Annotated in this window: 34 protein-coding genes, 1 tRNA gene and 1 pseudogene; 26 read left to right on the top strand and 10 right to left on the bottom strand. The window is 67.8% G+C overall.

Going from position 1 to position 41333, the window contains the following annotated elements; translation table 11 throughout:
- The first annotated feature begins 569 nt into the window (after positions 1 to 569).
- From U9979_RS21420 to U9979_RS21400, 5 genes are all read left to right on the top strand, one after another.
- The gene (locus U9979_RS21420) at positions 570 to 986 is read left to right on the top strand and encodes a cobalamin B12-binding domain-containing protein (RefSeq protein WP_322747211.1); all 417 of its coding nucleotides are present in this window, start codon (positions 570 to 572) and stop codon (positions 984 to 986) included.
- Positions 987 to 1530: 544 nt separating this feature from the next.
- Positions 1531 to 2697, top strand: coding sequence for an ADP-forming succinate--CoA ligase subunit beta (gene sucC / locus U9979_RS21415; RefSeq protein ID WP_322747212.1), 1167 nt, complete (start codon positions 1531 to 1533; stop codon positions 2695 to 2697).
- A gap of 24 nt (positions 2698 to 2721) precedes the next feature.
- On the top strand, positions 2722 to 3597 hold the full coding sequence (gene sucD / locus U9979_RS21410) for a succinate--CoA ligase subunit alpha (RefSeq protein ID WP_322747213.1): 876 nt from the start codon (positions 2722 to 2724) through the stop codon (positions 3595 to 3597).
- Between the two features lie 154 nt (positions 3598 to 3751).
- Complete coding sequence (locus tag U9979_RS21405) at positions 3752 to 4435, top strand: hypothetical protein (RefSeq protein WP_322780762.1); 684 nt, start codon at positions 3752 to 3754, stop codon at positions 4433 to 4435.
- Positions 4436 to 4566: 131 nt separating this feature from the next.
- Entirely contained in the window at positions 4567 to 6006 is a 1440-nt protein-coding gene (locus U9979_RS21400) for a DUF6350 family protein (RefSeq protein ID WP_322780761.1), read from the top strand.
- Here the strand turns inward: U9979_RS21400 and U9979_RS21395 are convergent.
- Positions 5913 to 6335 (bottom strand): DUF4190 domain-containing protein, encoded by a 423-nt coding sequence (locus U9979_RS21395; RefSeq protein WP_322780760.1) that lies wholly within the window; start codon positions 6333 to 6335, stop codon positions 5913 to 5915. The genes U9979_RS21400 and U9979_RS21395 overlap by 94 nt on opposite strands.
- A 166-nt stretch (positions 6336 to 6501) precedes the next feature.
- Between U9979_RS21395 and U9979_RS21390 the strand changes: the two genes are divergently transcribed.
- From U9979_RS21390 to purH, 3 genes are all read left to right on the top strand, one after another.
- Entirely contained in the window at positions 6502 to 7074 is a 573-nt protein-coding gene (locus U9979_RS21390) for a helix-turn-helix transcriptional regulator (protein WP_322780759.1), read from the top strand.
- 104 nt (positions 7075 to 7178) lie between these two features.
- A complete protein-coding gene (purN, locus tag U9979_RS21385; RefSeq protein WP_322747218.1) occupies positions 7179 to 7754 on the top strand; it encodes a phosphoribosylglycinamide formyltransferase in 576 nt (191 codons plus the stop codon).
- Positions 7751 to 9367 carry a bifunctional phosphoribosylaminoimidazolecarboxamide formyltransferase/IMP cyclohydrolase gene (gene purH, locus U9979_RS21380; RefSeq protein ID WP_322747219.1) on the top strand — a complete coding sequence of 539 codons (1617 nt, stop codon included), beginning with the start codon at positions 7751 to 7753 and terminating at the stop codon, positions 9365 to 9367. Before purN ends, purH begins: the two co-directional genes overlap by 4 nt.
- A 155-nt stretch (positions 9368 to 9522) precedes the next feature.
- On the opposite strand, the gene U9979_RS21375 is transcribed toward purH, so the two are convergent.
- On the bottom strand, positions 9523 to 9837 hold the full coding sequence (locus U9979_RS21375) for a hypothetical protein (protein WP_322747220.1): 315 nt from the start codon (positions 9835 to 9837) through the stop codon (positions 9523 to 9525).
- Between the two features lie 375 nt (positions 9838 to 10212).
- Here U9979_RS21375 and U9979_RS21370 point away from each other — a divergent pair, with 375 nt between their 5' ends.
- From U9979_RS21370 to mdh, 3 genes are all read left to right on the top strand, one after another.
- Positions 10213 to 10380, top strand: coding sequence for a hypothetical protein (locus U9979_RS21370; RefSeq protein ID WP_322780758.1), 168 nt, complete (start codon positions 10213 to 10215; stop codon positions 10378 to 10380).
- Entirely contained in the window at positions 10377 to 10682 is a 306-nt protein-coding gene (locus U9979_RS21365) for a DUF3017 domain-containing protein (protein ID WP_322747222.1), read from the top strand. Before U9979_RS21370 ends, U9979_RS21365 begins: the two co-directional genes overlap by 4 nt.
- Before the next feature lie 181 nt (positions 10683 to 10863).
- On the top strand, positions 10864 to 11796 hold the full coding sequence (gene mdh, locus U9979_RS21360; RefSeq protein WP_322747223.1) for a malate dehydrogenase: 933 nt from the start codon (positions 10864 to 10866) through the stop codon (positions 11794 to 11796).
- 104 nt (positions 11797 to 11900) lie between these two features.
- Here the strand turns inward: mdh and U9979_RS21355 are convergent, their stop codons facing one another.
- On the bottom strand, positions 11901 to 13163 hold the full coding sequence (locus U9979_RS21355; protein WP_322780757.1) for a geranylgeranyl reductase family protein: 1263 nt from the start codon (positions 13161 to 13163) through the stop codon (positions 11901 to 11903).
- Between the two features lie 91 nt (positions 13164 to 13254).
- Here U9979_RS21355 and U9979_RS21350 point away from each other — a divergent pair, with 91 nt between their 5' ends.
- The gene (locus U9979_RS21350) at positions 13255 to 14112 is read left to right on the top strand and encodes a serine hydrolase domain-containing protein (RefSeq protein WP_322747240.1); all 858 of its coding nucleotides are present in this window, start codon (positions 13255 to 13257) and stop codon (positions 14110 to 14112) included.
- Here the strand turns inward: U9979_RS21350 and U9979_RS21345 are convergent.
- Positions 14069 to 14815: a helix-turn-helix domain-containing protein gene (locus U9979_RS21345; RefSeq protein ID WP_322780755.1), complete on the bottom strand. Its 747-nt coding sequence runs from the start codon at positions 14813 to 14815 to the stop codon at positions 14069 to 14071. The two genes, U9979_RS21350 and U9979_RS21345, sit on opposite strands and share 44 nt — an antisense overlap.
- A 384-nt stretch (positions 14816 to 15199) precedes the next feature.
- On the opposite strand from U9979_RS21345, the gene U9979_RS21340 reads away from it, so the two are divergent.
- Complete coding sequence (locus tag U9979_RS21340) at positions 15200 to 16111, top strand: SDR family NAD(P)-dependent oxidoreductase (protein ID WP_322780754.1); 912 nt, start codon at positions 15200 to 15202, stop codon at positions 16109 to 16111.
- A gap of 239 nt (positions 16112 to 16350) precedes the next feature.
- Positions 16351 to 17409, top strand: coding sequence for a YhjD/YihY/BrkB family envelope integrity protein (locus U9979_RS21335; RefSeq protein ID WP_322780753.1), 1059 nt, complete (start codon positions 16351 to 16353; stop codon positions 17407 to 17409).
- A 485-nt stretch (positions 17410 to 17894) separates the two neighbouring features.
- On the opposite strand, the pseudogene U9979_RS21330 reads toward U9979_RS21335, so the two are convergent.
- Positions 17895 to 18767, bottom strand: a pseudogene (locus U9979_RS21330) (D-alanyl-D-alanine carboxypeptidase family protein); the annotation flags it as partial.
- 217 nt (positions 18768 to 18984) lie between these two features.
- Here U9979_RS21330 and U9979_RS21325 point away from each other — a divergent pair.
- From U9979_RS21325 to U9979_RS21310, 4 genes are all read left to right on the top strand, one after another.
- Positions 18985 to 20259, top strand: coding sequence for an ATP-binding protein (locus tag U9979_RS21325; RefSeq protein ID WP_322780752.1), 1275 nt, complete (start codon positions 18985 to 18987; stop codon positions 20257 to 20259).
- 182 nt (positions 20260 to 20441) lie between these two features.
- Positions 20442 to 21701 (top strand): ATP-binding protein, encoded by a 1260-nt coding sequence (locus tag U9979_RS21320; RefSeq protein WP_322752443.1) that lies wholly within the window; start codon positions 20442 to 20444, stop codon positions 21699 to 21701.
- Positions 21702 to 21855: 154 nt separating this feature from the next.
- A complete protein-coding gene (locus U9979_RS21315; protein ID WP_322780763.1) occupies positions 21856 to 25326 on the top strand; it encodes a UvrD-helicase domain-containing protein in 3471 nt (1156 codons plus the stop codon).
- Positions 25327 to 25590: 264 nt separating this feature from the next.
- Entirely contained in the window at positions 25591 to 28302 is a 2712-nt protein-coding gene (locus tag U9979_RS21310; RefSeq protein WP_322780751.1) for a LamG-like jellyroll fold domain-containing protein, read from the top strand.
- A 3-nt stretch (positions 28303 to 28305) separates the two neighbouring features.
- On the opposite strand, the gene U9979_RS21305 is transcribed toward U9979_RS21310, so the two are convergent.
- Positions 28306 to 29169 (bottom strand): class I SAM-dependent methyltransferase, encoded by an 864-nt coding sequence (locus tag U9979_RS21305; RefSeq protein WP_322747231.1) that lies wholly within the window; start codon positions 29167 to 29169, stop codon positions 28306 to 28308.
- A gap of 135 nt (positions 29170 to 29304) precedes the next feature.
- Here U9979_RS21305 and U9979_RS21300 point away from each other — a divergent pair, with 135 nt between their 5' ends.
- Positions 29305 to 30258, top strand: coding sequence for a CAP domain-containing protein (locus U9979_RS21300; protein WP_322780750.1), 954 nt, complete (start codon positions 29305 to 29307; stop codon positions 30256 to 30258).
- 274 nt (positions 30259 to 30532) lie between these two features.
- On the opposite strand, the gene U9979_RS21295 is transcribed toward U9979_RS21300, so the two are convergent.
- The 4 genes from U9979_RS21295 to U9979_RS21280 form a co-directional block, all read right to left on the bottom strand.
- The gene (locus U9979_RS21295; RefSeq protein WP_322780749.1) at positions 30533 to 31099 is read right to left on the bottom strand and encodes a PIN domain-containing protein; all 567 of its coding nucleotides are present in this window, start codon (positions 31097 to 31099) and stop codon (positions 30533 to 30535) included.
- A complete protein-coding gene (locus U9979_RS21290; RefSeq protein ID WP_322780748.1) occupies positions 31096 to 31542 on the bottom strand; it encodes an excisionase family DNA-binding protein in 447 nt (148 codons plus the stop codon). Before U9979_RS21290 ends, U9979_RS21295 begins: the two co-directional genes overlap by 4 nt.
- A 547-nt stretch (positions 31543 to 32089) precedes the next feature.
- Positions 32090 to 32428, bottom strand: coding sequence for a MerR family transcriptional regulator (locus U9979_RS21285; RefSeq protein WP_322748073.1), 339 nt, complete (start codon positions 32426 to 32428; stop codon positions 32090 to 32092).
- A gap of 850 nt (positions 32429 to 33278) precedes the next feature.
- Positions 33279 to 33350: transfer RNA gene (locus U9979_RS21280), tRNA-Arg, on the bottom strand.
- A gap of 73 nt (positions 33351 to 33423) precedes the next feature.
- Between U9979_RS21280 and U9979_RS21275 the strand changes: the two genes are divergently transcribed.
- From U9979_RS21275 to U9979_RS21245, 7 genes are all read left to right on the top strand, one after another.
- Positions 33424 to 33813 (top strand): response regulator transcription factor, encoded by a 390-nt coding sequence (locus tag U9979_RS21275; protein WP_322748072.1) that lies wholly within the window; start codon positions 33424 to 33426, stop codon positions 33811 to 33813.
- Between the two features lie 92 nt (positions 33814 to 33905).
- On the top strand, positions 33906 to 34997 hold the full coding sequence (locus U9979_RS21270) for a DALR anticodon-binding domain-containing protein (RefSeq protein WP_322780747.1): 1092 nt from the start codon (positions 33906 to 33908) through the stop codon (positions 34995 to 34997).
- A 44-nt stretch (positions 34998 to 35041) separates the two neighbouring features.
- Positions 35042 to 36430, top strand: coding sequence for a diaminopimelate decarboxylase (lysA, locus tag U9979_RS21265; RefSeq protein WP_416220275.1), 1389 nt, complete (start codon positions 35042 to 35044; stop codon positions 36428 to 36430).
- A 10-nt stretch (positions 36431 to 36440) separates the two neighbouring features.
- Positions 36441 to 37724, top strand: a complete 1284-nt coding sequence (locus U9979_RS21260) for a homoserine dehydrogenase (RefSeq protein ID WP_322748069.1) — start codon at positions 36441 to 36443, stop codon at positions 37722 to 37724.
- Positions 37721 to 38869, top strand: coding sequence for a threonine synthase (gene thrC / locus U9979_RS21255; RefSeq protein WP_322780745.1), 1149 nt, complete (start codon positions 37721 to 37723; stop codon positions 38867 to 38869). Before U9979_RS21260 ends, thrC begins: the two co-directional genes overlap by 4 nt.
- Entirely contained in the window at positions 38866 to 39915 is a 1050-nt protein-coding gene (locus U9979_RS21250; RefSeq protein ID WP_322780744.1) for a homoserine kinase, read from the top strand. Before thrC ends, U9979_RS21250 begins: the two co-directional genes overlap by 4 nt.
- A 496-nt stretch (positions 39916 to 40411) precedes the next feature.
- A partial coding sequence (locus U9979_RS21245; RefSeq protein WP_322780743.1) for a Rho termination factor N-terminal domain-containing protein occupies positions 40412 to 41333 on the top strand: 922 nt, incomplete at its 3' end.

Below are 41333 nucleotides of genomic sequence, written 5' to 3'. Positions count from 1 at the left end.
GTGCCGAAGGATCTGGCGATCCTGGCTACCGCCATGTCGGTCCGGCCCAGTTGACGTTTTCCGATTACCCGTCTCCCGTCCGTGCGTGGATAGCCGTCGGAAGAACCGGCCAACCGGAACAGTGTGATCATTGGTGGTTGGCGGATCGCGAAAAGATCTGCTGACCACACTCCTCGTGACCCCTCGTGCCGCCGGACGCATTGTGGATCACTAGGACGTCCACTGTGACCGAGAGTACAAACGGACGTGATGGCTGTCGACTGTTTCTCCGCCAGACGTGACCGGATGACCGGGCCGGCCCCGATCACCGTGCCGGCCCCGATCACCGGGTTGACCTCGCAGGCCGTGCTGCTCGTAGGCCGTGCTCGCGGTGCGGGTCGGGCTCCTGGTGCGGGCCGTGGCGGTCAGACCGGCAACAGCGTGCTTGTCCGGGCGTGCGCCGCTAGGGTCTGTCTCCCGGATGTTGATGGGTGCATACGGCGATCCAGCCGGCGAGCCGGCGAGCCGGCCGGGCGTCGCTCTAAGCACCCTGTCACGGAAGTCGATGTCACGGATCGCAAGGAGGCGGCGTGAGCGGAAACGGTGAGCGGATCCGGGTAGTGGTTGCCAAGCCGGGTCTCGACGGCCATGATCGTGGTGCCAAGGTGATCGCGCGTGCGTTGCGGGATGCGGGTATGGAGGTCATCTACACCGGCTTGCATCAGACGCCCGAACAGATCGTGGAGACCGCCATTCAGGAGGACGCCGACTGCATTGGGCTCTCGGTGCTCTCAGGCGCACATATGACCCTGTTTGCGCGGCTGATGGAGCTGCTGCGGGAACGCGGCGCCACCGACATCGTGGTGACCGGTGGCGGAATCATCCCGGATGCGGACATTCCCGAGCTGAAGGCGCTCGGGGTCGCCGAGATATTCACGCCGGGGGCGACGACGGGTCAAATCGTCGACTGGATCCGTTCGCGAGTGGCAGCGGTTCACGCACTCTGACCGATCCGGATTGCAGCCGGGCTTTGGCCACCTTTCTGTGTGCCGGCCGTGTGTGCCGGCCGGATGAGTCCCGGCCCCGGTCGGGATGGCGGAGCACGCGCCCGCCGTGCGCTCCCAGCTGTGATCTTCAGCGTGATCTGACTGGACGGAGGTGGCAGCGCCTTCGCCGTAGTATCGGGACCGGTGGCTTTGGGACCGGTGGCACCGGGCCCGTGTCCGGTCGGTGCATCCGCGGGTGGGGGCATCCGCGGGTGGGGCAGCGGCGGCGCCACGTCCGTTACCGGGATGGTCCGGGGCAAAATTTGCGATCGTCCCGATCGGGGACGCGCGTTCGGTGTGATCGCGGTGTCGGCTGCCACAAAGTGCGGCGCCCGACGGCCGGTGCGGGTGATGATGGTGCTGTCCCGGACATACGTGACTGTCCGTCGCGGCAGCCAGCGCGGCTGCCGCGACGGACACGTCAGTAGGCTTGGGACGGTTCTCGTCTCTGTGAACCTTCAACGTTCGATCCTGACCACCGATCTCGTATCCGACTGGACGGACTGTGGATCTCTTCGAATATCAGGCGAAGAAGTTGTTCGCCGATCACGGCGTCCCTGTGCCATCCGGCAAGGTCGCCACCACCCCCGACGAGGCGCGCGCCATCGCCACCGATCTTGGTGGGCGGGTCGTCGTCAAAGCGCAGGTCAAGGCCGGCGGCCGGGGTAAGGCCGGCGGAGTGAAGGTCGCTGACGGGCCGGCAGACGCCACCACCAAGGCCGCCGCCATCCTCGGGATGGACATCAAGGGTCATACTGTCCACTCGGTACTGGTGGAGCAGGCGAGCGACATCGCCGAGGAGTACTACGCCTCCTTCCTGCTCGACCGGGCGAATCGGACCTTCCTCGCCATGTGCTCCCGCGAGGGTGGGATGGAGATCGAGGAAGTTGCCGCGACCAAGCCTGACGCGCTTGCCCGCATCCCGATCGATCCGCTGACCGGGGTAGATGCGACCGTCGCCCGCCAGATCGCGGTCGCGGCGAAGCTGCCGCAGGCAGCCCTCGACGGCGCCACCGAACTCCTGGTGAAGCTGTGGGACGTCTTCGTCCGGTCCGACGCCACGCTGGTGGAGGTCAACCCGCTGATCCTGACCGCCGACGGCCGCGTGTTGGCCCTGGACGGCAAGGTCAGTCTGGACGAGAACGCGTCCTTCCGGCACCCGGACCACGCCGACTTCGTCGATGTCGCGGCGGTGGACCCCCTTGAGCAGCGGGCCAAGGAGAAGAACCTCAACTACGTCAAGCTGTCCGGCCAGGTCGGGATCATCGGTAACGGTGCCGGCCTGGTCATGTCCACCCTGGACGTCGTGACCTACGCCGGTGAGGAGTTCGGTGGCCAGCGGCCCGCCAACTTCCTCGACATCGGCGGCGGCGCGTCCGCGCAGGTGATGGCGGACGGTTTGTCGATCATTCTCTCCGACCCCGCGGTCAAGAGCGTTTTCGTGAACATCTTCGGTGGGATCACCGCCTGCGACGCGGTCGCGAACGGTATCGTGCAGGCCCTCGAGATCGTCGGCGACGTCACCACGCCGCTGGTTGTGAGGCTGGACGGCAACAACGCGGACGAGGGCCGGCGCATCCTCACCGAGGCGAACCTCGACGTGGTCAGGCCGGTGGACACCATGGACGGTGCGGCGAAGCTCGCCGCCCAGCTCGCCGCGGCTGCGGCCTGAGCGGACGGGAAGAGGCTTCCGACAATGGCAATCTGGCTGGACGAGACGTCCAAGATCCTGGTTCAGGGCATCACCGGCTCCGAAGGACGCAAGCACACCGCCCGGATGCTGCGGGCGGGGTCGTTGATCGTCGGTGGTACCAACCCCAAGAAGGCGGGCACCGAGGTCGAGGGTGTCCCGGTTTTCGCGACCGTGGCCGAGACGATCGAGAAGACCGGTGCGGACGTCTCCGTGGTCTACGTCCCGCCGGCGGGGACCAAGGCCGCCGTGATCGAGGCGATCGACGCGGGCATCCCGCTCGTCGTGGTCATCACCGAAGGCGTTCCGGTGCATGACACCACCGATTTCTGGGCGTACGCGCAGTCCAAGGGCAACACGACCCGGATCATCGGTCCGAACTGTCCGGGCATCATCAGTCCGGGCAAGTCGAACGCCGGCATCATCCCGGCGGACATCACCCCGCCTGGTCGCATCGGTCTGGTCAGCAAGAGCGGTACGTTGACCTACCAGATGATGTACGAGCTGCGGGACTTCGGCTTCTCCACCGCCGTCGGTATCGGTGGTGACCCCGTCATCGGCACCACCCACATCGACGCACTCGACGCGTTCCAGGCCGACGACGACACCGACGCGATCGTGATGATCGGTGAGATCGGTGGTGACGCCGAGGAACGCGCCGCCGCGTACATCGAGGCCCATATCACCAAACCGGTCGTCGGGTACGTCGCGGGCTTCACCGCGCCGGAGGGCAAGACGATGGGGCACGCAGGGGCTATTGTGTCCGGATCGTCCGGTACGGCTCAGGCCAAGAAGGAAGCTCTGGAGAAGGCAGGCGTGCGGGTGGGCAAAACTCCTTCGGAGACTGCCCGTCTGATGGCTGACGTCATGCGTTCGTTCTGAAACCCCGTAACCGGGTGTGGTCTGTCGCGTCGGCGGCGGGCCACACCCGGTTATGTCGTTCGCGCTCTAAGAGTAGCGTTCTGGGGTGCAACGGCTAACGTGGTGGGGATAGGTCCATCAGGTCACCGTTGATCGCATGAAGTGGGGTCATTCCGTGCCACGTCTCGCCGGTCGTGACGTACCTAATAACGATCTTGGCGTTCTCATCGCCGGTGCCGTCCTGTTCGTCGCCTCGTTATTCGACTGGTTCTCGGTCGGCAGGTTCGGGGAGAACGCGTGGGGAGTGGGGTTCTTCGCCTACGGTGGCGTGGAGCTCGGGCTGCTCGTGACCGGTCTGGTAGTGGTGCGGACCTTCACCCGCGTTCAGCTGCCGGCCGTGGGTGCCGACTGGGTTCTGATCATCGCAGGGCTCGCGGGGTTCGGCATGATCATGATCATGCTCAAGATGCTGCTTGGTATTGAGAACCTCAACCGTGCCGCGGGGTTGTGGCTCGGACTCATAGCGTCCATGGCGATCACGGTCTGCGCGGTTCTCAGCGTTCTCGCGAGCGGGTACACCCTGCCAGGGCAGGGCTCTCGCGGTCGCCCTCAGTTCCCCCCCGGCCCCGGCGCTCGGTACGACGCCTCGGGTCGTCCGATACCCGGTGGGTATGGCGAGCCTGGTGCCTATGGGCAACCGCCGCACAGTGGGTACGGGCAACAGAGCCCGTACGGCCAGCCTCCGCAGGGTGGTTATGCGCAGTCGCCGTACGGCCAGCCGCCGCAGGGCGAATCGCCATATGGCCAGCCACCGCAGGGCGATTTCGGACAGCCGCCCTACGGACAGCGGGACCAGTAGCGCCGGTCGTCAAGCGCCGGTTGCCAAGCGCCGATCGCCAAGCGCCGGTTGCAGAGACTGTTTCAGATTCGCGGACGTTGTTGCGGCGTGTTGGGCGGCGGACTGCGTCGTTTGCGTGCGAGCGTCGAAAGATGGCCAATTCGTTCCCGCGCGGCCAATCCCGGTCGCCGGGTGTCCGTCTGCGTGCCGCGTCCCGTCGTGTCACCTCTCCGCGGACGGCACTGCTCCGGACCGGCATGCTCCGGACCGGCGCCAGCCGGGTCCTTACGGCGGTCCGAGCGGCTCGTGGCGATCTTGTGACGGCGGCCACGCCGCCGATCGCCGGCCTCGCCCTGACCGAGATCGTGGTCGTCCTGTTCTGGGTATCGGACCAGCGGACGCGGGCAGGGAGCGGCGCGGCGTTGCGGGTGGCAGCCGACGTGTGGCTGATGGCCCATGGCACACGGCTTGCGACGCCCGACGGTGATCTTTTTCTGGTGCCGTTCGGCCTTGCCCTGCTGCCGATCGCGCTGACCGCGCTAGCTGGGCACAGACTTGTCCGAGGCCGGTCGCCATCCGGGGAGGTACCCCGGTGGCGCGATGTCCTGGCCGCCACCAGAGGCCGCGGTGCCCGGCTGGCGACGCCGCGTCGGTCGTCGGTCGGCCGGCCCGTGGCCATGGTGGTCGCGTTTTACGCGATCTTTGCCCTCTTGACCGCCCTCGCCGCGGATGACTCCGCCGCGCATCCGTCGATACCGTCGGCGCTCCTGGGCGCCCTTGCGATGAGTCTGACCGGTGCGTGGGCAGGTGCCCTTGTCGCCACCTGTGACCAGTGGCGCCCAGGCGTGACAGCGAGGGTTCCCGCGGTAGTGCGCACGACGCTCAGCGCGGCCGGCGCCGCCGTCGGTGTGATCATCGCGGCGGGTGCGATGATCACCGTCGGCGTCCTCGCCGTGAACATCCTGAAGATTGCTGGCAGTGCGCAGCGTCTGGCTCCTGGCCAGGTCGGAGGTACCGGCGTGCTCCTCATCCACGTGGCCCTGCTGCCCAATGTCGTCGTGTGGGCGGCCGCCTACGCGTTGGGACCCGGCTTCGCCACAGGCGTGCACGGGTTCGTCCGGCCCTTCGGAGTTCACCTCAGCGCCGTCCCGGAACTGCCCATGTTCGCCGGCCTGCCGACGACCGGGGCGTCCATCCCGGTCTGGCTCGCGTTCGCGCTGGCACCCGTCACCGCCGGCTGCATTGCCGCCCGGATGGTGCGACGGGACGGCGGAGCGCGCCCGCTACCGGTATGCCTGGCGCGGGTCAGCCTGGCATCGGTGCTGTGTGGGATCGCCATGGCGGGGCTCGCGGCGGCCTCCGGCGGGTCGCTCGGTACGGGCGAGCTGGCTTCGTTCGGCCCGCCGGGAATCCAGGTCGGTCTCGCCGCAACGGCCGAGGTGGGCCTGGCGGCGGTGCTTGCGACCTGCGCAGAGGCTGCTGTTCGTGGCCGGGTCTCTCACCGGCTGGAGCCGGACGAACCTTCGATCACGTCGTTGAAGCGTTGCCGGCAGACGGCCGGGTCCTGGTTCGGGTCCTTCCGACAGTCCTGATAACGGCGCAGGTCGTCGCCGTGTTGTTCGTAGAAGGTCCAGCTGCCGCCGACAAGCAGCAGCGCGATGAGGGCGGACAGCACGCCCAACGCCAATCCGGCTGTTGCGATGCCGCCGCCTACACCGTGCATCCGCCGTGCGCGGGAACGACCGAGAACGCCGAGGATCACAGCGGCGATTCCGGCCAGGCCGCCGATTCCGATCCAGCAGGTCGCGACGCCGAGCAGGCCGAAAGCCAGGGACAGCCGGCCAAGACTGTTGTGTGACCCACCCGAACGATCACCGTTGGTGTGCGGATCGTCGGCCGATCTCGAGGCGCCGCTGGTCACGGCGCCTGCCGCGGGTCTTCCGGCATCACCATGGCAGGTCCTCCCAGTCGCGACAACAGACATCATAAGGGGTTGCGGCGTGCACCCGGCCAAGGTCTGTGGCATCAGGAAATGTCCGACCTCTTCGCTATGGTACGAACATCAGTTCGACTACGGGGAGGTCGCCATGGCTGTCAGTGTCGCCGGGCTGCGGGCCGAATCGGGGCGCCTGCGGGCACTCGGCTGGTCCTATCGAGGCATCGCCCTGGAGTGGCAGCGTCGCTATCACCTCAATGCGCGGGTCGCCTTCCGGTTCGCACACGGCTGGACGCAGGAGGAGGCGGCCCGCCGGTGGAACGTGCGGTGGTCCGGAGAGGGCCCGCCGAAGACGGGAAAATCCTTTTCCTACTGGGAGGTCTGGCCTGGCCGTGGTGGGCGGGCACCGTCGACCCGGACGCTCACGCGGCTCGCCGAGCTGTACCTCTGCCGACCCGGTGACCTTCTTGACGGGGAGGACTTCGGCCGGCGCGACGCGGGTAGCGACGACCTCTCGGGTCAGCCGGGTTGTGCGGCCGTTTCCATGGGCGTCAGCGGTGATTGCCACGACTGCGGGAGTCGTCGTGGGGGCGGGCCGGGTGTTGAGCACGAAGCCGACGCGGGCGGCTGCGTTGACCGGGCCGAGCCAGGCCCGGATGCGCCGACGCCGGTCATTCCCGCACCCCGCGCGGGCGGCTGCGCAGCCGCCGAAGCCGTCCGGTGACCAGGCACTTGGTGGATGCGCGCAGGCCGGCCGACGTCAGTACAGTCAGAACGGTCATGCGTCCACCGGCGAGCCGCCGCCTACCCGTCGTACCGGAGAGTTCCGTGCCCGCACGACTGGTTGTTCTCGCCTCCGGGGTGGGTACCACCCTGCAGGCCGTGCTGGACGCATGTAAAGATCCATCTTTTGGTGCCGAAGTCGTTGCTGTGGGCACCGACCGGTACGGCACCGGAGCGCAGGAGCGGGCGGCCGCAGCTGGTGTTGCCTGGTTCGTCGTTCGCCTGGAGGACGCCGTGGACAGGGAGGCCTTCAACGCGGCAACCGCGAAGAAGATCGCCGTGTACGCTCCCGATCTGTTGGTACTCGCCGGCTACATGAAGATCCTGGACAGGCAGGTCATTGCGCGGTTTCGGACGGTGAACACCCATCCGTCTCTCTTGCCCGCGTTTCCGGGGGCGCACGCCGTAGCCGACGCGCTTGCGCACGGGGTGAAGGTCAGCGGAGTGACGGTGCACTGGGTTGACGAGGGCGTCGATACCGGGCCGATTCTTGCGCAGGCGGCGGTGGCGTTGGCGGAGTCCGATACGGAAGAAACTCTGCGTGCACGCATCCAGGCGGTGGAACGCGTTCTGTACGTGGAGACGATCGGCCGGATCGTCCGGTCGGAGGAGGGGACATGACGTCCGCACAGAGTCAGCAGACCTCCGCTGTCGGCGAGCTGGTCGCCACCGGCCGCCGTCCCATCCACCGTGCGCTGGTCAGCGTCTACGACAAGGCCGGCCTGCCGGAACTTGTGGCCGCGTTCACCGACGCCGGTGTGGAGGTCATCTCCACCGGGTCCACTGCGCAGGTGCTCGCCCGCCACGGTCTGGCCGTGACGCCGGTGAGCACTCTCACCGGTTTCCCCGAGGTGCTCGGCGGCCGGGTGAAGACCCTGCATCCACGGGTGCACGCCGGCCTGCTCGCGGATCTACGCAATGTGGAGCACGCCAAGGCGCTCGCGGAACTCGACATCGAGCCTTTCGACCTCGTCGTGTCGAACCTCTATCCCTTCCGGGAGACGGTCGCCGGCGGCGCGTCCGAGGACGAGGCGGTCGAACAGATCGACATCGGCGGACCGGCGATGATTCGGGCCGCGGCGAAGAACCATCCGTCCGTGGCCGTTGTCGTCTCGCCGGCGGACTACCCGGAGCTCATCGCCGCGATCCGGGCCGGTGGCTTCGAGCTCGATGCGCGGCGTCGCCTTGCCGCGCGCGCCTTCGCGCACACCGCCGCATATGACGTCGCGGTTGCGTCGTGGTTCGCTGGTGTCCTCGCGCCTGATGAGATCGCACGCGAGTCGGGCTGGCCGGAAACGGTCGCCGCGGTATGGCGACGGGAGGAGGTCCTGCGCTACGGCGAGAACCCCCACCAGCGGGCCGCGTTGTACGTGGCGGATGACGGCGCTTCCGGGCTCGCGGGCGCCCGCCAACTGCACGGCAAGCCAATGTCGTTCAATAATTATACTGATGCCGAGGCGGCCCGGCGCGCTGCGAGCGACTTCCACGAGCCATGCGTGGCCATTGTCAAGCACGCGAATCCCTGCGGCCTGGCGATCGGGGGTGATGTCGCCGAGGCTCATCGCAAGGCGCACGCATGTGATCCCGTGTCGGCCTTCGGCGGGGTCATCGCGACAAACCGACCGGTCAGCGTCGCCTTGGCTGAGCAGATCGCGGAGATATTCACCGAGGTCGTCGTGGCACCCGGCTATGCCGACGGCGCCGCGGAGATCCTGTCCGGTAAGCCCTCGATCCGCCTGCTGGAATGCCCGCTGTCGTCGGATCCGCACGGTGTTGAGATGCGTCAGATCTCCGGCGGGTTGCTGGTGCAGTCCCGTGACGTGCTGGACGCGGCTGGTGACGACCCTGCCGGTTGGACGCTGGAAGCGGGCGCGCCTGCCGACGAGGCAACCATAGATGATCTTGCATTTGCGTGGAAGGCTGTCCGTTCAGTCAAGTCGAACGCGATTCTGATAGCCCTGGGCGGCGCAACGATCGGCGTGGGAATGGGACAGGTGAATCGAGTGGATGCCGCGATGCTCGCGGTAGCCCGCGGCGGTGAGCGGGTGACGGGCGCCGTGGCTGCAAGCGATGCGTACTTCCCTTTCCCGGACGGGCTGCAGGTGCTCGTCGACGCCGGCATCCGCGCGGTTGTCGAACCGGGTGGATCCGTGCGTGACGAACAGGTGATAGCCACTGCGCGGGAAGCGGGGATTACGCTCTACTTCACCGGCGTCCGCCACTTCGCGCACTGACAGCAGTGTGCATCCTGACGGCATTCCGCCCGTCACCGGAAACGGCGCCCGAAACTGACGAAGCCCGACCACACCGCGGTAATCGGTTCGGGGTGCCTGTGTTCGTCGTTGGTGCCGTTCGGACCATCGGTGTCCGGCCGAACGGCACCAACGTTTCACGAGATGGAGGTGCCGGTGGACTCCACCGCCGCCACCGCTCCTCGTCGCGCGCTTGCTGTGGTGCCGTTTGATGACGCCGGGATGGAGCCTCCGGGTGCGTCGTCGTTGGGTACATAACGCTGCGCAACCCAGTCCAGCGCCTCCCGCCAGCTGGCGCCATACAGGACCGAGATCCTGTCTGCCGTCTGCCGCGCGAGAGCCTGGACGAACACCCGGTCATCGCTGTCGAGATGTCGGGCATCTCCGAAGGTCTCCCAAGCCCGGAACATCAGTTCCTGCAGTTTCTTGCTGTGTGGCGTTTCGTCTGCCACGACCCACTCCCTCCCACTCCGGGGACTCGCGGCGGAATTCTGCCCTAGTCGGGCACGACGTCTGCACTCGGGGGGTAGTTACGGTTGTGAATCCGGTGCGGCGATCGTGACGATGCGGCCGTCCCGTGCGATTTACGCGGTGCGGGCAGACCGCTTTCGGGCCTGACCGGCAACTCTTTCCAGGTGCATCGCACCAGGTCAGGCGGACAGCTTGGGTCTGTTGTGCGTTCTGTGGAAGATCGATTCAGGATGTGGTCCCGCGCGGCCGTGCATGGGTGGCGAACCGGCATGCCGCATGCGGGCTTCGTGTGGTCGTGTGGTGAGATGACCTACCTGTTCGACATATGATCGTCGGACGCCTCCAGGGGGAGGGACGTGCCCGAGCTGCTCGGAAGCAACTATGCGCTCGACACCTTGATCGTCTGGGGCGCTATGGGTTCGGACCTGCGCGGGGAACTCACGCGCAGGGGGACGTTCACCCCGGCCGACGCCTTGACGATGACCGCGGATGTCCTGCGCGGTGTCGCAGCGGCGCTGCCATGAACCTGCGGCACCGTCGGTCCGCGCCGCGATGGTGGTCGTGGCCGAGACGGGAGCCGGTCTTCGCCAGCGTGCTCGGTGTCGTCGGTGTCGCCCTCGTGGTCGTCGCCTCGAGCCACTGGCGGCGGGGCCTGGTCGGGCTCGGTGCGGCGCTGCTTGCCGGCGCACTGGCGCGGCTGTTGCTGCCGACCCGGCGGGTCGGGTTACTCGTGGCGCGAGGAAGGGTGTTCGATGTCACCACGCTCGCACTGCTCGGAATAACAATCATTGTCGTGACGCTTGCGGTGCCGGCCGGGGGCTCGTGAGCGACGGCCCGGCCAGGCCCGCCGGCCAGGCCCGCCGGGCAGCCTGCTCGGGCAGCCTGCTCGGGCATCCAGGAGAGCGTAGTGTCACATACGATCTGAAGCCGACCCGTACGGATACCACCGCGGTGGGACGGCGGAATACGTCGGCGCCATCATCGAGAAGTTGGGGAGCTGACAGCCGATGGCTGGGAAGGTGACTGTGGTCGGGGCCGGTTTCTATGGCTCAACGACCGCGCAGCGCCTCGCCGAGTACGACATTTTCGACACGGTCGTGCTGACGGACATCATCGAGGGCAAACCGCAGGGAATCGCCCTCGACCTGAACCAGTCGCGCCCGGTCGAGGGTTTCGAGACTACGGTGATTGGAACGAACGACTACGACGACACCGAGGGTTCGGACGTCGTGGTCATCACCGCCGGCCTGCCCCGCAAGCCCGGTATGAGCAGGATGGACCTCATCGAGGTCAACGCGAAGATTGTCCGGCAGGTGTCGGAGAACATCGCGAAATCGTCGCCTGACGCCGTCGTCGTGGTGGTTTCCAACCCGCTGGACGAGATGACCGCGCTCGCCGCCAACGTTCTCGGGTTCCCCCGGAGCCGGGTCATCGGTCAGGCCGGGATGCTCGACACCGCACGCTTCACCAATTTCGTCGCGGTGGAGCTGGGCGTACCGGTGAAGTCCGTACAGACCCTCACCCTGGGCTCGCACGGTGACACCATGGTGCCGGTGCCGTCCCAGTGCACGGTGGACGGCAAGCCGCTCACGGAGTTGCTGCCCGCCGACACGATCGATGAGCTGGTCACCCGGACCCGCAACGGCGGTGCCGAGGTGGTCGCGCTCCTCAAGACCGGGTCGGCCTATTATGCGCCGTCCGCAGCCGCCGCCCGGATGGTGAAGGCCGTGGCGCAGGACTCCGGCGCGGTCATGCCGGTATGCGCCTGGGTGAATGGCGAGTTCGGCATTTCCGGCGTCTATCTGGGTGTGCCCGCCCAGATAGGTCGCGGGGGCGTGAAGAAGGTCGTGGAAATAGACCTGTCCGCAGCGGAGAAGGCGGCGCTCGTCACCGCCGCGGAGGCCGTCCGAGTCAAGCAGGCGGATGTGGCAAGCCTGTAATCCTGCTGGGCTGTCTTGTCAGGAACCCTGTTGGGAATACCGTTGGGGACCGCCGGGATTCCTGCCGGATCGGTACAACCGATTCGGCAGGTCCGGCGGCTGCGCTATCCGGGCAGGGCCAGCTTTCGCAGAGCAAGGCGCGCTACGGAGGCGGTCGGGATGGTTCCCCGCCCAAGACCGATCTCGACCAGGTTGTCGTACAGTTCGGTGCGGTGGCGGGCTGCACGGACGGCTGAGTCCATGAGGGTTCGATGCCGGCCGGCAAGCCCGGCCAACAGGGCGGTGTGCCGCAGATGCCGGCCGAGTTCCCGATCAAGCGCTTTGCGATAAGCCGCGCCGGCTCGGGCCGGTGCAGCGGTCACAGCGGCCTCACCAGCCAGTGACCCGGACAGCAGCGCGTAGTAGATCCCCTCGCCGGTCAGCGGATTGATCAGTGATGCGGCATCCCCGGCGAGCAGGACCGGACCATCGGGCTGCCGGGGTCGCCACGTCGACAGGGGCAGATGGTGGGCGCGCAGCGTCCCCGGATGCGCTGGTTGGTCGGGCAGCATCCGGGCCAGAGTGCCGTGCAGGACCGTGCGACCGGCAGCATCGCCGTGCAGCGCAGCGAGCTTCGATCGCAACATCCCGTAGCCGATGTTGGCGCGGCCATCACCGATCGGAAATGACCAGGCATACGCCGGCCAGCCCTCGTCGGTCATCTCGATGAGCTGTTCGGGCGGGCCGCCGGTATGTGGCGCGTCTGCATACCCCCGGACCGCGATGGCCAGTGCCTCCGGCGGGTTCGGCCCGATGCCCAGGGCACGCCGGGTGGTCGAATTCGCACCGTCGGCGCCGACCACGACCCGCGCTCGCAGGTCATCGTTGACGACCACCACCGGCTCGTCCACGCTGCCGCCGGCTACGACGGACCGCGCGCGTCGGCGTAGCAGCACGGCGCCCCGGGCGCGGGCGGCGGAGACCAGTCGCGCGTCAAAGACCGTGCGGGGTACCACGTGGTTCGCCCGTCGGCACGGGGTGGCCACCTCCGCGCCGCCGGGGGTCCGCAGCCGCATCCGGTCCACCGACAGGTAGCCGGCCACGGCATCGGACACGCCGAGGGCGCGCAGGACGTCCAGGCCGTGCGGGGCGATGCCGTCGCCGCACGCTTTGTCCCGGGGGAAGTCCGCGGCGTCCACCAGCACGACCCGGGCATCTGGACGAAGCTGCAGTGCACGTAGCGCCGCGGCGCAGCCCGCTGGTCCGGCGCCGAGGATGAGGAGGTCCACGACCTTGGACAACCCGACCGGAGCGCACGGATCGGCGGCACTGGCGCTACCGGCCGCACGGGCCGTTGCCGACGGGACGCCGGGTTCGGGTGTGGTCATGGCATCGGGAGGTGTCGGTGTTGCCACATCCGCCCAGTCTCTCAGCCAGCCCGAGGAGCGCCCGGCCGGCCGGGTTCGTAAAGTTCGGCACGTGGATGCCCTCATGCAGGTGGATTCCTGGCCAGTCGAGAACGCGGCCGTTGCCGTGTTGGTGCACGACGGCAGCGGCGCCGTCACGGTGCGTGGGTCGGTTGGTGCCGTGGACAGGTCCTTCCGGTTGGCGTCGGTGTCGAAGCTTCTCGCCGCCTATGCCACGCTGATCGCGGTGGAGGAGGGTGCCATCGGTTTGGACGATCCGGCCGGTCCCCCGGGTTCGACCGTGGCCCATCTCCTCGCCCACACGTCGGGCCTGGGCTTTTCCGGCACCCGGGTGGTGACCCGGCCCGGAGCACGGCGGGTGTATTCGAACACCGGCTTCGACGTGCTCGGCGAGACGGTGGAAAAGGCATCCGGAATTGCTTTCGGTGACTACCTTGCCGAGGCCGTGTTCGGGCCGCTGGGCATGATGGCCTCCGAGCTGGCGGGCTCGCCGGCCTACGCGGTGTCATCGACCCTGGCTGATCTCCTTCGTTTTGCCGGTGAGCTGCTGGCGCCGCGGTTGCTCGCTGCGCAGACATTCACGGCGGCGACATCGGTGGCTTTTCCCGGTGCCGCCGGGGTACTGCCCGGGTTCGGTGTGCAGAATCCGAACGACTGGGGGCTCGGCTTCGAGATCCGCGGGCGGAAACACCCGCACTGGACGGGGAACGCAAATTCACCTGAAACTTTTGGTCATTTCGGCCGGAGTGGGACTTTTCTCTGGGTTGATCCGGCGCTGGATGGCGCGTGTGTGGGCCTGACCGACCGTGAATTCGGTTCCTGGGCCGCTGATGTCTGGCCGAAGCTGTCCGACGACGTGGTCGCGGTCATTGGTGCCGGCGACGGGGAGTCGACGGCTCGGTTGACATGATCGGCTCGATTGGCATGATCGGCGTGGTTGGTTGGCCCTCGGAGTCGGAGTCGGAGTCGGAGCCGGAGCCGGAGTCGGAGTCGGAGCCGGAGCCGCGAATCACGAACCCGGCCATTTCCTCGACCAGGCGCGCTCTGGTCGGGTGCTGTCGGCCGGCGGGAAACAGCATGTCGTCCAACACGGTGGCGCCGTAGACGAGCGCTACGGTGAACCGAACGGACAGCGCCACGTCGACCACGGGGGCGTCGAGCACGGCCACTTCGGCCTCGATCTCCCGTTCCAGCTTGTCGAAGACCTCCTGGAGAAAGGCGCCGGCGCGGGTGCGAAGTTCGGGTGAACCTCCGCTCGGCCCTCCGGGTAGCGCCAGCAACAGTTTGTGGTTATCGATGAGCAGAAGGTAGAGGCCCCCGACGAAGTCCCGGGTGGTCTGCTCGGCGCTCCTGGCGCCGTGCCCGTGCTCGATCCATTGCCGCACGTACTCGGCCACGAAGTCGTAGAACGGCCGGTAGACAGCCTCGACGAAGAGGTTGGCCTTTGTGCCGAAATGTCGGAACACCAGCGCCTGGGTCACGCCGGCACGGGCGGCTATCTCCCGGGTGGTGACGTGTTCGTAGCCGTGCTCGTCGAAGAGCTCCCGAGCGGCGCCCAGGACCAGCGAGCGGACAGTCGCCGAGCTGCGTCGGGACCGGGAGTCCTGGGTCACTCAACCATGATGACCGACGACGGCCCATCCGCCGGGGCCGACGTCCACCGATCAAATTAGATAGCAACGATATCTTGACACTAGATGATCATTTGTTCACTGTGATGTGTGCGACATCCCCACGGCGGGAGCAGTACTTCGGCTGAGAGCGAGGCCAGGGCATGATCGATGTGCAGGTTGATCCTTCGCTGTGCCTCGGACACGGCTTGCTGCAACGCCTACGGGTCGGACGTCTACGGGCGCGACGATTCCGGCTACTGCCAAATTGGGAACGCTGCGTGCCTACGGCTCTTGAGCAGTAGGCACGCGATGGGACGGAGGCGTGTCCCGAGCGCGCGATCTCGCTATCCGAAAGACTGCTTCCACTTTTGACGAGGAGTACAGGTGAGGCTTGAAGACAAGGTCGTCGTCATCACCGGCGCCGGGTCCGGGTTAGGACGGGAGAGCGCTCTGCTGTTCTCTCGTGAAGGCGCCACGGTCGTCGTCACCGACATCATCGAACAACGGGCAAAGGACGTCGCGAGCCTGATCGGTGAGCGCGGCGGTCGGGCGTTGGCGTGCCGAACCGACGTCACGGTGGAAAGTGAGGTCGCCGCTGCAGTCGCCACCGCCGTCGAGCATTTCGGCCGCCTCGACGTCATGTTCGCCAATGCCGGGGTCACGGTGCCGGGCCAGGGCACTGTCGCGCTCGAGGACACCACCGAGGAGAGCTGGACGCACGTCCACGATACCAATCTCAAGGGAGTCTTCTTCTCCATCAAGTACGCGGCCAGGGCGATGAAGACACAGGGCGGTGGGACGATCGTGGTCACATCGTCGGCGTCGTCGCTGGCGGCGTACCCGAGGTTCACGATCTACACCGCGAGCAAGGGCGGGGTGAACGCGCTCGTCCGGGGCGCCGCGTTCGACCTCGGCGGCTACGGCATACGGGTCAACGCGATCTGCCCGACCCACGGTATGTCCGTGAATTTCGGGCTCCCGCCGGACGCTGAGGTGCTCGGCAGGTCCTACGAAGAGGTGGCCGGTCCCTGGAACCCGGACTACGCTCCGATGCCCCTGAAGCTGCGGCGTCCCCCGAACCTGCTCGACAACGCCTACGCCGCGCTCTTCCTGGCCTGCGACGAGTCCGCGTACATGTCCGGGGTCTGCTTCCCGACGACCGACGGCGGCACTCTGGGGCGCGTAGCGATTGAGTTCCCCAAGGATTGGGAACTGGCTCAGCAGGCTGCGTTCGCGGGCGCTTCGCAAGCTCCTCTCAATCCGCCGGTTGGTGGCGAAGCCGAGCTGGGCGGATAGGCGTTTTCTGGTTCTCTGGTGTGGGCAGGCACCGCCGGCGACGGCCTCGGGGCCCTCGCCGGCGGTGCCGACGGACCCGTCTCCGTGGCTTGGGGAGCCGCCCGCGGCCCGGATAGATCGCGGCCCGGATAGACCGCGGCCCGGTAGAGTATGGAATCTGGTGAAAACGGACGGATGGCCGGCGGCCGCGGGGTGGAATCGGCCGTGACAGGGACGTCCTTGATGGGTAGTTAGGTCCGGTGGACAACCCGATCAGTGCGCTCCGTTCCGGAGCGCGGAAGGCATCCGGTGCAGCCGGTGCCGTGCGCCGTCGGCGGCCCTTCATCGACCATGTGCTGCGCGCCTACCACCGGTACACCGAGGACGGCGGCGACCGACTTTCAGCTGCCGCGACGTACTTTGCCTTCCTCTCGTTCTTCCCGTTGGTCGCACTCGCCTTCTCGATCGCAGGTTTCGTGGTTGACGCCTATCCGGATGTTCGGCAGGAGCTGACCAAGCAGATCAACAGTTATCTACCGGGGCTTGCGGACAAGCTGGACATCGCCAGTATCGGCAACGCGAAGGTCGGTGTCGGCCTGATCGGCCTGGTCGGTCTGCTGCTGGCCGGGCTGGCATGGATCGACGCGCTGCGGGACGCGATCAGAATCATGTGGCATCAGGACGTGGAGGTCGGAAACGTCGTGATCCGCCGAGTGAAGGACATCGGCGTCCTTGCCGGGCTCGGTCTCATCAGCTTCGCGTCGATTGCGGTGACCAGCGTTGCCACGTCGGTCTCGGGGACGTTTCTGCACTGGATCGGGCTCGCTGGCAGCACTGCGGCGACGGCGCTGACCTCGATACTCGCTGTCGTCGTCGCGCTGGCCCTGGACGTGGCACTCTTCCGCTGCCTGTTTGTCTGGCTCCCGCGGATCACCGACCATCGCCGTGCGCTGGCGGGCGCGCTGTTCGGCGCGATCGGGGTGGAGGTGCTCAAGGTTCTCGCGACCGCGCTGGTCGGCATGACCACGAGAAACCCCGTCTACGGGACGTTCGCGGTGATTGTCGGATTGTTGATCTGGATCAATATCATGATGCGTTGGACGTTGCTGGTAGCGGCGTGGACGGTGACCGCGCCCTACTCGTCCGATGTACCACCGTCGGGTACCGCTGTGCCAGCCGGTGCCGACGTGCCAGCCGGTGCCGACGTTCCAGCCGGTGCCGACGTTCCAGCCGGGGAGGCAGCTGATGACGGGCCACCGCCGGTCCCGACACGTAGCCCGGGTGTAGGGGTGCCGTCCTCGCCGCCACCTCGTCGATGAGGCACAAGCCGCACGCGGGATGTGGAGACGTTTCCCGAGCGCAGGAGGTGTGCTGTGGGAACGGGCGGTCGGGCTGCCATACCGGGCAGTGCGTCAATGTTCGAGAACGCGTCGCTGTTCGGGAAAAGGTGCCGACGCGAAAGTCGCCTACGTAGAGTGAAAAGTCCGAATATCAGTGTGATCGCGATAGCGATCCAGGTGGCTGGTCCTATCCCGTGGTCGCCGATATCTCGCCGTTGTGACTGCCTTCGAGCATAATCGTGCGTGCCGGTGTCATGCCGGCCTCCGGTTCCCGTACCAGCATCGGCGGTGGCCAGCGGTCGCAGACCGTCCACGGTTGATCCGTCCGGAGCCATCGCGAGGCCGCGCGTTTCGTCGCTCTTGACGACAAGGTGTCCGACCGGAGCGATTGTGTCGACGTTCGCGAATCCCCAGTCGAGCAGCGGCCGGGCCTCCTTGGCATATGCCGGGGCTGCCCGCAGCATCGTGAGGATGAGAGTGTGGCCGCCGCGCCGGACCGCGCCGATGTAGGTGGCGCCCGCCGCGGCGGTGTATCCGTTCTTGACGCCGATCGTTCCCGGATACGAGGCGAGCAGGTCATTGTGGTTCTGGATCTCGAACGACTTGCCGTCCCGGCCGCGGACGGTCGCCCGTGGGATGGTCAGGAACCTGCGGACGATGGGATTGGCGAGCGCGGCCCGGCCCAGCAATGCAAGATCGTATGCTGATGTCGTCTGCCCGGGTGCGTCCAGGCCACTTGGATCCCCTGCCGTTGTGTCGCGTGCGTTCAGTTCGGCCGCGGTCCGGTTCATCAGCACGACCGTGGCGTCAGCCCCACCGGCGGCTTCGGCGAGTGCTACGGCCGCGTCGTTACCGCTGGCGACGATCATTGCTGTGGCGAGTTCCGCGACCGTGTAGGTCATGCCGGGGACGAGACCCACCCGCGTTCCGTCAACCGACGCGGCCGCAGTACTGATCGTCACCTCCTGAGCAGGCGACAGCCGCGGCAGCACGGCGAGCGCAGTTAGGATCTTGAGCGTGCTCGCCGGCAGGTGGGGACCGTGGGCGTCCCGGGCCGCGAGGACGGCGCCGCTGTCGGCGTCGGCGATGAGCCAACTTGCGGCGGTGGTGTCGGGGGGCGGGGAAGAGGCTCGCGAACCGACCACCACGCCGGCGCTCGCCAGCACCGGACCACCGAGGAGGTTCGGGCTGGCTGGCCGCAGTGCCGGTGCCGGTGCCGGTATGGGATCGGGAGCGGCGGCCGCCGTGGTCGAGAGCGCGGCGATCAGCCATGTCACCAGGGAGACGACCAGCAGCACGGAACGTGTCGCGCTCAAGCGTTCGCGAGTCCGAGGCATCTGATGGAGATTACTGTCAGTCACAGTTATGTGAAGCGAGAGGGCTGGCCGTGTCGTACCGAAGCGTGCTGGTGGTACCGAGTTGCACCGAGTTATCCCTCCAGCCGGGCCTGGCGCATGACAACTGAGGAACAACTGATTGATGTCCAATCGTGACGGCTTCTCAGTCAGGCACCAGCAGGCTTCAGATGGGCCTCAGATCGACTAGCCTGAGACTGTGCGGGATCTCCTCGTCGCTAGAGGTCAACTCGACTGGTCCACGCAGCCGTGTGGCTACCATGGTATCGACGCGCTGTCTCACCTCGAACTCGGACGGTTGCGCGATTATCTCGTGGCCGTGGACAAGGGCGATCTTGCTGGGCAGGATGACCTGCGGGTGCTGACCGCTCTGCGATTGCTGACCCCCGCCGGAGAGCTGACCTATGCCGGCCTGTTGCTACTCGGCCGGCAGGATGCGCTGCGGCAACTGCTACCCGGACATGGTTATTCCTTTCAGTACCGGCCGTCGAGCGGCTCGGAAGCGACCAGCCGGGTTCGGGAGGAGCAGCCGGTCCTTGCGGGTATCGAGCGCATGCTCGGCCTGGTCGAAGCGCATGCCGCGTTCCGCCCGCTCAACATCTCCGGCGGCATCCAACTGCAACTCGTCGACTATCCGCAGAACGCCGTGCGTGAGCTGGTCGTCAACGCCTTCCTCCACCGGTCGTATGAGACCCACGGCACGGTGGATGTGGAGCATTCCCCGGAGGCGCTCATTGTGACAAACCCCGGGGGATTTCTTCCCGGGATCACGCCGGATAATGTTCTCAGCTATCCTTCGACGCCTCGTAATCGGCTGCTTACCGAGGTCTTTTCAATGCTCCGGCTTGCCGAACGCACCGGTCAAGGAGTCGATCGCGCATTTCGTGAGCTGTTGCGGGTGGGCAAAGAGCCGCCGACGTTTACCGATCTCGGTACCTCGGTCCGTGCCGTGGTCCGTGGTGGCATAGGCGACGACGCCTTCGTCGGTTACGTCTCAACTCTGCCCGCCCAGGCGGGTCGGGACGTCGAAATCCTGCTGACCCTGTCCTACCTGCGGACCCGCCAGTCGGTGGACGCGGTTACCCTGGCTCGGGTGGTGCAGCGCCCGGCGCCGGAAAGCCAGGAGGTGCTGGCCCGCATGGTCACCTTGGAACTGGTCGAAACGACCAGGCGAACGGCGGGCCGGCCGTTGCCCACCTACCGGCTACGCCCCGCCGCGCTCGCCGGGCTCGGGCGCGCTGTTCGTTACCACCGTCAGGGCCCCGCGCAGACGGACGAGAAGGTGCTCGAACATGTCCGTGAGTACGGGTACGTCACCAACCGCACGCTGCAGCGGATGTTCGACGTGACCATGTTCGGCGCTCGGGACATGCTCGCCGACCTGCGCCGCCGTGGTGTCCTGTGCAAGATCGGCGATGCCCACGGCGGCACCGGGGTCCGCTACGGCCCGGGCGACGCATTCCCACGCAGTTAGGGCCTGTCCGGTGGATCTTCGATCGCGCGGATCAAGGCCCAGGAGGCGCCCCGCGTCGCGCCTCGGTTGGAGTTGGTACTAGAACGTGCGTAGAGTTGGTACCAGCGGGTGGTTGAGGATTGCATCAGGCGATCTTGAGGTCGGTGTCACCGACGGATCGCCAGCAGCGTGCGGAGGTCGGCATGGTTGATCAACGGATCTACCGTCCGCGTCTCGCCGACCGCAGGTTGCGCGAACTCGTGCAGGACTTTCCGGCCGTGCTCGTGAACGGACCGCGGGCGGCGGGAAAGACGACCACCGCTCGCCAGATATGCCGGGACATGGTCAGCCTGGATCGGCCGGCACATGCCGTCGCCTTTCGCGCGGATCCCGACGCGGCGTTGCGAAAGCTGGACGAACCAGCGCTCATCGACGAGTGGCAGGAAGTACCGCAGGTACTCGGCGCGGTGAAACGTGCGGTCGACGCCAACAGCAGGCCTGGTCGTTTCGTACTCACCGGGAGCGTCCGGGGTGACCTTGAACAGCAGATGTGGCCGGGTACGGGGCGTCTCGTGCGCATCCCGATGTACGGATTCACTGAACGTGAGGTATTGGGCGCTGTTGACCACACCCGCCCGGCCTTTCTTGACCGCATCGCGACGGGGGATCCGGAGGAGATCGCTCTTCCTTCCTCCGTCCCCGACCTGGCCGGATATATTGACCTTGCCCTGCGGGGCGGCTTTCCTGACCTCGTTTTTCGAGACTATGCGGAAGACAGCCGCCGAACCTGGCTTGAGGGTTATCTTGAACAGCTGCTGACTCGGGACGTGGCTACTTTCGAGCAGGCACCGCGCGAGCCGGAGAAACTACGCCGATATTTCGAGGCGATTGCGCTCAATACGGCCGGAATGCCGTCTGGAAAAAGTCTTTACGAAGCGGCCGGGGTCAACGCCAGAACGGCGGCATCCTACGACAGTCTGTTGACGAGCCTCTTTGTCCTCGAGCGGGTTCCGGCGTGGAGCACCAACCGGCTTTCCCGACTTGTTAAAACACCGAAAATCTACATCGTCGAGAGCGGTCTCGTCGGGAGCTCTATCGGTCTTTCGACGCGGACGGTCCTGTCTGATGGAGACCTTCTCGGTCGCATGATCGATAATTTCGTCCTCGCGCAGCTACGTCCGGAGGCTGCTCTTTCCGTGCGGCGCCACCGCTTCTATCACCTGCGAACCCAGGGTGGACGCCAGGAAGTGGACCTCCTCGTGGAGTTGGATGCCGGCAAGGTTCTCGGGATCGAGATCAAAGCCAGTTCGGCTCCCAGCCGTCACGACGCCGCGCACCTGTGCTGGTTGCGCGACGAACTCGGCGACCGGTTCGTGGCCGGCGCGGTCCTGCACACGGGTCCCGCGGTCTACCCCCTTGACTCGAAGATCCTTGCGGTGCCCATCTGCGCGATCTGGGGTTGACCGCAGGGAGCCTGGCAGGCCAAAGGGTGCGCGATCGTGGTTGTTCTCGCGCGCCCGGAGGCCCAAGCGCAGGGAGCCTGCGACCCGACCGTCGGCGACGTGGGGTGGGGGTACCCGCAGGTGCGGGCGCAGGGGTACGACAACATACGTGTCTGTGAACTCACGGTTTCTTGCGGACCTGCACATCCACTCCAAGTACTCCAGAGCATGCAGCCGGGACTGCGACCTGGAGCATCTGGCCTGGTGGGCGGCGCGCAAGGGCATCGCAGTGGTCGGCACCGGTGACTTCACCCACCCCGCCTGGTCGCAGGAGATCGCCACCAAGCTCGTGCCGGCCGAACCGGGCCTGTTCCGGCTTCGCCCCGACCTTGAGGCTGACGTCATGCGGACGCTGCCCGCGTTGTGCCGGACGGCAACCCGGTTCATGCTGTCCACGGAGATTTCCACGATCTACAAGCGGGGGGACAAGACCCGCAAGGTTCACCATCTCCTCTACGCTCCGGACACCGACGCCGTCGGGCGGATCACCGCGAGTCTTGGGAAGATCGGTAATCTCGCCGCGGACGGGCGTCCCATCCTGGGGTTGGACTCCCGTGATCTGCTGGAGATCACCCTCGGTGCGGGGGAGGGCTGTTACCTGGTGCCGGCCCACGTGTGGACTCCCTGGTTCGCCGTCCTCGGGTCGAAATCCGGTTTCGACGCGATCGAGGACTGCTATCTCGACCTCGCGGACAACATCTTTGCGTTGGAAACGGGCCTGTCGGCGGATCCACCGATGTTCTGGCGGTTGTCCGGACTCGACCGGTTCCGTCTGGTCAGCAATTCCGACGCGCATTCCCCGCCCATGCTCGGCCGGGAGGCGACCGCGTTCACCTGCGACGTCGACTACTTTGCGATGCGTGCGGCGCTGCGCGACGGGGACGGCTTCGCCGGCACCATCGAGTTCTTTCCCGAAGAGGGCAAGTACCACCTTGACGGTCACCGCAAATGCGGGGTCCGATACGAGCCGAGCCAGACCCGGGAGGCCGACGGTCGCTGCCCCGAGTGCGGGCGCCCACTGACGGTCGGTGTGCTGCACCGGGTGGAGGCGCTCGCCGACCGAGACGAGGGACACCGCCCGTCGACCGCGGGAGAGGTGCGGTCACTGGTTGCCCTGCCCGAGGTCGTCGGCGAGATCCTCGGGGTCGGGCCGAAGAGCAAGGCGGTGGCCGCGCAGGTCACAACGCTCACCGCCCGGCTCGGCCCGGAGCTGGCAATCCTCGGCGAGGTCCCGCTCGACGCGATCGGTGCGGTCGGTTCGTCCGCACTGGTCGAGGCGATCCGACGGTTGCGGCGGGAGGAGGTGATCCGTGACGCCGGCTATGACGGCGAGTACGGGGTCATCCGGCTGTTCGACCCGTTGGAGCTCACCTCGAATGTGGGCACGCTGTTCGACCTGGCTCCCGCAGCGGGCGCCACCGGGGCGGGCAGGTCCGCGTCGGGCCAAGCCGTCGGGGGGTCGGCCGCCGTGCGTTCAGCCGCCGGGGGTTCATCAGCCGGGGGTTCATCAGCCGCCGGCACCCGGATCGGACGGGGAGGCGCCCGCCGTGGGCGCAGCGCGCTGGCGCCCTCGGTTGTACCGGCGGCAGACACGGCTGCAGACACGGCTGCGGCTGCGGCGGTTTGCGGCCCGCCCGACACGGGCGCGGTGACGAGTAGTCCGACCAGCCCGATTGGCACGTCGATTCTGGCCGGACTCGACGCCGAACAGCGCGTGGCGGCGGCGGTCACCCAGGGGCCACTGCTGATCATTGCCGGACCCGGTACCGGCAAGACCCGGACGTTGGTCCATTCGGTCGCGCACCGGGTCCGGGAGCAGGGGGTGCCGGCCGAACAATGCCTGGCCGTGACCTTCACCCGGCGGGCCGCGACCGAGCTGCGGGAGCGGCTCGACGCCCTCGTCGGCGCGGCGGCGCCCCGCATCCTCGCTACGACCTTCCACGGTCTGGGCCTGCGGATCGTCCGGGAGTGCCACGACCTGTTCGGCCTCGGCGCGCACGTCCGGGTGGCGGACGAAGCGACCCGCGCAGACATCCTGCGGGACGCGCTGGCCGGGACGGTCACCGGTGCGCGCAACCTGGAACGGGTCCGGCGCGAGCTGGCCGGCTTCCGACGGGCACACGCGCTCGCCGGTGCGACGGCCGGGCATGAGCTGGCCGGGCATGAGCTGGCCGGTCTGGCTCAGCGGTACGACGAGGCCCTGCGCGCACGTGGTCTGGTGGACCTCGACGACCTCCTCGCGCTGCCGGTGATCGCCATGCGGGAACATCCGGACCTGGCCGAGTCCTTCCGGGCGCGGTGGCGTCACGTCTGGGTCGACGAGTACCAGGATGTCGACGAGCTGCAGTACGTCCTGTTGACGATGTTGACAGGACGCCGTGCCGGTGCGAGCACGGCTGAGGGGTCGGTTGACGGGGCTGTTGAGGGGGTTGCTGACGGGCCGGTTGATGGAGCGGTTGATGCGAACCTGTGTGCGATCGGCGACCCGGACCAGGCCATTTACTCCTTCCGTGGCGCCGATGTGGGCTTCTTCCTGCGTTTTCGGGACGACTTCCCCGACGCCCAGGTGGTATCGCTCACCCGCAACTACCGCTCCACGGCGGCCATCGTGGACGCCGCCGTCCGCCTGATCGAACCGGCGACGCTCGTTCCCGGCCGAACGCTCACAGCGGTCGGGCAGCACCCGCAGAGCCCCCGACCGCTGCTGCACCGGGCCGCGAGCGAGGCCGAGGAGGCCGCGGTCGTGGTGAGCACCATCGAACAGGCGCTGGGAGGCACGTCCTTCCACGCCCTTGACCTCGGTGTGGACGCGACCGGCGAGGCCAGGTTGTCCTTCGCCGACATCGCGGTGCTCTACCGCACGGCTCGCCAGGCCCGGCCGGTGATGGATGCGCTGGACCGGCATGGTTTTCCCTTCCAGCAACGTTCTCATAACCGGTTTGCCGACGCCCCGGGTGTCGGGCGCCTGCTGGCGCTCCTCGATGAGCACACCGGTGACGTCTCGCAGCGGCGATCCGTCCTCGCACGGTTGCGGACCGCAGCTCAGTCGATGAGCGATGATGAGGTTGAGATCCGCTATGCGCTCGACATCCTGACCCCGCTTGCCACCGAGTGCGGGGAGGATCTGGAGCGGTTCCGGTCCGAGATCGCACTCGGCGCGGAGGTTGACACTCTTGATCCGCGCGCGGACCGGATATCGCTGCTGACGTTGCACGCGTCCAAAGGCCTGGAATTCGGCCTTGTGATCATTATCGGATGCGAGGATGGTCTGCTTCCGTTGCGCTGGGCAGGTTCCTCATCGCCAACGGTCACCGATGCGCAGGATCCCGATGCACAGGATCCCGGTGCCGGGGACGACGACGGGGACAGTGAGGAGCGCCGACTGCTGTTCGTCGGCATGACCCGGGCGCGGGGGCAGCTCGTGCTCACGCATCCGGCCCACCGTCGCCGGGGCGGGGCGGTCGCGCCGACACGGCCGTCACCGTTTCTCGACGTCCTCGGTGAGCCACTGCTCCAGCGTCGTTCGGGTCCGGTGGGTACCCGCCCGCGCCGAGTGAGCCAGGGCCACCAGCTACGGCTGGTTTAGCGCGCCAAAGGCGATTCCGTCACATTCCGCGATTCCGTCACATTCTGCGAGCTTCGCGGTAGTCGTCAGTACTATTAGTCCGATTTACCGAGAGTTCTTATCAGGGAAAAGCCTGATAACCGGCCGAATAAGACTACTGATGGCAGTGGGCGGTGTGGTGGCACCACCGCCCGCATTGACGTATGCCCATGACGGGCGGATCGGGGCACTGTGCGGGTCCGCGAACAGGATTGCCGTGAACGTGATGCTCGCGGACGGGTCGGAATGGTCGCCGCTGTGGTGGCGTTCGTCGTGTTGGTGACAGCCCAGACAACGAGCCCACCGGCCAGCGCCGAGCCGCCAACGGCCCAGCCCGGCCCGGTCGCCGGTTGGGCTCCCAAGACACCCCCGCTGACCACTGCGTGGACGAACAAGGTGTCGGCGGGCAATCCGTTGCCCGAGTATCCGCGGCCAGCGCTCACCCGTGCCCGCTGGCAGAACCTCAACGGAGTGTGGCAGTTCGCCGCCGATGCCGGCCCCGATGCGGCGGGCGAAGCACCGCCGGTGGGTCGGGATCTGGCCGAGCGGATCCTGGTGCCGTATCCGGTGGAGTCCGCGCTGTCGGGAATCAAACGGCCCGTCGGTCGGATGTGGTACCGCCGTACCTTCACCGTTCCAGATGTCTGGCAGGTTGGTCGGGGAGCGCGTCTTCTGCTCCATTTTCAGGCCGTGGACTACGAGGCGACCGTGTATGTGAACGGTCGGCTGACCGCGACCCACAAGGGTGGATTCGACGCTTTCGGTATCGACGTCACGGACGCGCTGACCGGATCCGGGCCACAGGAGGTGGTGGTCGGTGTGCATGACCAGACCGACGCGGCCAACCAGGCCGTCGGCAAGCAGCGCCCTGATCCCGGCGGAATCTTCTACACGTCGTCGTCCGGCATCTGGCAGACGGTGTGGATGGAGCCGGTGGCCCCCGCGCACGTCGACCGGCTCGACGCCACCCCGGATCTGCCCGGGAACGACCTGAGGTTGACCGTTGTGGCCACCGGGGCCGCCGGGGCCGCCGGGGCCGCCGGGGCCACCGGGGCCACCGGGGCCACCGGGGTCACTGCCGAGGCGATCGCCTACGCCGGCGAGCAGGAGATCGGCCGGGTCAGCGGCCCGCCGGGCACCGAACTGCGGCTGCCCGTCCCCAATCCGCACCTGTGGACCCCCGATGATCCGTACCTTTACACCCTCAAGGTACGCCTGAGCGAGGCGGGTAACAGCGTCGGAGGTACCAGTTCCGGAACACATGGTGCCGGAAGTGATGGCGATGGCGGTAATGTCGCAGGTAACGATCCAGTCGGCACCGGGGCCGCCGGCGGTGATGCCGTTGGAAACAATGCCATTGGAAACAATGCCGTCGACGAGGTCAGCTCGTACTTCGGAATGCGTTCGATATCCCTGGGCGGCGGTCGCGACGGCAGGACCCGGATGCTGCTGAACGGTCGGTTCGTGATGCAGGTCGGCACTCTCGACCAGGGATTCTGGCCGGATGGCCTCTATACCGCTCCCACCGACGAGGCGCTGCGCTCCGACCTCGAGGCGCACAAGCAGCTCGGCTTCAACATGGTCCGCAAGCATGCCAAGGTTGAATCCGACCGTTGGTACTACTGGGCCGACAAACTCGGTCTGCTGGTCTGGCAGGACATGCCCGCGATGTTCGGCGGACACGCCCCGCCCGATGGCGCCAGATATCAGTTCGAGTCCGAGCTTCATGCGCTGGTCGACGCCCACCGCGGGCATCCATCGATCGTCATGTGGGTGCCGTTCAACGAGGGCTGGGGTGAGTACGAACCGAAACGCGTCGCCGACCTGGTCAGGTCCTGGGACTCCAGCCGGCTGGTCGACGCGGACAGCGGCGTGAACTGCTGCGCGTCCATCCCGGACAGTGGCGAAGGTGACGTATACGACAACCACACCTACGTCGGCCCGGGCGGGCCTGTCCAGCAGGGAAACAGGGCGAGCGTGGACGGCGAGTTCGGTGGGCTCGGGCTGAAGGTCGACGGCCATCTGTACGACCCGGCAAAGGCCTTTGCCAATGAACTCGAGCCCGACGCGGCCACTGTGACCCGACGCTACGTGGAGCTGTCCGACAGACTCCTGGCGATGGAGAAGCGGTGTGGCCTGTCCGGCTCTGTGTATACGCAGATCAGTGATGTGGAGAACGAAATCAACGGGCTTTACACCTATGACCGCGCGGTGCTCAAAGCCGATGCGGCATCGGTACGCAAGGCCAACCGGTCACTGATCGACGCGTCGGTTTCGGTGGAGGACGATCTGATCAGTTATCCGCCGGGCACGGCCGGGCTCGACGGTGTGAGCTTCTACCGGTTCGACGAGGGCAACGGCACGGTTACCAGGGACGCGCTGGGTGGCCATGAGGCGACCCTGGTAGGCGGTCCGGCGTGGACGGGTGGGCATTCCGGGTCGGCGCCGGCATTCAACGGTTCGAACCAGTTCGTCGACACCGGTACCTCGATCGTCGATACGACCGGCAACTACAGTGTGTCCGCCTGGGTGAAGATTGACCGGCTCGGCTCGTTCGCTACGGCGGTCAGCCAGGATGGTGACCCGAACAGCGCGTTCTATCTGCAGTATTCCGCGGTCGACAACCGGTTCGCCTTCAGCGACGCGGGCGTCCGAGCTCTCGGCCCCACGCCCGTGGTCGGCCAGTGGTACCACCTCACGGGCGTGCGGGACGCGGCGGGCGGAACCATGACGCTCTACGTCGACGGAGCGAAGGCGGGGGTCGCCTCGGTGTGCCTGGGGGAGAAAGCCGCCGGTCACACGGTCATCGGCAGGGCAACCTACAACGGCCGACCGGTCGACTTCTGGCCGGGAACCGTCGATGAGGTGCACATCTTCGACCGTGCCCTTTCCGCGGCCGAGGTCGGAGCGCTGTACAGCGCAGGCAGCGCAGCGCCGTCTCAAGCAGTCCAGCGCTGATCGTCAACGCTTACGGAAGACCATCGCCAGGTTCCAGGTGAGAACTTCCCGCACGCCGGGAATCCGAAGGATCGGCTTTGCCCAGGTCGGCAGGTATCGCGGCATGGCCTCGATGACCTGGACGTCGGACCGGCCGTTCGCCCAGGCCAGGGCGTCCGCGACCGATACCGGGAACAGGCTGGTGCCGTAGCGGTTCTTGGGTGCGACACCGGTGCGGCGCTCGTACCGCAGCGCCGCCCGGTGGCCACCCAGGTAGTGCCATGGTGAGGTCTCGTGTCCGCCCCACGGCGACAGCCAGTTGGTGAAGCTCAGGAAGATCACACCGCCGGGACGGGTCACCCGCACCATTTCCGCACACATCCGCCATGGGTCGGGGACGTGTTCAAGGACGTTCGAGGAATAGCAGATGTCCACCGAGGCGGTGGCGAACGGCATGTCCAGCGCGCTGCCCAGGACCCGCCCCGGCTCGACGATGCCCCCCGCGCTCAGCTCTGAAATATCCGGTTCGACCCAGAAGTACCGGGCACCAGCCCGCTGGAAGGCGGCGCGGAAATAGCCGGGGCCGCCGCCGACGTCCAGTACCACCGAGCCGGCCAGCGACGTGAACCGGCTGAGCTGGTGCACCGAGTCCGCGGCGAGCAGCGAGTAGAAGCCCGCGGGGTCGACCTGCTCGCGGCGGCAGGCCTGGAACAGTTTGATCGATCGGCCGATCGAGGTGCCGGCCACCGGCGCAGGTGGGGCAGCTGGCAGCTGCGGTGCGGGCGGTACCCGTACCGGGCGCGAGGCTTGCGACGGTGTCCCGTCGAGTGCGGTGGGAGTATCGCGGGAGGAGGAAGATCCCCGTGAGGGGGACACCGTCTCGGCCATGCCGGGCACAATAACATCCGATGGCGTGGCCAGAACGTAACTTTACGTCCCGGGCTCGACCCGTACACCCGAGACCTGACGGCGCCACGCACAGGTGACACACAACGATGCCCGACGACACGCCCCGGAGTCATGATGATCGAGCTGGTCGCCGGTGCCAACCGGTCGTTGCCTGGTGGTGTCCTGTCGGTACGGGTGCCCGGCCCCTTCGACCTTTCGGTCCTCATCACGGGTGCCGATGGGAAAGTCACAACCGACCAGGACTTCGTCTTCTACAACCAGCCGTCCGCGCCCGGTGCACGGTGCAACGGTGACACCGTGGACATCGACCCGGGCCGGCTGCGGCCGGGGGCGAGCCGGGTGGTCGTTGTCGTCAGCCCCGCCGACACCGCGCTGGCGCTCGGGCAGCTGCCACCACCGGTGCTGGACATCCGTGGCCGCGACGGGGCTCCGCTCGTGCGCTTCACCCCGCCTGCGCCACGCACCGAGACCGTGCTCCTACTTGCCGAGATCTACCGGCGTGGCAGCGAGTGGAAGGTCCGCGCGCTTGGGCAGGGCTATGCCGACGGCCTGGCCGGGCTCGCTCGCGACTTCGGTGTGGACGTGGCTGACGACGGCGCAGCGCCGATGCCGGTGCCGGGTCAGCGCTCCGGGGGACCGGCGGGACCGGCCGAGGCTGTGTCCGCCATGGTGGTCCCGGCCATGGTCACAGAGGTGGTCGCGTTGGTGAACGCCGAACGGGCCAGGGTCGGCGCCGGGCCGTTGACCCTCGAACCACGCCTGACCCTGGCCGCGCAACGGCACAGCGAGGACATGGCGGCGAACAGCTACATGGACCACGTCAGCCTGGATGGGCGGACGATGTCCGACCGCGGTACCGCCGCCGGCTACCGCTACCGCGCGTTGGGTGAGAACGTCGCCGCGGGCCAGCAGAGCCCGGCTGAAGTGATGGACGGCTGGATGCACAGCCCCGGCCACCGCACGAACATCCTCAACGGGGAGTTCACCCAGATCGGTGTCGGCTTTGCCCGTGGTGGCAGCTACGGCATCTACTGGACGCAGGTCTTCGGCACCCCCGCCGACTGGTGACTCCCTGCAATGACGATGGTTCCACAGCGGCGATGTGGTACCGCCTCGCGCAACACAGGGAACCCGAGTCGTGTGCCCTCGGGGAGGCTCGTTCAGCATCCACGCAAACCTCAGCGGAGGCCAGCCTTGTCGTATCGGCTCGTCTGCCTGCGCGTATCACCCCGAGTAGCGATGATGGAAGGCCATGATGGTGGCTGGCGTGCTCTCGGGCGCGGGGTATCGGCGTATGCCGAAGCCGCTAGTCCTGCCGTCGGTGTGCGGCGTCTGCCGCTGGTCAGTGACTGACTCGTAGTTCGGCGGCGCTGACCGGTAGGCCGCCTCGTTCGAGGCGATCGAGGACGTCGTCGACGCTGCCCGGAGGGTTGCGCCACGAATCCGCGATCTGTTGGACGGCGGCGTACACCACGGAGCGGTCGAGGCTGATCTGATCTCGGACGAACTCGTCCGGTGACTTCACCGCGATTCCCCAGGGCTGTACATCGGCGGCTGGGAAGTCGCGTATGTTCGCTGTGACGATCACTTGTGCGCCGGCCCGGATCCCCGCGGCCAGGACGTGCCGGTCGTCCGGATCGGGGAGCTTGAGTGAGTCGATCAGCGTTTCGTAGTCGCTGATCTTCCAGTCGCGGACGGCCATACTCATGAGCGTGCGGGTGCGGTCGAGTCTGGCCGGGTCGAGGCCGGGGCGGTTGCGTCGGAGCGCGGTGAACATCTCGTCCAGGATTTGTTCGGTCCATCGCGCATGGACCAGCCCGGCCTGCGCCACGCGGATCAGTAGATCGCGTAGCGTGCTCGGGTACAGCACGCTCGCGTCGTAGACGACGGCGAACGGCGTCGGAGTCAACTCAGGCCCATGTCCTGGGCCAGGGTGGTCAGTTCGTCGGCGGTGGCGCGGCGCCGGGCGTCGTCGCGGTGCTTGTACTCCAGCAGCGATCCGGCCGGGACCCGGCGGTGTGTTCCGACCTTGCGGTAGGCGATCTCGCCGGCGTCGAGCAGCCCGATCAGGTAGGGCCGGGACACGTTCAGCAGGTCGGCGGCCTGCTGGGTGGTCAGCTCGGCGTGCGCGGGCACGACCGAGACGCCATGGCCGCCCGCCATGTGGGCCAGAACGCGGGACAGCAGTTCCACCGCGGCCCTGGGCAGGACCAGCTGACCGTCGTCATCAAGCCGGACGGTGGCCAGGCCGTCCGGGTGTGTCCGGAGGTATGCCTGGACTCGCTCCAGTGCCTCGGCGGCAGCGGCGGCCGACTCGGCGTCGGGGACGACCGGACCGAGGACGGCGTTCATCCCATCCTCCTCTCCAAACGCAGTAAGCGAAACAATCGTAGCAGTCGAAGTGCGGCGGGGGGCGTCGCATCGGGTCAGCTCGTGGTGAGCTGGCCGAGCCATGCTCCGAAGGTGAGCGAGAACGGCGGCCGGGTGTCCACTTTGGCCGCGAGCGCCCGCCGGCGGGTCAGATCGCCGCCGCAGGTCTCGATGATGATCTCTGCGATCTGGTCGGCGCGTTCGGCGCGTTCGGCGCGTTCGGCGCGTTCGGTGCAGTTCAGGACGTGCCGGGCGGGCAGGGCCTGCAGGATCCCGGGTGTGGTGTGGGCCGTAGTGAACGAGCAGGTCAGCAGGTCAGCAGGTCAGCAGGTCGGACTGGCGGTTCGAGCCCTAGCTGGCTCCCGAGCATCCGACTACGCAGGGTCGTGGACGGTGGGTAATGCCTCGCGCTCCCGATCAATCGGGCAGCTTTACCGAGTGTCCACTAAAGCGGGTACGGTCCAGTTTCGTCGTCGCGGTCCGGGGTGGGCGGATCCTTCGGGCGTAGTCGGTCAGGACGGCTCGGGGGTCATTGGCTGGCTGACTGTGGCGGCTGTTGGCGTAGTTGTTGGTTGATTTTTTGGGCTTCGGTGAGTTGGTCTTCGAGGATGACGATGCGGCAGGCGGCTTCGACCGGGGTGCCTTGGTCGACGAGTTCGCGGACGCGGGCGGCGATGCGGAGCTGGTAGCGGGAGTAGCGGCGGTGGCCGCCGTCCGAGCGCAGTGGGGTGATGAGGCGGGCTTCGCCGAGGGCCCGTAGGAAGGCGGGGGTGGTGTCGAGCATGGCGGCTGCGCGGCCCATGGTGTAGGCGGGGTAGTCGTCGTCGTCGAGGCTGTCGGCCGGTTTGCGGGTGGTTCCAGGAGTCATTGCACCTCTCGGGACACGTGGAGGGGCCCTGGCGCCAGATGGCACCAGGGCCCCGAGGGTTTTCAACACCATCTACCGGCCAGGTGAGCCGGATTCCTCAGTTCGCGCCGCGCCCTGAGAGGGCGGGTGCTGCGGAGATCGCATATGCGTGACCGGGGACCACCTTCCAATCCGGGGCCTGCGGAGACCGGACGAGCTAGACCGTCGTCCGGGCGATCCTGATGGCGCCTACTCCTCTCCTCAGTGACAGGCGGGGGTACTGCTGAACTCCTGCGGTGGTGCTCGGCGGCCTACCCTGACCGCCGTCCCGCTCGCGACAGTTCCTGTCTGCCGCGACCATGGACTCTCTTGGCTACGGGAGTGAAGCTACCCGGCGGAGGGCCCGATGTCTACTACGGCGGCCACAGATTTTTTAGCTCCGAACAGACAGGTGTGCCGCCGCGGCCAGGCACGTCCGGGAGCCGGTATCGCGCCCAGGCGGACAGCGGTAAGAACCCTGCCGGGAGGTCGGTGGGCCAACGTCCGTAGGAGAACGCACGCCAGGCCCCGTTCGCCGCCGCCTGGCTGAACGCCGGGATACCACCAACCGACGTGGCCGAGTGGGCCGGTCACTCCGTGGACATCCTGCTGAGGATCTACGTGAAGTGCCTCGACAGGGGAGGGGCCGCGATGCGGGCACGCGTCGAAGAAGCTCTTGGACTGGGCCGGTCTGCCGCCGGATAGTTGGGCGCCCATTTGGCAGAGAGGGCCGTACCGCCCCGGTGCCGGCCGTACAGCGCCGGACTCCGGAGGGAGGGAAGCGGAATGGGTTTGTCCTAGTCGCAGACCATTTCGGCTGGTCCCACGAACGTGCCCCCGGCAGGATTCGAACCTGCGCACCCGCCTCCGGAGGGCGGTGCTCTATCCCCTGAGCTACGGGGGCTTCAGGGCAAGCAGTCATACCGTACCAGGACCGTGGCGGTGGTCAGGCAGTCGGCTCGCCGTAAGCTCCCGATGTGTACCGCGACCCCCCACGCGTTCTCGTCGTCGACGACGACGCGGTGATCCGTCAGCTCGTGGTGGTCAACCTGGAGTTGGAGGGCTTCGAGGTGCACACTGCGATCGACGGGTTGGACTGCCTCGAGCGGGTGCGGGACGTCGCCCCGCATGTGATCACATTGGACGTCATGATGCCCCACCTCGACGGCTGGGACGTGGTCGCCCGCCTTCGCGACGACCCGGAGACCGCGGATATCCGGGTGATCCTGTTGTCGGCCCGCGCGCAGGCCGCCGATCTCAGGCGCGGGGACCGCCTCGGCGTCGACTACTACCTCACCAAGCCGTTCGACCCGGACGAGTTGATCGGGGTAGTGCGTCGCCTGGCCGGTCATGGCCAGACCGTCTGAGATGTCAGCCGTTGTGCCACCGGCCGTCCGTTGTCGACACTGCGGTGATCGGTGGCGACGGTTCGCTCGCCCCACACCGATAGCATCGCGCCATGACCCCCGACGACCTCGCGGAAACCGTGCGGGGCATCGTCGGGCAGCTGATCGCGGACGGTGAGCTTGACGTGGCGATTCCCGCAGCGGTGACGGTCGAGCGGCCCAGATCTTTCGATCATGGTGACTATGCCACGCCGATCGCGCTGCGCCTTGCCCGCTCGGCGCGGCGACCATCGCGCGAGGTCGCCGAGGCGGTCGCGGGTCGGCTGCGCCAGGAGCGGGCAGTGGCCGGTGTGGACGTGGCCGGGTCAGGCTTCCTCAACATCCGATTGGCTGGCGGGGCAGTCGGGGAGATCGCCCGCATCATCGTGCGGACGGGTGGTGACTATGGCCGTGGATCGGCTGCGGATGGCCGGGCGGCCCTTGCAACGGCGATCCCTGCAACGGCGATCCCTGCAACGGCGACTCTTGCGTCGGCACGCCGGGCGGCCGTGGCGGACGCATCGGCCATGCTGCTCGATGCGGTTCGCCATCCGCAGCCGCCTGACCGTTGCGACGAGGCGATGGTCGGGGCGCCGGTGTCGCTCACCCGCGGCGGTGAGCCGGTGGAGGCGCCGGTGCAGGTCGGGGCCTTTCTCACGATCGGTGAGCTGGTGGACGCCGTCGGCGCGGACGCCGCCCGCTACTGGCTCGTTCGTGTCCCCCTCAACCGCGCCCTCACCCTCGACCTGGACCTCCTTGCCAGGCAGACGAACGACAACCCGGCATTCCAGGTCCGCTACGCCCATGCCCGGATCTGCGCCCTGCTGCGCAACGCCGGGGAGCTGGGACTCTCCTTGGATGTCGAGGACGCCGAGGTGTCGGCGCTGACCCATCCGCGCGAGGGTGACCTGCTGCTGGCGCTCGGTGAACTGCCGAGGGTCGTGCAGACCGCGGCCGGACGCAGAGCGCCGTACCGGGTGGCGCGTTACCTCGAGGAAGTCGCCGGTACCTATCACCGTTTCCACGACGCCTGCCGGGTACTGCCACAGGGGGACGAGCAGGCGGGGGCCCGCAACGGAGCACGGCTGCTCCTCGCCGACGCGACCAGGATTGTCCTCGCGAACGGCCTGCGGCTGCTGGGCGTGTCAGCTCCGACGAGGATGTGACTGTTGTGCGTGACGAGGTTTCTCCCGCCCAGGGCCGGCATCAGCTGGAGGACGCGCTGTGGCCGGCGTCCGCCGCCGTGGACGCCGACGGTGTGCTGCGGGTCGGCGGGCTGCGGGTGGACGCGCTCGCGGCCGAGTTCGCCACGCCCGCCTACATCCTGGACACCGATGACTTCCGGGCGCGTTGCCGGGCATGGCGGTTGGCTTTCACCGACGGCGATGTCTACTACGCGGGTAAGGCGTTGCTGTCGCGTTCGATTGCCCGATGGGTCGCCGCCGAAGGGCTCTCGCTGGATGTCTGCACGGGCGGTGAGCTCGGCGTTGCGGAGGCGGTGGGTTTTCCACCCGAACGGCTGCTCTTCCACGGCAACAACAAGTCCATCGCCGAGCTGCGGCGGGCGGTCGCCTACGGCGTCGGGCGGATCGTCGTCGACTCGTTCGTGGAGATCTCCCGCCTGGCGGCGGTGGCCGCGCAGGCCGGCGTGCGTCAGCGAGTGTTCGTCCGGGTCACTCCGGGAGTGGAGGCCCACACCCACCACTATGTCGCCACCGGGCAGGAGGACCAGAAGTTCGGCTTCTCGCTCGCCAGCGGCGCGGCGGCCGAGGCGATCAGACGGGTGCTGGCCGCGTCCGACCACCTTGAGCTCGTCGGGACGCACGCGCACATCGGTTCGCAGATATTCGACACCGCCGGATTCGGGCTGGCCGCCCATCGTATGGTGGGGCTGCTGGCCGTCGTTCGCGATGCCCACGGTGTCGAACTGCCCGAGCTCGATCTCGGCGGCGGCCTGGGGATCGCCTACACCGGCGAGGACGCGCCACTCGATGTCGCGGACGTCGCCGACCGGCTCCGCACGATCGTCGGCAAGGAGTGTGCAGCGGCCGGGCTCGCCGTCCCGCGGCTGGCGGTCGAACCGGGCCGGGCCATCAGCGGTCCGAGCGCGATCACGCTGTATGAGGTCGGGACGGTCAAGGAACTGCCCGGGTTGCGCACCTATGTCAGCGTCGACGGTGGTATGAGCGACAACATCCGCACCGCACTGTATGATGCGCGTTACGCTGTCCGTCTGGTTTCCCGGCACAGCGCGGCCGTGCCGCACGTGGTCACGCTGGTCGGCAAGCACTGCGAGTCCGGTGACGTGATCGCCCACGACGTTGCGCTGCCGGGCGACATCCGGCCCGGAGACCTTGTCGCGGTACCGGCGAGCGGGGCATACCACCGCTCCATGGCCAGCAACTACAACCATGTTCCGCGGCCACCGGTTGTCGCGGTCCGCGCCGGACGGGCTCATGTGATCGTCCGCAGGGAAACGGAAGCGGACCTGCTGCGCCTTGACATCGACGAGGCGGACATCGACGAGGCCGACACCCCCGAGGCGGACGTCCCTGCCGCTGGACGCGACGAGGACACCATGGTCAGGAACGCGGGATGAGGAACTCGGGATGAGGATTGCGCTGCTGGGGTGCGGTGTGGTCGGGAGCGACGTCGTCCGGCTCCTGCACACCCACGCCGAGGATCTCGCCGCCAGGGTCGGTGCACCCCTGGAACTTGCCGGCATCGGGGTCCGTCGCCTGTCGGTGGTCCGTGACCTGCCGGTCGATCCGGCGCTCTTCACCACGGACGCGGACGGTCTCGCGACCCGGGACGACGTCGACATCGTCGTGGAGGTGGTGGGCGGCATCGAGCCGGCCCGCACCTGGCTGCACGCGGCACTGGACGCGGGGAAATCGGTGGTGACCGCGAACAAGGCGCTCCTTGCCACCCACGGTGCCGCGCTGTATGGCGCGGCAGCCGACCGCGGTGTGGACCTCTACTACGAGGCGGCGGTCGCCGGTGCGATCCCGCTGCTGCGCCCGCTGCGGGAGAGTCTCGCCGGTGACCGGGTCCGACGCGTGCTCGGTATCGTCAACGGCACGACCAATTTCATCCTCACCCGGATGGACGAGACCGGCGCCGGGTTCGCCGAGGCCCTCGAGGAGGCGACCACGCTCGGCTATGCGGAGGCCGACCCGAGCGCGGACATCGACGGATTCGACGCCGCCGCCAAGGCCGCGATCATCGCGCAGCTCGCGTTCCACACCCGGGTCACCCTTTCCGACGTCCACCGGGAGGGCATCGGCGGCGTCACCGCCGCGGACATCGCCAGTGCCCGCGCCATGGGATGCACGGTCAAGGCGCTGGCTATCGCCGAACGGTCACCCGATGTACCCGGTGTGAGTGTGCGGGTGCATCCTGCGATGATTCCCCGTTCCCATCCGCTCGCCGGGGTCCGGGAGGCGTTCAACGCCGTGTTCATTGAGGCGGAGGCGGCCGGCCAGCTGATGTTCTACGGTCGCGGTGCGGGTGGTTCTCCGACCGCGTCCGCGGTGCTGGGTGACCTGGTGGCGGTGGCGCGCAACCGGCTGGCCGGACGGCGGGGTCCGGGCGAGTCCGCCTATGCCGACCTGCCCGTCCTGCCGATGGGCGCCACCGTGACGCGCTATTACATCAACCTGGACGTGACGGACAAGACCGGGGTGCTCGCCTCGGTCGCCGCCGCGTTCGCCCGTCAGGACGTTTCCATCCAGAGTGTCCGCCAGGACGGCCACGGTGACGACGCCAGTCTTGTTCTGATCACGCATACCGCCAGCGACGCGGCACTGTCCGCAACAGTCGAGGAACTGCGGGAGCTGGACGTCGTGCGGGCGGTCGCGGGCGTGATGCGGGTAGAGGGAGGTGAGCTGTGACGACATCGCCAGCAGCAACATCGTCAGCGCGGACGACAGACGCGGCCGCGACGAGCGGACGGGCCCCGGGTTCGGTCAACCGCACCCGGCGGGTGTGGCGCGGCGTGATCGAGGAGTACCGGGACCGTCTGCCGGTCTCCTCGAACACGCCGGTCGTGACCCTCCGGGAAGGCGGCACCCCCCTGCTCCCCGCGGTGCACCTCTCGGCGGTGACCGAATGCGATGTTCATCTCAAGATCGAGGGCTCGAACCCGACCGGCTCGTTCAAGGACCGTGGGATGACCATGGCGATCAGTCGCGCGGTCGAGGCGGGTTCGCAGGCGGTGATCTGCGCGTCCACCGGCAACACCAGCGCGAGCGCCGCCGCGTACGCGGCCCGGGCCGGGTTGACCTGCGCCGTGCTCGTACCGAGCGGAAAGATCGCGTTGGGGAAACTGGCTCAGGCGCTGGTACACGGGGCGCGGCTGCTGCAGCTTGAGGGCTCCTTCGACGACTGTCTGCGGGTGGCCAGGGAGCTTGCCGAAACCTGCCCGGTGACCCTGGTCAACTCGGTCAACCCGTTCCGCCTGGAGGGGCAGAAGACCGCTGCCTTCGAGATCGTCGAGGACCTGGGTGCTGCACCCGACGCGCACTGTCTGCCGGTCGGGAACGCGGGGAACATCACCGCCTACTGGCGTGGCTACGTGGAGGAGGACGCACTCCACGGTTCCGGCCGGCCTCGCATGCACGGGTTCCAGGCAGCGGGTGCCGCACCCATTGTGCGCGGCAGCGTGGTCACAGCGCCACAGACGATCGCTACCGCGATCCGGATCGGCAACCCCGCGTCGTGGGCTTTCGCGCTGGCTGCCCGGGACGCCTCCGGCGGCACGATTGACGCGGTCAACGACCGTCAGATCCTCTCGGCCTACCGACTGCTCGCGCGCAACGAAGGTGTGTTCGTCGAACCGTCCAGCGCGGCGAGTGTGGCGGGACTTCTCCAGGCGCGTGCCGCAGGCCTCATCCAGGCCGGTGAGAAGGTCGTGTGCACGGTGACGGGCAACGGCCTCAAGGACCCCGAGTGGGCGATCAGCGGGGCGGCCAAGCCGGTGACCATACCGGCTACGGCTGCCGCCGCGGCCGCGGCCCTTGATCTGCAGCGGTCGTGAACCGCGCCGCCCGGGGGTCGGGGGCGGCCGGGGTCAGCGTGCGGGTGCCGGCGACCAGCGCGAACCTCGGCCCGGGTTTTGACGCCTGTGGTCTCGCGCTCGGCCTGTATGACGATCTGACGGTGGTCACCACCGACTCGGGCCTGTCGATTGACGTGACCGGTGAGGATGACGGCGCCAGGGACGAGACCCATCTGATCGCGCGTGCGGTGCGGGCCGGGCTCGATGCGCTCGGCCTCGCGCCGCCCGGGCTTGGCCTGACCTGTGTCAACCGCATCCCGCACGGCCGTGGGCTCGGTTCGTCGGCCGCGGCGATCGTGGCGGGTTTGCTGGCCGCGAGCGCGCTGGGCGAAGGTCGCCTGAGTGCCACGGACGTCTTCGCTCTCGCCTGCCAGATCGAGGGCCATCCGGACAACGTCGCCCCCGCGCTCTTCGGTGGCTTCACTGTGGCGTGGTATGATGACGCCGGTCACCCACAGGTGGTTCGAAGCAATCCACCGGATGATCTGCGGCCAGTAGCCTTTATTCCCGTCCGCCGCCAGGCGACATCCGCAGCACGGGCTGCGTTGCCAGTGACTGTGCTGCATGCTGATGCGGCGGCGAATGCGGGACGCGCGGCGCTGTTGGCCATGGCGATGTCAGGGACTCTGCATCCGGAGACGGTGTACCCGGAGACGGTGGGGACCGAGCCCGGCAATAGGCAGGAGCGGACAGGTCAGCCCGATTACAACTACTTTCCCGGTGCTCGGCTCGGCAACGACCGGTCGGGTCCGGCGCCCTGGGTGGATGCCCTGCTGGCGGCCACCGACGACCGGCTGCACCAGCCCTACCGTCTACCGTCCATGCCTGAAACCCGTGACCTGCTCAGCCAACTGCGAGCGGCGGGCCTGGCGGCCGTTCTGTCGGGTTCCGGACCAACCGTGCTGGCCCTCGCGGTCGGTGCGGAGCAGGCTGATGTTGCCCGCGCATGTGGCGGGGGCGGTTTCACAGTGCTCGACCTGCCGGTGGACAGGGACGGGGCCCGGGTCAGGCTCATCGCGGGCTGACACCGGCAGCTGCGGTCTACCTCGGGTCTCCCATGTGAGCCGGTTTTCCGTCCGAACCTCTCATGCTCGCCGCCGGACGGATGCGTCGCAGGACGACATCCAGCCGAAATGGTCGCGCCTTGGGCTGGAAACGGAGGACCGGGAAGCAAAGCCGCTCGAAGGTTGTTGCCCAGGTGACTCCGTCTGGATAGTCTGATGACTGCACTCGCTGCCGCCGCGGCGCGTGCTCGCCCGCCGGTGCTACCGGTTCATCGTAGCCGGATCCTGGTGCCGGAACTTGGTGCCTCAGCCTCGTCATCGAAGCCTCGGCCAGCACCGACAAGTCCTCAGCGGGATTGACGAGTTCGCACGCGGCGCTCGGCCGTTGGCGCCGTCCACGGGCGCTCTGCTTGCCCACCTGGCGCTGAATATCGTTTCCATGTGGGATGCCCAGGCGAAGAAGGTCAACAAGCATCACCCGGCTCCCTTGAGCCGGTCCCTTCAGGGAAGGAACATCTTGAGCGACACCACCGACGTGCTGCCTGACAGCGCACGTGAGTCCGCGGAGTCCCAGACACCGACGTCGTCCGTGGACGCTGGTTCTCCGCGACGCCGGCGGTCAGGCACCGGCCTTTCAGCCATGCTCCTGCCGGAGCTGCAGGCCATGGCAACTTCGTTGGGTATTCAAGGCGTGGGACGCCTGCGAAAGGGGCAGCTCATCGCGGCCATCCAGAACGTTCAGACTCCCGCCGGCGTCGCTGGGGGCGCGGATGCCGCGGCCCCGCAACCCGCCATGGCTGCCGCCGATGCGCAACCGGCCCGGAGTACCCGAGGCTCGTCCACGTCCATGCGCACCAACACGAACAGCGCGGACGCGGCCGAGCCCACGGTCGCGTCGTCCGCGGCTGAGGCGACCGCGGCAGTCGAGGGCGCGACGCGTGTCCGGACCCGCCGTGGGGCTTCCCGGGCATCGGGCAGCCCGTCCACCGCCGTCGGCGAGCAGGGGACGCTGACCGAGGCGTTGCCCGACCCCGGTGACACCCGTGGTGGCGCGGCTGCGTCCGGTCCCGCGGACGGATCCGCGAGCGTGCGAGCCGTCGGCACGCAGGACGCCACGGCGGCCGGGACCGCGCCGGCCGGCCTTGCTGCGGCACCCGCACCCGCACCCGCCGCGGCCAGCGCACCCGCCGCGGCCAACGCACTTGCCGCGGCAAGTGCACCTGCCGTAGTCAGCGCGCCCAGCACGCCGGTGTCCACCACCCCTGTGGAGCTGTCCGTGGCGGCACCGACCACTGTGCCCCGCGTGTCGGACAACGGCAGCGTGCGTGGTCGAGATGACCGGCGTGATCGTCAGCAGGTCGAAGGAGACCGCGCGTCGGTTGACCGTCCCGTTGCCGCCGAGCGGCAAGGGCGCCAACAGGGCGACCGGCAGGGTCGGG

The sequence above is a fragment of the Protofrankia sp. Cas4 genome (assembly GCF_963555915.1).
In the GTDB taxonomy this organism is placed as follows: Bacteria; Actinomycetota; Actinomycetes; order Frankiales; family Frankiaceae; genus Protofrankia.
The sequence above is the reverse complement of the archived record's forward strand: the minus strand, read 5'-3'. Positions and strand labels throughout refer to the sequence as shown.

What these genes read in the sequence shown, in the direction of transcription:
- sucD (WP_322747213.1), top strand. Translation starts at nt 2,722, where the DNA reads ATGGCAATCTGGCTGGACGAGACGTCCAAGATCCTGGTTCAGGGCATC.
- U9979_RS21400 (WP_322780761.1), top strand. Translation starts at nt 4,567, where the DNA reads ATGGCCAATTCGTTCCCGCGCGGCCAATCCCGGTCGCCGGGTGTCCGT.
- U9979_RS21390 (WP_322780759.1), top strand. Translation starts at nt 6,502, where the DNA reads ATGGCTGTCAGTGTCGCCGGGCTGCGGGCCGAATCGGGGCGCCTGCGG.
- purH (WP_322747219.1), top strand. Translation starts at nt 7,751, where the DNA reads ATGACGTCCGCACAGAGTCAGCAGACCTCCGCTGTCGGCGAGCTGGTC.
- U9979_RS21365 (WP_322747222.1), top strand. Translation starts at nt 10,377, where the DNA reads ATGAACCTGCGGCACCGTCGGTCCGCGCCGCGATGGTGGTCGTGGCCG.
- mdh (WP_322747223.1), top strand. Translation starts at nt 10,864, where the DNA reads ATGGCTGGGAAGGTGACTGTGGTCGGGGCCGGTTTCTATGGCTCAACG.
- U9979_RS21355 (WP_322780757.1), bottom strand. Translation starts at nt 13,163, where the DNA reads ATGACCACACCCGAACCCGGCGTCCCGTCGGCAACGGCCCGTGCGGCC.
- U9979_RS21320 (WP_322752443.1), top strand. Translation starts at nt 20,442, where the DNA reads ATGGTTGATCAACGGATCTACCGTCCGCGTCTCGCCGACCGCAGGTTG.
- U9979_RS21310 (WP_322780751.1), top strand. Translation starts at nt 25,591, where the DNA reads ATGGTCGCCGCTGTGGTGGCGTTCGTCGTGTTGGTGACAGCCCAGACA.
- U9979_RS21305 (WP_322747231.1), bottom strand. Translation starts at nt 29,169, where the DNA reads ATGGCCGAGACGGTGTCCCCCTCACGGGGATCTTCCTCCTCCCGCGAT.
- U9979_RS21300 (WP_322780750.1), top strand. Translation starts at nt 29,305, where the DNA reads ATGATCGAGCTGGTCGCCGGTGCCAACCGGTCGTTGCCTGGTGGTGTC.
- U9979_RS21290 (WP_322780748.1), bottom strand. Translation starts at nt 31,542, where the DNA reads ATGAACGCCGTCCTCGGTCCGGTCGTCCCCGACGCCGAGTCGGCCGCC.
- U9979_RS21285 (WP_322748073.1), bottom strand. Translation starts at nt 32,428, where the DNA reads ATGACTCCTGGAACCACCCGCAAACCGGCCGACAGCCTCGACGACGAC.
- U9979_RS21270 (WP_322780747.1), top strand. Translation starts at nt 33,906, where the DNA reads ATGACCCCCGACGACCTCGCGGAAACCGTGCGGGGCATCGTCGGGCAG.
- U9979_RS21260 (WP_322748069.1), top strand. Translation starts at nt 36,441, where the DNA reads ATGAGGATTGCGCTGCTGGGGTGCGGTGTGGTCGGGAGCGACGTCGTC.